Consider the following 57,671-nt stretch of genomic DNA (forward strand, 5'->3'; position numbering starts at 1 on the left):
GCTGTTAAATCTACTTCCGCTCCTGTTACCCCGTTTACCGTAGTGGTTAATTTATCACCAATTACAGTATTGGAAACCGTTGTAGCAGCATTTAATGCCGTTGTAATATCCACAGGTGCTGCATCAACGCCATTTACTGTTGTGACTAAATCCTTACCAGTAAAAACATTGCTAACAGATGTCGCGGCAGTAACAGCAGCTGTTAAGTCTACTTCCGCTCCTGTTACCCCGTTTACCGTAGTGGTTAATTTATCACCAATTACAGTATTGGAAACAGTCGTAGCAGCATTTAATGCCGTTGTAATATCAACAGGCGCTGCATCAACACCATTTACTGTTGTGACTAAATCCTTACCCGTAAAAGCATTGCTTACAGATGTCGCGGCAGCAACCGCAGCTGTTAAGTCTACTTCCGCTCCTGTTACCCCGTTTACTGTAGTGGTTAATTTATCACCAATTACAGTATTGGAAACTTCAAAATTACCAAGGGTCTGATCTCCCTTAATATACTGAGCATCAGTTCCAATTGGCAACGGAGTATACTTAACTTTTTCTCCTGAAACAGAAAGCAATGTTTTCTGTTGAGCAACCATCGTTACACTTCCCCCTAAAATCAATATTGCTAATAATTCTTTTTTCATGTCTAAATTTGTTTAATAAAATTTTTAATTGTATTATATTTTTAATTGTATTTCTTTTATATCATCTTTAATTACCTGACATACACAATAGTAATTTTATCCCCTGCAACCAGGTCATAATTATTATTTGCTGTGTTACTATAAGTCAGATCTGATCCCGTTAAACTAATCGCTGAAGAATCAATTCGAACTCCGTTAATATACATGGCAATCGAATCCGAAAGCGGTGTACCCGAAATAGGAAAAGCACTTTGACCATCTGACGCTATTAATTCGTGCCTTATGGGAGTCAACGACGGAAGAGCTTGAGTCAAATCGACAGGAGAACTTGCTACACCATTTACATTAGTAATCAAGACCCCACCAGTCAAAGTATTAGATACAGTTGTCGAAGCATGTACCACATCTTTAATAATAATTGTATTTGCAGGATTATTGATAATATCGGCAAAATTATTTGTTACATCCCCCACAACATCAATATTTACAACCTTATTTTTCTCATTTGTATGGGTATAAACACCCTGCCCCTTGTTTACAAGAGTCGTCTCTGTCTCGCTGCCTTTTATAATAGTACTCATATCAATCACCTGAGTATTTCCCGAAGCATCAACATAGCTAAAACTATTGTTCGTAGAATTATACGTTACAGAACCTGGAGCTTTATTAATAATTTTCATAATAAGCTCCTCATTAGCCGGATTGTTAATTATGGTATCAAAATTTGAATTCACATCACCTACCACATCCACATGCGTAATACCTCCGTCTTCATTGGTATAGATATAATACCCCTCGCGATTAGCATCTTTAACCAGGGTTGAAAGCTTATTACCACCCCCAGCTTGCGAAGTTCCTGTCAATACTCTTATCCATTTTAAATCTGCTTCCAGCCAAAAATAGTAACCGGGCATCACTTCATTATCTCCCGCTCCGGCGGTCGCAGTATTATAAACTAAAAGACTGTTTACATTTCCGGACGAAATAGTAATTGAATCATCTTTTCCCTTAAGGGAAACCTGAGGAAACAACACTCCTTTATTACTTGAAACAATTTCTAGCTGAGCCGAAGGATTAGGCAGCGCAGTACCAATACCTACTTGTGCATTTGCTGTAAATCCCAATGCCACTAAAGCCGAAAGACAAATAAATCTTCTTTTCATAATTTCATTTTTTAATCTTTTTTAAATAAACATCATTATCTAGTAAAAAAGTAATCTGCATTTAATTAACTTCAAACAACTACAGACACCAGTGCCCCTAGATCTTAAATTGTTTATCTTCTTTAAATCATAATAAATTTTAAGTCTTAACTTCTATTTTACACATCACTTAAAACTCAGTGCAAAATTATTTTTAATCCCCCTCTTAAACCTCCTGAAAAGGTCATTAAATCACTAGTATAAGCCATATTTGATAAAAAGAGCACATCAATCATCTAATTGCTATAAAAAAACCAACAAACAGAAATACATCCCTTTAAACCAATCCATTAAACCCCAAAATATCAATCTAACTAAGGAAACAAGTTAACAACAATGCAAAGTAATGGCACTTTTTCAAACAAAAACACCATATCGAGACACTAGAATAACACAAAAAGACTTTTGCGTCATTTAATTACTTGTCGCACTCTTAAATACCAATTTTTCAATTCACACGAAAAATCATAAAACCCACAAGCTGCACACTATGCAGTTACAGCCTTGGCAGTATTTCAGTAAATTCTAAAACAAAAGACACCAAAGAGAAACTTTAACCAGAATAAAATTTTTGCAAAGAATTACAGTCCTTATACTCAAGACATTCATTTTACCGACCCTGACAAAAAAAAAAAAAAAAAAGCGACATACAGGTATCACCATGACACTTAGAACTATCAAGTGATATTAAGCTCACTACTCATATCGTCCAAATAAAAAATCCTTAATTCCGACAAACCAGAAATAAGCATTTTACTTTTACCGATTTTCAACAAACCTTATAATTCAACCCGAGACCACGACAACTACAATCGCAAATTAATCTATCTGATCGTTTATCGATTCCTAGATCAATACTCAAAAAAACTACAGCACCAGAAAACCATTTCAACAAGAATTTTAATTCAATCGCCATTAAAACAGCTACACTACCGAGCACAATAAACATAATACACAATAGTCGGATTATACACATTAATTACAGGCACAAATAAATTTAGTCGTATACAAAAAAGAACAATATCGTACAAAATTGAATTATACAACATATAATATTTATCAACTTTTAACCAAACCGGGATAAATTATTTCAAACCAACAGCACACCTTCAGCCATTACAACACCCTCGCAAAACCTCTTGAAACATTTATCCAACTCACTACAATCCAAATCCAATCCCTAGTATTCCTTATTAATCACGACAGCAAACTGTAAGCACTAAAAATTCAATTTCAGATCATTATTAATCATGTTTTATTACATCCGTTCATTTTTTTCCAAAAAACCGACTCTTCAGGATCAAGTATATATGAATATTTTTTTCTATAATAAAGATGAGATGTATCAATATGCCTAAAAGAATCAACACAAAACAAACTAAAAACAATCAAGCAGCAAACAACAACTTTCGCCAAAATACAATTCTCTCAAAAACATATAAAGCTAAGCAAAAAAAACGACTTAATGTAGTATTATTTAGACCTGACAAGGGGACACTTAGATAGATTCAGTTTTATTTTTGCAACCTTCGTTTATACAAAAATTAACTTATAACCAGGCATCGTATCTCAAAATATCAACCATTGATATGATTATTCGAGCATACAAATCAAAAATAAATTCGGTCAAAAAATGGTATAAAAACATCCTAAAAACTATATAAAATAAACAAATTATGAAAAAGACAGTTCACTACGGAGCAGATCTAGACTGGGTACAACCCCTCGCCGAAGAATTAGAAGGAAGAATAGATGGCAACTTTATACGGGTTCCTGAAAAAATACACACCGGCAGCCGTTATTATTTAGATTGCACTGGCGGTATAGTAGCTTTATATCTGGATGTGGTGTATCACAATGACATTACATTTATTATAAAAAATAAAAAAACAGATTTTATAACGCTTTACTACAATCTCAGTGAAGAAGATTCAGAATTAATAATAAATAACAATAAAAATAACGTGGGGATCTGGGCTTACAATTTATCTGTCCTTGACAGCACTACCACATTTCAACATAATGTCAAAGCAGGCACAAAAACATTCATATTATTCATTTTTATCAAAAAAGAAACAATTAATTCATATATAAAAGAAGATATTACCCTGCAACAAAGGACCATGAAGATATTGAATCCTAAAAAAAGCCCTTTAATAGACTGGGGAAGAATGAGCAGTCATAGTCAACAGGCCATAACAGAGCTAAGAAAACTTAAAGTTGGAGGCACCGTATTCGATCTCAATTTAATGGGGACTGTGCAACTATTAATTGCCAATTATTTATTTAAAATCTCTGACAATGAAATAATCACTCAACTATCGGATCAGCCAGATCTGCCTATTGTTATTGAAATTCAAAAATTCCTAACACATCGGCTCAACGGGCTTTTCCCGGGCAATGAAACAATCGCCCGGAAATATAACATATCCGGCACCAAATTAAAATGCTTATTTAAGCAAATTACAGGCCAAACAGCAAACTCTTTTTTCATGGAAAGCAAGCTGTTTAAAGCCAAAGAAATTTTGGAAAAAAAAGAATTATCCATTGAACAGATTTCAGAACAATTCAACTTTTCAAATCAGTCACATTTTACCACCAGATTTAAAAAACAGTTTCGAATGACCCCAAAGGAATATCTTCAACAATTATAAAAATGATAGAGTTAAAACACTATTACTCCCTTACATCTGAATGGCAATATAATTTGGCGAAAAAATTACAAACAAATCTAATTAATGACAAAATACTCATATTTCCAAAAAAAATTGGCCATGGTTTAATTTACTTCTCAGAGGTAGTCCCAGGTGTATCCATTGCATTGTTTGATGTAGTTTTTACCACTGAAGTGACAATAAAGAGGCTCAAATCAGAAGACAACTTTTATATTATACAATACGACCTAAGCGATGAAATCAATAAGATTATCATTAAAGACAAGAACGATAAAACCATGCATAATGGAGATTCTGTTTTTACCGTAATAAACAATCATTCCGAAAGTTCTTTCACACCTATAGTTGGTAAAAGAACATTTACCTTACGTATGCTAGTCGACAAAAAAACATTAAACAGTTATATAAAAAAGGAAAAAATAGAAGCTAAAACAAATGATATTGGCACTGAATTGCTTTTTTTTAAAAATGCTGATAGCAAAAGTCAGGTACTGATTCATTCCATAACCGAAAAATCAATATTTGACACAGAATTTGATTCCTACATAAAGGGCATAACTTTAATAATGCTGGCAAACTTTATTAGCAGCTACGTAAGCCCCCTTAAAAATAAAATTACCCGAATTGAAAGGGAAAGCATTTTAAGAGTAACAGAATATTTATTGAATAATTTATACGAAAAATTCCCGTCAATAAAATTCCTATCTCAAATAGCAGGCATGTCAACCACAAAATTTAAAACAGTATTTCGTAAAATACATAACAAAGCCCCTAAACAGTTTTTTAGTGAAAAAAAATTACATTTAGCAAAAGAGTTACTCTCAAGCCAAAAATATTCCTCTCCAACCGAAGTAGTAAATGTATTAGGATATAACAATGTAGAATATTTTAATTCTAAGTATTTCGAATATTTCAAAAAGAAAACCTCAGATCATTTTATCAAAAAAACTTAATAAGTTTTGAGATAACCAACAATAAATTCTTCTTAAATCTGTCATTTATCAATATGCTACGAATATTCAAACCCAAATACCTGTTAAAAGACTTACTTCCAAACCAATACATTGACATCCACAATCATTTGTTGCCCTCAATAGATGATGGCCCAAATACCGCTAAAGAAACAATGAAGCTTATCTCCCGCATGAAAGAAATAAGAATTGAAGGCGCAATAGCCACACCACATACCTATATTAAGTATTGGAATAATACTTCTCATAACATATATTGTGCATACGGTATTGCTAAACAAATCGAACCTGGTAAATCATTTCTCAAAGGTTATGCTAGCGAGTATATGCTTGATGCATCTTTAGTAGCCAGATTAAACAAAGAAAAACTGCTATGTATTCACGATACGTACATACTAGTGGAACTACCCTATATGGGTTGCCCATTGAACCTATATGAAATGTTATTTGAATTGAAGTGTAAAAACTATAAAATCATAATAGCGCACCCTGAACGTTATATTTATTTTCATAATTCAATTGAAAAATTTAAAAAACTAAAGTTATTTGGTGTTTATTTTCAACTTAATTTGCTATCATTAATTGGGTATTATGGCAAAAGTATTCAAAAAATAGCTGAAAGCCTTATTGAAAATGACCTGTATGACTTCACAGGAACAGATATTCATAACGAACATCATATAGACCAATATGCAACCAAACCAATTTACTTCAATATAAACAAAATCGGCGATTTACTACGAGCGAATAGTCTTTTTAACAATTAGACTATTCAGAGGACTTCCCAATAATCTAAAACAATATACCTGATACCAGAAATCATATTTTTAAAAAAAACAAATTCCAGTAAAACAACTAATTGCTACTAAAAAACCAACAAACATTCAATATTAATTACATGGATACTGTTCTAAATAGAAAACAATGACCATAAATATAGAACGCGAGATTTAAAAAGTATAAAACCTGTGAATCTTTAATTGAAAACTTTGAATATCAAAGATTCGATGAAGATTTATTTATAAATGGTTTTAAATACTCAACACACCTCCACTATTTTTCTTCTTTATGATATTTTAAAATCCACACGGCAAAAAATATAAATGTAAATTGTACTTTGTTGAACAATTTTCAACACCTTTACCTTCATCCACATGGCAATAAGAGTTTACTTCATTCGCAAACTTGATAATGGATAGATGGCAAAGCAACGAATGAAAGAGATGAAAAACAGAGAGTACATTTATTCTTATTCTATGAATTTATTTCTAGACTGTGGATGAATGATATCTATAAAGAAGATCCTATTCAGAACGATCTTAAAAAAAAAATATTTCTATAGAAGCTTCCCAAGTTAGTGAGATTAAATTATAGACAGGCTAGGTTTTCATGCACTTCAAAAATTGAAATAGCTCAAAAATCAAAGATTTTTAAGGTAAAATCTATTTACTTTCTCAAAGAACCTAACGAGTATATTAACGCTAAAAGTGCTTTTTATTAGGATGCTTCTTAAAAAGATAAATGTTTTTCATTAGAACTAATATTGAAATTAGAGTTCGAATATATGGAAGATAATTTTCTGAAGCGTACCTATAGTGACTTTTTCCATTCCGTTTGCTAAAATACAACAATAAAGAGATCTAAACACGAGCTCTATATCATACCAGGAAGAAACTATTACGCCAGCGCCCCTTTAAAATTTTTGTTGCTATAGCTATTAAAAAGTTTAGGCTACGCAAATAACACTAGTCTGATTACCTAATATTTTATAGATTACTAAAAGTAGCTTTATAAAATTTCAAACGTGTAACGAGGCTTCTCAATACATTTTTTTCCCATTCCTGCATAAAAAACACTCGAATTTGCACGCCTACCACTATCATCAGTTCGAGTGGCGTTAAAGAATTAGCCACTTAACACTTCAGACTTATAATGGTAAGATTATGTCTTAATGAGGAATGTTTCTGTGAAAAATTAAGTATTTTTGCATCTAAATATATAAAATAATCCTACAAACATATAAAGTTATGAAAAGAAAGTATTATTATTATTTCTTTATTGCACTATCATTTAATACTGCATACAGTCAGGTAGGGATTGGGACAACAACACCCCATGCATCGGCTATATTAGACATCTCGTCTACCAATAAAGGGCTGCTCATACCTCGCCTGACTACTGCTCAGCGTAATGCGATAGCATCGCCGGCCGCGGGATTGCTAGTATATAACACAACAACCCATTGTGAAGAGTTTTATGCCGGAGCTGGCTGGATATCCATGTGTGAGCGAATAGAAATCACCGTGCAGCCAGTAGCTCCAAGCGTGCAATGTGCTGGCCATGACACCCGGTCAATATCTGTGATTGCAACAGGGGGAGGAACACTAACCTATAAATGGTATAGAAACAATGTCCTCCTGACAAATGGCCCGAACATATCCGGCGCAACAACCAACACGCTGAATATTGTTAATCCTCCTACCGCGGGTACATTCAACTATCACGTAGTCGTAAGCTCCAGCACAGGCGGATCTATCTCATCCAACACCGTCACCGCAGTGGTAGGTATCCCGAATCCACGCCCGACGGCCAACCCAACCTTCAGAAGTACTTCGGGCTATGCAAATTACATTGACCCACCAGCTGGGGCGATCATTTCGCACATCCCTTCGCCATGGCGAGCCAATGCCTATGGCTGGTTTACCCAAAATGGAGAAATACCTGAACCAGGTGGATCAGCCCATGTAACACTACGCGTGCCTGCATCCTCATCTTGCCCGTCTTATACATATGGAGTTACTATATATTGGTAATTGGCTATTTGGGTACTATAAAACATTTCTTAGGTTAAACGCTATTTGTCGACCCTGCAAAATTCCAAACCAATAAAATACTAGATGAATATTACTTTATAAATTTACACCCTATTTTATTCAATCAAATAATTACAAAAACCAGTAACTCTTACATTTCAACTAGTAGTATTCAAAAGCATATACGTATTGACATCAATAAAGAAAGTGAGAAATGAAAAAACTACATTCCATTTCTCACATAATTCTTGACAATCTTCGTCTAAGAGCTATCAATTGTAACTATACAACATTCTCAATTTAAAAATTCAGCAATTTTAGCATTACTGTTATTTCATTTGACTTTTATTCAAATGTTTGCCAAAAAACGTATTGCTCTGATAGACTAAGCGTCTTACATGGATCACGCGTGAAATAACAAAAAAAAATTTTTTTTTTAAGGCTCAGCTTTACAATTTATTAGGTTGAGGGGTAATTCTCAAATAAGGTTTGACTTGTCGATGCCCTTTAGGAAATTTCGCAGCAATATCGCAATTAGGAATGGATGGCACAATCACTACATCTTCTCCTTCTTTCCAGTTTGCCGGAGTTGCTACATTGTAGGTGGCGGTCAGCTGCAGGCTGTCAACAACACGTAATATTTCATCAAAATTTCTTCCTGTTGACGCGGGATAAGTCAGTATAAGTTTTATATTCTTGTCTGCACCAATAACAAAAACAGAACGTACGGTGAATTTATCATTAGCATTTGGATGAATCATGTCATAAAGAACTGCAATTTCTTTGCTTTGGTCAGCTATTATGGGGAAATTAACAATTGTATTTTGAGTCTCATTAATATCTTTTATCCATTCCAGATGAGATGTCAGTCCATCAACACTCAATGCTATAATTTTTGTACCTCTTTTAGTAAACTCAGGATGATACTTAGCTGCTGTGCCCAGTTCTGTAGTACAAACTGGCGTAAAATCTGCAGGGTGGGAAAATAAAACACCCCAGGAGTCTCCCAGCCACTGGTGAAATTGAATCGGTCCGTTAGTTGTTTCTGCTTTAAAGTCCGGAGCTAAATCCCCTAATCGTAATGTAGACATAATTTTATTTTTTAAAGTTAATATAGTTACGTTTTATTAATACAATTATCCTTCTGAAAATTTAAACCCGATAATTCCTTAAATTAGTCGGTTTAGTGTAAAATAAAACATTCAGAACACAAGTGATGTATTTGCGTCTGCACTTCCGGAACTGAATTTTTAAAATCATACAAAATATTTTTAAAATTGCTTTCATTAGGTTTGAATAATACTCAAAAAAGACTGCTTTTTTATTTTTTGGCATTCGTGGGCAGCTAAAATTTGAAATGATCCAAACATGCCCATTAGATCAGAAAACATAAATTAGTTTTACAAAGTTGAATGCCTGCAGCTAAAAGCCGATTGTTCAACTAACTGAAAATGCAGAGAGTAAAATAAATGCAATAAAAATAAAAAATACAGTTTTAAACGTCATTAAAATAACACAAAAAGACTTATTTGTATTATTCCATTGGCTTGAATGACTTTGAACTCCAAAGTGGCTACCAAATGCATTCATTACCATGTACATCGGTGGCTTAAGACCGTGATTGCTAAAATAAAACAGAAAAAAGAAGCTTGTGAGCACTAGAAATAAAATTAGTTTTCATGTTAACTTAAAATTTAACCAGCAAAATAACTGATGGCTTAATTTTTCAATGATTACAACAAGGCAGAACAATCTTGTTATAAAGCCCGTTTTTGATAGTATCTACAAATTCAGGTTTTAAAAAAAAATTAGGTTTATTCTCGAATACAACCTTATACTGACTGAGCAAAAACCGGACATAAAAGCAATCCCCGGATTATTTTACATCCGGGGATAACTTTATAAAAATTAACCTTTATTTTTATTTTATTGAACCGGAACTGGCGGTTCGCCTTGATTATAATGATAAATCCCATTGTAGTCTCCCTTTATTACAGATTGGTCAGTAAGAGTAATTTCATATGTAAAAGCCAACGCTCCCGGATTTCCTGCAATCATAGGTTCGCATAGACTTATATTCATCTTAGCCGCAGCCACAGTTGATCCATCGCTTAAAATTCGCTTGGAATCTGCAACAATATCGAAGCCATAAATACTGTTAGTGCTCATCTTATCCTTCAAGTCATAAACGTCCCCAGCTTTAGGCAAAACATATTCACCAAGATAAGTAGTAATATTAAAAAAAAGGTAAACATTCGTACTGTTCTCTGTATTATAAATCCTTATTGCACATCTATGAACTACACCACCCTCGTCATCATTTTTTATAGGTCTAAGATAATACATTGTTGCGTTATCAGTAGAATAGGCCACATTTTTAATCACTATAGAATTATTAGCTGCTACAGGTGCTTCTACCCTAACCGTTATGGTATTACTCACTAAATTTCCATTTGTAGCATGCAGGGTATAAGTTCCCACGGCAGTGGGAATATAGACAGCACCTTCAATGACGGTATTATTTGCGAAAAAAGTAGTCGTTGCCGTAACATCCTGAGCCAGATCGGTCAGGGTTGTTAGTGTTATCGATTCGCCAAGGGTAATAGTACCGATATTGACAGATAAAACAATTTTGGTTGCAACAGACAGTGACGGTACATCACCACCATTATCACAGGCAGTAAAAAGAGCAGTGCTGACAAGAGCGAGCAAAAAAAAAGGTTTTTTTCATAAGATAAAATTTAAAGTTTTAACACACAAAATTATACGTCATTCCGGAGTTTGCTCTTCCCTTGAGGATATATTTATAGCAAGATAAGGCAGCTGTAGCAAGTAAAAGAAAAACCAGGGCTCAAGATCACAGCGTATATCTTTTCTTTATGAGTAATTTTAATGTAAAGGCACTAATGCCTAAAAACACATCCTGATTGTCAAGACAATCAGGATGTGTTTATTTTGTTTTAAGCAAAAGGGATATCAAGATTAATAACCCTTTTACAACCAATTAAAAAAGTCAAATGCATATGTAGATAAGGATGCAAAGTTTACCCCATTTATTATGTGTTTTTTTGGTCTAGCTTCTCTTTTTTTATTTTTTAGCTGAGCTTTTGCTGCCATTGACATAGATTTATTTAAAAATACTCATTTCTTCATTATAAATAGGACTATGTATGCCTAAAAAATTTAAAACACTGTGAAAAACATGGTTCTGGGTCAACATTTTATTATCTTTGAGTTGTTTTGAATCATCAGATAACCAAACAATAAATGGAATTTCATATTGTTCTTTCGGCGCAATACTTAAAGGTAATCCGTGCATGTACAAATTTTTTTCTCCTAAGGATTCTCCATGATCTGAAACGAAAATCATTGCACTATTATATTCTTTCAATTATTTTAAATTTTCAATTACTTTAGACAGAATATAATCCGTATAAATAATAGTATTATCATATGCATTGACGAGTTCTTTTTGCGAGCAGTTTCCTAATTCAACACTATTGCAAATGGGTGTAAAAACCTCAAATTGAGATGGATATTTTTTATTATAAGCAGGTCCATGACTTGTGCTTGTGTGCAATACAATCAATATTTTATTTTTTTTGCTTGCTAATATTTGCTCTTTAAGTCCGTTTAAAAGAATTTCATCATAATTAAAATCTTTATCTTCATAAGGTTCCATTAGAGTTTCTCTATTTTGGTATTTTTTTATATGAACAGGGGGTTCTCCCCAGTTTGTGGTTCTCCAGATGACTTCTACACTATTTCTGTATAAATAGTTCGGTAAAATTTCATATAATTCATCAGTATCAGCGTAATCTAAAATAGCTTTTACACCAGCAGTTGTATAGGTAGCACTAGAAACGGCTCTAAAATGGGATAAATTAGGAATTTTGGAAAGTAACGGGTTTGTTTTTTTTTTGGTATCCATATAAAGAAAAATTTTGGCTTCTTGCAGATTCTCCTATTACTAATACCACAACCGATTTTTTATTGTCTTTTATTATAGCATTTGGCAGTAAAATTTCTTTTTCATTTTTTTTGTATTTGTGAATATAAAAAAGTGACGTATTAACAGAATATGACCAAGGCATCGCAAGTCCTCCCAATATTTTCGAATTCTTATCAATCCATAACCAATTGCCAGCATTAACAAATACTAGCGTTAAAACGAATAAAAAGGTAACCAGAGAGGTAATTAAAAACTGTTTTAATGTAACGTTAATTATCTTAGTCTTACTAATATAAATGGAAGGAATAAAACCAAGGAGTATTACGTAGGAGATTAATTTTACCGAAAAATAACTGCTAGATTCTTGATAATTACTATTCAATACATTCCCAATCATGCTTTCGTCTATTATAATATTGTATGTATTTATAAAATAAATTCCAATTGCATTGACAATAAAAAATAGGATCAATAAAAACTTTCCAACAAAACGTGACAGAAAAAAAATCGCGTAAAAAATAAAAGCATTTAAAAATAACGTTAAAGTAATCAAACTGACAATCAGAATAATGCCATTGAAGCTTTTATAATCAACGTTATCGAACACAAAATTATAAAATGGAAAATAAAAGAATACAAAATGAACCAAACTTATTAGCAAAGAAAAAGGAGCTATTTTTAAATTATTTTTCAACATATAGTTTAGTAATTTGATATAGTGAAATAAATAAAGCAGTTAATGAAAAATAGAATATTATTAAATTTTCATTTAATATTTTGATAATTATCCAAATACCGCAACCCTGTAATAATAGCATAAAAACCGGATAGTATTTTTCATCATTAATCCAACCCCAAATTTTATATTTTCGACTGATTAAAATACCTAAAAGCCCGGAAACATATCCGATTGCGCCACCAAAAATGACATCTAGAGGATAATGTGCTCCAACTGCTACTCTGCTAAAAGCCAGAATGATTCCTGTTATAATTATGAAAAAAAACCATAAAATTTTATATTTCTTTTTTTTTGGAATAAATGCAAAGAACAGAACTGTAAGTGTGAGAAAAATTGTGATTGAATGACCGGAAGGTGAACTATTGCTCCCTGATAATGTTTTCCCTATGATAACAAAGGTACTATTATCAAATACAGCTGCTGGTCTGGGTACTGCAAATATTTGTTTAAGCATATAAGAAGATACAACCGCAACAAGTGAAGCTGAGATTAGTGGCTCCCAGATTTTGGATGCATAAATGATAAAAATGGTTAAGAATGATAAAAAAATTAGAGGGTCTCCAAATTGAGTAAGGTTGTATTGTACATTTGGGAATTGCGATAAACTTGAGTTAAGAAAAAAAAAGTACCCCTTTTGAATATCTATATACTTTTCAACAGATAATGCGTTTTGATTATAAAGAAAAAAAACAATTATAGTTAAAAAAATAAAGGGAAATAAAGTAAAGAAAATTTGATTTTTAAATAATTACTGGTAACGATAGTGTTCATTCTTTGTTGTTTATAGATTCATTTGATAATTTTATTTAAAATATACGTTTACTATTTCAATAACTTCTTAAACAATTTTGGCTAGTTAAATATCCCGTCCTAAGATTACCGGGCCTAGCAACATAAGAAAATTGTCATAATGAGCTTTATTCAATAAGTTCAATATGTTCGTTAAGAAAAGCATCACTTTAATAATCCTTTTCTAGTAGTTGATGTATTGAGATTATGAAATAGACGCAGTGTTTTTTATCGAGGCAAAATTCTTATTATTAGAATTAGGAATAACACGAAATAAGACATAAAAATACGGTCAGAGGCCTTTTTTTTTCGAAAATAAGTCGAATACTTATCAAGATGTCTAATCCAACTTTTGCAGCTTTGTATGGTTTTGTGCTTTTGGCAGTACTTCAGATTGGTATGTATCAAATGTGTTGATGCTTAGCAATTTGATTAAACATTTAGGCATAATCAAGGATTTAATATTATACCATAAAAATTAAACCAATCCTTTGAACTGCCTCCAAAAAGTTATACACTATTTGAGGACTCTATATACTCTCCACAACATTGTCGGGCAGGACCATCATTTTATCAAGTGGTATATCCAAAACGGATTAGGCTTTAAAAGTTTTAAATCAGCCGAAAGAGCATTGAACGGAATTGAAGCTATGCATATCGTAAGAAAGAAGCAGATGATTAGACCTGTGACAACCATGTTTAAATCATTTTTGTAAATTTATGGGTAACTTTTAAATTACTTAAAATCTAATATTAGATTCTGACAGATTTAACACAACCTTCTTTTACTCTTTAAGTATTATAAATTTGTTAAAGTCATCTTGTTGGCAATCGGCAGAATGAAAACCGTATTGATCCCGCGGTGTGCTTTGGAACAGCTTTTATTTTTTTTTACAAAATATATAGCTATCATAACATGTAAAAAATCAGCAAAGCTAATTGATAAGCAACGAGAGTTTGCAAGTCAACAACAAGTGCTTACCGATCAAAAGCAGGTTTTTATAAAAACCCAGGAGAAATTAACTGAACATATTTCAAAAAATAACAATCCTTTACTAACGGTTTACAATCGTATTAAATGAAAAGCGCCTAAATCGATCCCCCTATGATTTAGGCATTTTCGTTGATTAAACAAACAACAATCAAGTAAATACTTTTACTTAGTAATATTTTCTTTCGTTGGTAAAATACCTAATCGTTATTCGAGACCTTCGATAATTTTTGCCTGCAATTCTGATTTTTCTCTTAGCATTTATAATTCTTTCTTCAGCTTCTCTAATTCAGAGGTATTACTGCTATTGTGGGTTTTTAATCATTTCACCCAACCCTGTTAAAAGCCATCTTTCATCACTGGATGGAAATGCTTTTAGGATTTTAATTACGGTGTCATAACCTGGATTAGTGTGTTTTTTTTTAAACATCGAACTCAATGTGCTGGATGTTACTCCGATTATTTTTGCGAACGAGTTTGGGTTCAAACTGTTCTGATCTACTATGTTTTAATCCTTTTATTTATAAAGTAGTCCCTTGTAAAAATTATTTACAACCATTAAAAACAACGTATTTCCGTAAACACCTATGCAATTGGTAAAATTAATATGGAATGCATTTGTTTAATGAGTCTTGAATATATCAAATACCATCATCAAATAATCTGTTAAGCTTTAAAAATGAAATTAAGACAGGCAATTTAGATAGGATTAAAAAGCCCCGAATTAGAGCTAAAATACTTTGGCTTCATCGAAAGACATTGCATACACTACCATCGTGCGATGGATAAATAACAATGATGACTTCCTTACTAATGAATGGTGCTTAGCGACTATCGAAAAAGAATCAGGAATAGACAGGCGTGAGTTTTTTAAAATTAATTAATTGTGCCTTATTGTTGTGTTTTAATGTCTTTAATAGCTAACTAAATCATGGTCCCTTTATGATATTTGCCAACCACTAGTAGGATAGTAGGAATAAATTTGTTTTTGGTAAAAGCGCCTAACTCGTGGTATGTTAGGCGCTTTTTTACACATACTATCAGCATAATAAAGAGTATTTAATAATTTTAATTAAAGAGAATGAGGAAAATTTTATTATTTGGATCAATGTTTACAATTCTATTGTCTTCTTGTACCCCTTCTCTAAAGTATGTTTATGATTTAAAAAAGCCAGTTAAATCAAATAACTTAGAATATAGTGACGAAAAAATCGAGGCTTCATTTATTGTTAATAATGCGGATATCAATTTGTCCATAAAAAATTTAACTGAGCGTCCTTTGAAGATTGTATGGGATGATTGTTCCTTTGTAAAAAGTGGTGAAGCCCAAAAAATACTTCATAAAAACACCAAATTTATTGATAAAGAGAAATCTCAACCGGCAACAACAATACCACCAAATTCACTTATAAAAGATATTGTACAGCCTATTGACGATATTGAATTAACTGAAACAATAACTCATAATCATCGAGGTAGGGAAAGGCATAATTTAACGTGGAGCACAACACCATTTTTTCCTGTGCCGCGCAGGATAAGTTCGCATAAAATTACAGTCGATAAATATTATAGGCCTTTGATCGGAAAAACTTTAGGTGTGTATTTGCCAATACAATACGATAGTAAAACGATGGAATATTTTTACGAGTTTGAATTGACAGATATTGTATTGGTGAAAGGTAAGAAGCAAAAAAGAATTTTTAATTAAAATAAATCTATTAAACATGATTAGATTAGCAATTTCCGCGGCAATATTATTAACCGCATTTATATCAATGATCTGCCTGCCTGATGGTACTATTTTCTGAAGAATTTGGAGACCAGAAACAGGAACCGACTCAAAACATCCCCAGAGAACTAAGGATTACAATTAAAGGTAAAAAGTGACAAACGAAGAAATCGACGCCGCTTTATTAACAGCATGTATTGGAGCTGTTCTGATCCTTCTGAATATTTCATATTGAGCTTATACTCAATAAGTATTATAAAATAACTAAACAAAAAATGGAAACACAAGAACCGAAGAAATGGTACGAAAAAACAGGTGTGGTTGTTCTTTTTCTAATATTTTTTTTCCCAGTAGGCTTATACGCTTTATGGAAAAATTCATCAATTTCAAAGAAATTGAAAATTATAGTTTCAGTATTTTATGGACTTATGATTATAGCAAGTATTGGAAGCAAGAACAATGATGCAGAAGTTAAAAATAACATAGGAGCCACAAACAATGTTGAAAGCAAATTCAATTTAAACAAAGAGAAACAAAAGCATTTAAAGACTATTGCCCGGAAATCAGAAAGAGGTTTAATACAAAATATGAAGGATCCTGATTCATATAAAAATGTAAGTAACGATTTTTATTTCTTAAACGACTCCATTTATTTTATTAACATAATCTATTCAGGTACAAATAGTTTTGGCGGAAGAATTAGAAGCATCTATACTCAAGAAGGAGTTTTAAGTTTTATAAAAAAAGATTCAACGTTTGTTTGCAGGATTACAAATGAAAGTTTCAATTAAAAAAGAACTGTTGGTTTTACGTAAAATTAGCCTATTTACCTAAGATATCCCGCCAAATCTATTGCAACTATTATTTACTTGCTTAACTACAATGAATTTGTTCCGGCAATAGAAAACAGACCGGTTTGCTGAAAATTATGCAATTACTCTTACACATTATGTCTGCTTTTCTGCCATCAACAAGGCGAAAATAAATTGACCGGGTTTGAAGTTGAACGCAAAAAAAATTTTATACTTGCCATTATAAATATTTTTCCACGAATGTATATAAAATATTTGTTTGCCCGACAAATACTAGTTGATTAAACAGGTAAAGCATTGATTTTTATATCATTTAACATCAGAAATCGTCAGGAGTTTGATTTCCTCCTCAACTCGAGCCCTAATTACTCAATACTGAAATCTGATAATTCCGTACCATCTGGCAAGGTAATCATTAAAGTTGTTTTTGTCGCCGCTCCTGCATCAGGTGTTTTCTGTTAGTTGCCCGCGACAGTTGTAACAATTGTCGGACGCAAAAGCTCCGTTGAATCAACGTTAAATTTCTCGTCAGCTATTTTTTCAGCTCGTTCTTGTAATTCAACTACCCTTGCTATCTTTTAACAATCTTGATACTGCCTCATTAAGAGTTTTGTCAGTCATATTAGCAATATAAAAGGCGCTTCTATACGTATCAGATGCATTATCACATTTGACGTATTCAGTAGAAACTATTTGTCGTTTTGCTGTTCGTTTCGCTAACATGTGTCTAGTTGTTATTTTAAAGCTAATATTACTATGTATGTAGTTTCATCATTTATATAGTCCTCACCCATTTGACCACAACCACTATCATAAATTGGCAACTTCAATTTTCATTGGTTGAAAAGTGATTTTCTAGCCTTTTTTATTATATCGTAAATATCATAATTTACAAATTGATTAGAAATTTTTTCAGTGTAGTAAAACCTACTTTCACCTAATCTTAAGTCATTTTTCAGCCTAATATATGTAAGCTTTCTATTTTTACGATTGTTTTTCATATTATATAGTTTCAATCAAAACCCAATTGATAGCTTCCTCAACATCAGACAAGCTTTTAACTTTTAGTTTTATACCATTGACGGTTGAGTCTAAATGCTGTAATTCAAATTTTAGAAAATAGCTAACAATTAAAGCGTAGTCTTCGTTTCTGATTTCCCACCAATATTTATAATGTTTCTTCTTGCGAAATACTTTTTTTATATAACCAAGCTTTTCCAGTTTTTCTTTGCTGAGGATATCGTGTAATTTCTGATTCATGTTACATCATGTTAATTAGCATCACAAAGTTACTAGATATTTATAAAAAGTAATATCTATTAAACCTGTTATAATTTAGGACTTGTAAAGACGCAGTTCTGCCTAAAACAAGCCTTTTAATAGCATTTAAATGTCCTTATTATACATATATATATATGTATTGTATTTAAATTCTAAAATTATAATTTAAATACAATACTATGAAATTAACAACAAAACTAGGGTTGGTTCTTGTTTTTTGCTTGTCACAACTTCTTATTCAATGTAGTGCTGACGAAAAGACAAATGGAGTACAAGTGCCCGTAGAGCAGGATACAGAAGAAATTATTAAACTTAAAAGTTTTATTTCAAAAAGCATACCTATTGAGTTAGGGAGAATTGTTTATTACCCAAAATCGGAAATGTTTGTTATTTCTGGTGACATTATAATGACATTAGAAGAAGCTAGGGAGAACTTTATTAAATTTGAATTAAAAAATACAGGTAAAACTAAACAAGTATATAGTACTATTTACAGGGTCTTACCAGAATATACTTCAGCAATAAAAGTTTTTATATCTCCCGAAGTTGAAATAGGTTGGCGAGCAGCAGCAAAAGAAGCTATTAATGTTTGGAATACTACAAACACAAGCATAACCTTATATCTTGTAGAAACTTCAGTGGATTCAGATGTACAAATAAAAGCACCTGAAATTGTAGATGAATGTTTAGCAAAGGCAAAAGCTCAAGCCTCGTTACCAACCGGTTACGCAAGAGCAAGTGTTTTGATAAACAAAAACTATAATTTCCTAAGTAATCAAAGTAAATTAACGACAATGGTTCACGAGTTAGGACATACTCGCGGATTGCTTCATACAAATGAATATAAAGAAAATACAAATGAACGAATAGCTCCTTGTACTCCTTTAATAGATCGGTTTTCCGTAATGAATGGATCATCTCCTTCTAATTGGACAAAGTTAAATTTTTATGATGTTCTTGCAACTAGCACATTATATCCAATTGGCGCAATTAAACATTACCCGCATGATCAGAATACAAAAAAACTATATAGATATAAAAAGAATCAGTTCTATTTCTATACTACAGATCCTTGCGAAGTAATTGCTGATAGAGACGGCTATGTATTTGATAACGATGGAGGCTACGTTTATTCCACTCAAATGCCAGGCACCGAGCCACTATACCGATTACTTAATGGCGCTGCATTTCCCGATCATAAATTAAGTCGAATCCAAAAAGATGCAAACGATGTAATTCTAGGATATATCTATCCTACTCAGCATTCAGGAACTACGCCGCTTTATAGTAATATAGCAAGCTATGATTACTTCCCAACAGTTAATCACTATTTATACACTACAGTTTCCAATCCCGATGTTATAAAAAAAATAATAGTAGGATATGTTTTAACAAAATAATTGAAATATAAAAAATATGGAAGCAACAATTGAATTTACTCTACTATCATATGATGTAGATAGGGGACATAAAGAGGTAAAAGAAACCTGGAAGTATATGGATATGAAGACCGCTGGCATATTGGGCCAGTTAAAAAAGAAGAATTTCTTTTACCAAATACGACTATGATACATTTAAATAAAGATTGTAATTCGGCTATTGTGGATTTGCAAATTATTTGCCAAAGTTTAAATGTAAAGCTGCTAAATTCAGTGGCCGTCAAAGCTAATGATATTATTGGAACTAAAATAAAACCACAATATAATTTTACGCCCGTTGGTTAATATTAAAAGCCAATAAAAACCATCTCACAACAAAATTCGATACGTTTTTTTATTTGTCGCCTATTTTGGTTTTAATGTTTTGTTTTTAAGGGAAGGAAAAAATTGCCCTTATGCTTCAATTTTCTTTCTTAAGTTGTGTTCTAGAGCCATCAATCCGAACTCTAATTCTACTTTTTGAAGTCCTTTTAAAGAAAACAACAAGAAATTATTGACAAGCGACAAGCAACAAGAAACTTACAAATCAACAACAGGTTTTTATAAAAACTCAGGAAAAACTTATTGAGGAGATTTAAAAAAATGACCGGATCCATTATTTTAATGTCTTTATATGGCTTTTAAATTTAATTAACTTAAATACATTTGCCAAATACTAGTAGGATAGTAGTAAATGGACTTTGGTAAAAGCGTCTACACGTGAAAACGTTAGGCGCTTTTTGTCCAATCCAAAAAGATCAAAAGTATTAAACAATTAAAATAAAAAAAATGAAGAAAATTTTATTAGCAGGCTCTATAGTTCTTTTATTGGCAGGTTCTGTTTATGCTTTTAATCAAAATGATGCTAAATGTACAGGGTCCGATAATTGTAAAGCCTGTAAAAACTGTAAATATTGCAAGCATTGCTCTAAAGACGGTAACACATGCGGAGTTTGTAAATAAATTAAAAAAATGAATAAACTTTTATAACAGGATTGCTGATTTTTTTCTATACTATCATCAAATAATTAATGATGCTGAATATGAAATCCTAACCAAAAAAATAAAAGGTTATCCGATATAGCAAAAGAAAACTAACGTCCCGAAAGATGACTCTATAACAATCGATTATCTTAAAAAATCATGCTGAAATTATAAAGCAGTGTAAGGCGGATGATTTTGGTATACCCGAAAATAAATCAATTATAAATAACTTACATTAAAAAAATGGCAAATGAGTAAATTTCAGAAATAGCTATTGGAGCATACATAGCTATTACACTTTCAATAATTGGAACACCATGGGCACTTAGAATCAATGAAAGATTTAATAATCAAAATAAAATTGTTAATGAATTAAAAACTTTAAATAAAACAAAATAAAGAAAATCTTATAAGGTTTTACAATGTTTATACGCATTGCAATTAATGCTCACTTAAAAAAAAGGAGCCTCCGGCGATTCTTGTAAATCAACCTATAAACATAATGATTTCGAGAATGTCGATTCATATTCAGCCAAAGGAGGTCTGTCCAAAGAATCATGACACAACTTTTAGTCTCTATAAAGATATTTATCGCTTAAGTGAACGATCGCCTATTTATTGTATTTTAAACGAAGGAGGTGAAGGTCGTGTTGTAAAAAAAAAAGACACAAGTTCACTTAATATTAAAAAATGGAGATCAATTAAAAATACCCTACACGGGAAATATCAAGTGTGGAAGAAATTTACAGGCGTTAATTTAAGTAACAAAAATATCGAAATCTTAATTAATAATCCGATATTGAAAACAAGACTCAATTACAACGATAATCGTGCTACTATAGACAAAAAAATACACAGCCAACTTTAAAAAAGTTACAATACATCAATTTGCAGACCTAGATTAAAGACTTTATTAATTCAAACAAAAAGCCCTATAGTTGGGGCTTTCTTTTTATACATAACTCTTAAGATGCATAAAAAAAACATAAAACTACCAAATTACAAAATATAACAATACAAACCAGTAATTAACTGTAAAACACTGAACGCATGTGTTTTGTATTATAAAATCACATATCTTTACTATGGTAAAATTTAATTCAATTATGTTACTTGTAGAGTGAGAATGAAAAAACCTCGAAAATAATTCGAGGTTTTTTTATATTATTTACAAAATCTTTTATACATATGTTGGCACTCTATGTAGTTTATTATAAAGTCACTTACTACTATTATTCAGAATTATACTGCCGTCGGAAGGCAGTCTTTTGTTCTTTGGTTAAAAGCGCCTGACAGTTGATCGTTAGGCGCTTTTTTTGTTCAGAATTTAAACTACCTTGTAATTTGTCTTTATTTCAATTTTTTATGTCGTGATTGAATAGTTGAATATATCAATGGTATTCTAAATTTGCAGAACACTAAGTAAGTGGTTTTTCTTTAGGTTTGTTTTTTTAGTAGTGGATTAGGCGTGTAATATAATATTGAAGTATGATTACACGCTTTTTGACGTAAAAATATCTTAATATAGTATTTTAATGTCTTTATTGAGATTAAACAATACTTTACTTTACTGATATTTGCCACCAAACTACTTATGCAGTAGCAGCCATTATTTAGGATATTTTTTTTGAACACCCAAGTACAAATTTGGGTGTTTTTTTCATGATCAGGTATCGAAAACTAAAAAGCATTTAACAACTTAAATGAACAAGATGAGGGTGGTGAAGTTAAAATATCCATTTGAATGATAAAAAAAAAAAAAAAAAAATGACAGATTCCGCAATAGAAATCGTAATAACAACATCATTAATTGTAGCGATTCCGTTATTAATTATTATTTCATATATGGTTTATATAATCAATAAGGAAGTATATCAAGAATTAAATAAAAACAATAAAAAGCAATAACCCATAAGAGATTGATCGTGCTGTTAAATAAAAAAAATGACAAAACAACAACATCGGCTGTTTCGGAATTTCTGATTCCAATTACTTTATGGATTGAAATGGATCTGAACAATACTATTTGGAAAACAGAAAACGGAATTAGGTACAAGCTGAATAATAACAGCGAAGAATACAAAGCGCTGAGAGAAACAATTGATACTTTTAGGGAAAAGTACGTGCAAAAATAAGAAACAATCGACGAACAGGAATTTGATTTCGATATTTAAGCAACAAGAAATTTTAAACAGTTTGACTTAAACAATTCATTAAAAAAAATCAAAAATGAACAAATCAACATTTATTAATACTAGTGGCTATCCGCTAACTGTGGAAAGACCAGAAGAACTGCAGAAATCTTTTTAAATTTTAAATGCTTTAGGGGATTTAGCAGGGAATTTAACGATTATTTCAGGATGTAAAATGATTGCAAACAAAGTAAGCAGTGGAGTGCTATTTACAAATGACGAGATTATTGAATTTAAAGAAGCTGACTACAGCTCACTTCTAAAGTTATAATTATCGATAAAAAGATAAAAAAACATTAAGTATGGCTTATTAAAGAGCTTTACAGTATTCGATATACCACTTTTGGAACTTCAACTACTTCTTGGCTATGGAGTGATTTAAAAAAAACTGTAAAACCAAAGAAATTATTGATTTACCAGCAAATAAAACCGATATTGGTATAACGATAGCCCCTGTACAAAGAGCGACGAACTAAAAACATCTTGGCATGCAGTTTTCAAGACCTTGCAGTATAAGAATTGGGTAGAACCCAATATTTTTATCATATATCAATGTTATAGATCAATTATATTTATTGACAGGATAAATTCGATTTTTTTATTTGAGTATCTTAATTTCAAAGCCATAATGTTTTTACGGACAGAAAAATATGTTTGAATATGTTTATTTTTTGATCTAATTATAATCGCTAATATGAAATTTGAACCAAGTAAAAAAGCATGATGACCAATCTTATTTGGTGAAAAATTAATTCCTTCTTTTAAGGTTGTTTGATCTGGCAATAAGTATTAATCGACATTCATTTTCAACTTTATAAGCTAAAGGTTTCAAGGCGTGTGTATGTAGCCAATCATTTATGGATTGTGTCTGTTGAAAATTTCGCTAAGCCACTATTGATTAAAGCTCATTGATGTTCATGATGATATACACCTCTCTTAAACAAAACCATGGTTATTATTCTTAAAAGAATTTGTCCAGAAACCAATAGCTCCCATCTCCGCATATTGAGCATTTTTTAAACATTGAAAAATATAATTAAAGTTTACAGAAAGGCTTATTGCGAAGTATCCTATATCGTAAGACTAATTTTATTCAAAATTAACACTTATTTACTTTTGTGTTGTTTTTTTTTATAGCTTTACATTCAGGACCTCATACATGCCTAACAATCAACAATATAATTATTTTAAGCCTACTCCTTATGCTTTTGTAATTGCCTAATTCTAAGAAAGAATGCATGTTGTTTTAAAAATTGAATTTCTTAAAATTAGTTTGAATGGTAACCAATACACCTAATAAATATGAGAACAACTAAAACAATTTTTATTACAAAACTTTTATTATTAAGTATTATCATAATACTTTTTTCATGTGAAAAAAAGGCCAAAGAACAGAATGACACGACAGATAAAACAGCGTTGGACTCTACTTCGCAGGTTGCGGTTGGGCCGAAAAGTGCACGTCCGGTGGAATGGGGTTACGAAGATAATGGCCCAGATAAATGGGGTAGCCTAAGCCCTGTGTATGCAACATGTGGAAGCGGGCACAGCCAATCTCCAATTGACATACAAAAAACCAAATTACAAACAGGAGCCCATTTGAATTTTGCATATGTTCCTTCTGAATCATTTACCATTGCCCATAACAATAATATGGACAATATTGTTGATAACGGGCATACCATTCAGGTTACGGTTGAAGGCGGAAGTGTTTTTACTTTTGGGCAAAAAGCTTATAATCTAAAACAATTTCATTTTCACACGCCTAGTGAGCATACCATTGATGGAAAACATTTACCAATGGAAATGCATATGGTGCATCAAAGTGAGGATGGCAGCTTAGCAGTTGTGAGTATTTTAGTCAAGGAAGGAAAGACAAAAAATAAAAACTTCGAAAATATTATTACGAATTTACCAGATTCCAAGGGGGAATCAAAGGATGTTAAAAATTCGAAAATAGATTTAACAGCGCATTTTCCAAAAAATATTTCAGCTTATCATTATATCGGTTCTTTGACTACACCACCTTGTACAGAGGATGTTCAGTGGGTAATAATGGAAGATATGATATCCTTAACAGCTCAAGAAATAAAAGCATTTTCTTCCCGACTTGGCAAAAATAATCGTCCAGTTCAAAAATTACATGACCGTAAAATAGCTTTGGATAATTTTTCAGGAACTACTAAAGGGTAAGCAATATGAAGAACTTTTATATTTACTTATGTCTGTTTTTTGTACTATCGAAGTCAATCAAAGCACAAACTGCTGCTGATACTTCAGAATTAGAACCTGGGTGGTGGAAAATACCTCAAACAGAAACTCGATTTAAAGTTGGCGGTTATGTGAAATTTGACCTTATACATGATTTTGATCCAATTGCATCGCCCGATTTTTTTGATGTTTCAAAAATTCCGACAGATAATTCAGAGGGAGAGAGTACTCACATGTTAGCAAAAGAATCCCGAATAAATTTAGACTTTAGGGTTCCAACTAAAATAGGAGAACTGAAAGCCTTCATTGAAGGAGATTTCTATGGTACGAGTAGTGTCTTTAGATTACGTCATGCGTTTGTAGAAATTGGAGGATGGCTGGCTGGACAAACCTGGTCAAATTTTATGGATGAAACCATCATTCCAAATACATTAGACTTTGAAAAACCTTCTGCATATGCATTTGCAAGACATACAATGTTACGTTATAAGTTTACTATTTCTAAAAATTCTTATTTTTCATTAGCCATTGAAGAACCCAGTGCACTAGCACAGGTACCCTCACAGCCAGGTACATTTGAAAGTCCATTACCAGATCTAACCGCGCGTTATAGATTGAGCAAGGAATGGGGGCATATTCAATTATCTGGTTTTATAGCAAAACTTCGTTATCGTTATACCGCTGGAGGGAAAGAGGATATTGCATTATATGGTTTTAATCTTTCAGGTCAAATAAACTTTTCAAAAAATGATAAATTTATTTATCAGGGATTAATAGGCCCGGGTTTAGGCAGGATGAGAGGTGGGCTATCTGCCGGATTAGATGAAACTGGTAAACTTAAAGCCCTGGATGATCATGGATTTACACTAGGTCTGCAGCACGATTGGTCACCTTCATTATTTTCATGTGCAGTATACAATCAGGGAGCAGTGGATAATACCGCGGGTCAGGCCGCCAATAGTTTACATAAACTAAATTATGTAGCTGTAGACCTGCAATGGAAATTCATAAAAAATGCATTGACAGGAATAGAGTATTTGCATGGTACCCGGGAAGATAATGACAACTCAACCGGTAAGGCAAACAGAATTCAATTTAGTGTAAAGTATACATTCAATTAGCTGCCGCCTGGAGCGCATATATTTTAAATTATACTTGAGAAAGAAGGCGTAGACGATAAATTATTAAGATGTTAAAGACAAGCGATTGTTGAATAGAAGAAATTCTATTCTCAGTCGCTTTTGCTATAGTGGCATGTTATTCGGCTTATCTTTTATTTAACGGCTCATTGAGTAAAGTATTGATATATTTAAAGAGCGCTAAAGGATTAATAAGTTGAAAAATTATAAATAAAAATTAAATTTTAGACCTAACCCGATATTATATAGTCCTGAAAAGGTAGAATAAAAAGTGCATGAACAGGATCTTTGCTACTTCAAATGAAGTTAAATTAAATCTTTAGTAATATGGCTAAGCTCTTGTACAAAATAGTATTGATGATGTTTATTTTAAATACTATGAATTCTTGCTCCAATGAATTAAATGAAGATGAAAACCTGGAATCTAAAATCACAGAGTATACCTATAATACATGCGAATTAGAGACAATGCAGTTGATAAATGATTACAGAATTTCTATTGGACTAAATCCATTAGAAGTAATAAATCATATTTCATTTAAGTCCGGGGAGCATAATACTTACATGATTGAAAATAATGTTGTTAACCATAATAATTTTACAAGCCGTTCGCAGAATATCATTCAAGTTTTAAATGCATCAAAAGTTAGTGAAAATATTGGCTATAATTATAAAACAGCACAAGGTGTTTTAGATGCTTGGTTACGGAGTCCAGAACATAAAAAAAATATCGAAGGTGACTTTACTAATTTCGGTATTTCAATAAGAGAAAATACAATTACCGGAAAAAAGTATTATACAAACATTTTTGCTAAAATTTGAATTCAAATTTCAGGCTTTAAATAATCGATCACATTCTTTGAAATCTATTATGAAAAGTTCAGTTTTTTTTTGAGAGAGGCAACTGTAAAATTCCCAGATAGTCTAATATCTTTGAAATATGAGTGACAAATCAATACCTATTGGATAGGTATAATGCCAAAGTAAAGCTAAACTTGATAAGGATCAAAAACGATGTATGTTTAGGATTAATGTCATATTTTTTTTTTACGGCTATTTTTTTTATGTTGAAAATAAAATTATAACGTTTGTTAACTTTTATTCTTTACTTGAAGTTTAAGGCTTTTTCCCTTATTTTATTGTCTTTAATTTAAGCTTCGTAAAAGTTTTTTTTGTTTTATTAGAATCTAATAACCAGATTCTTGAAGCTGTTCAAAAACATCTTGTTTTTAAATTAAAAAATCAAAATGAAAAAAAATATAATCGTATCAATCATTGTAGGACTTCCAGGCTTATTTTGCAATGCTCAGGAGGTTAAGGTCGCTTTTGGGAAAATACAGCATATTGAAAATTTCCGACCCCAACTAATTGACCAGCGAAACATAGATATATGGTTACCGGATGGTTATTCCAACAAGGAAAAGTATGCCGTTTTATATATGAATGATGGACAGGCATTATATGATGCGCAAAGCACGTGGAACAAGCAGGCCTGGGGAGTTGACCAGACGGCCGGAAAATTAATTGCGGAAAGCAAAACTCAAAAATTTATCGTAGTAGGTATTTGGAATAATGGTATCAAGCGTCACTCTGAATATTTTCCGCAGAAACCTTATAAAAGTTTAACCCGAGTTCAACAAGACACTATATCAAGGCAATTGCGAACAACTGGTAGCGTTAATGAAATATTCAAACCCTATTCAGATTTATATCTCGATTTTCTGGTAAAGGAATTAAAACCATTTATTGATAAAAACTTCTCCTCTAAGTCCGACCAGAAGAATACTTTTATTGCCGGGTCAAGCATGGGCGGGCTGATTTCCTTGTACGCTATATGCGAATATCCGAAGGTTTTCGGAGGTGCTGCTTGTTTGTCCACACATTGGCCTGGTACTTTTACAACCAAAAACAACCCTATACCAGATGCCATTGTGAGGTATCTTAAGGCAAATTTACCAAATCAAAGAAACCATAAGATCTATTTTGATTATGGAGACCAAACCCTTGATGCTACGTATAAAACTTTTCAAGAAAAAGTAGATGTGATGATGAAAGCGAAAGGATTTACAAACAAAAACTGGGAGACCAAATTTTTTCCGGGAGAAAATCATTCCGAACTAGCTTGGGCAAAAAGACTAGATATCCCTCTTTTGTTTTTATTAAAAAAATAATAGTTTTTTTTATATAAAACCAATAGATTAGAGAAAGGATATAAAATATCAACAAATGAAGTTACAGTATTATTTCCTCAGCGAGTTTTAGAATGTACTAACTATTAATATCGAAATTCCCAAAAACTATTTTTTATACTTTTAAAAGAATCTCAAATTGATTTTTACCTATAACATAGGTCCATCCCTATCGCTAAAGCTTCCTGCTTCATTGCCTTAGGTTTGCTAATTCGACTTATCTTTTTTTCTTATATGTTTTAGTTTTGTGGCTGAGTTCATAATTTCAAGATAATAAATTCCTTAAAATCTCTGTTTTGAATAAACAAGTCCTCACCTATTGGTATAGAATTCCCTTAGTTCGGTACGGTACAATCAACTTTATTTACTGTGCATTAAACAATAACACAATTTTTCAGACAATAATATTAAGAAGTATAGTACGAAACAATTGCCAACTATGACAACTAATAACGGGCTTTATTATTGAAAGAATCTCGGCAAGCCTATTTATCACTTGGAGACAAAAAGAAAAGCTAAGTCGATTTAAATTCTTTTCAAGAATCTTTATCCACGCAGAATGCAAATTCATTTTTGTTTATAACACTAAACAATTGAAAATGCGTTACCTAATATTAGAACAACCGACTAACCGTTACAATGTGGTGCTTTTGCTGTATAAAGCAACATCTTTGAGAGTCCTTACATCTTATAAATTTTTCTCCTTTCATTGAGTAACGACTAAAGCAAGATCGTTTTGCGAATATCGATCTTCTGCCCACCATTTGCATTACTTTAAAAATGTGGTGGTAAATTTGTGCTTTTCTGTCCATAGTATGAGATAACCTAGCAAATTTTTTATTTTTTAAGCTGAAATACTTAAATCAGATAAGTTTTTAACTCACATAAAAATAATTTAATTATAGCTGTATTTTTCTTAAAAAGACTCCATTAGCTACCTCCGTTTGTGTGTTGAAACTTTTTTAAAACAATAATCTATCTCCGACTTTTAAATAAACGTTTATATAGATTTTTTTTTTCAACAAATCTGCCATAACCATAATTATACCCCCAATTATAACCGTTAGTCATATTAATATCATTAATCACATATCCCATATTTTTGAGTTTCTTCTCATCATTAAGTTTTTTGGAATAAGATAATAATTTTTTTTCTGTCATCCCTGAACGCACTACATATAGCGTAGTATCGGCATATTTGGAAATAATCAGGGCGTCTGACACTAATAATGTTGGTGGTGTATCAAAGATAATAATGTCGTAGACTTCCTTCGCTTCATTTATAAACATATTAAATTTCCGATTAGATAATAAAAGGATTGGGTTAGGCGGAATATCTCCAGACAATAAAACATCAAAAGAGAACTCTTTTGTATTATTTTTACATATTAAATCTTGCCAACGTAAAGAAACATTATGCAAATAATTGGAAAGTCCCTTATTGTTCTTAACCTGGTCTAGATGCTTATGTAATTGGGGATTTCTTAAATCAGTACCAACAAGTAGTATTTTTTTGCCTAACTGGCCTAGGGCCACTGCTAAATTATAAGAAACAAACGTTTTTCCCTCCCCTTTAATAGATGAAGTGACAAAAAAGATTTTTCCTAATTTATTGTTTTCGTTAAATGGAGGAATTAATTCATTATATGGAGTTATAAATTCAGCATTGTGAGCTAATGTTCTAAAAGCCTCAACAATTTCTAAATTGGTTTCAATATTTTCTTCTTTATTTTCTGATGTTGGCACTTCTCCTATAACAGGAATTTCATGAGTAATACTTTCAATATCATTTACATTATATATCTTATCATCATATCGAAAAATAAAATATAAAATAACAAACGGAAAGACTACTCCTAAAAATAAAGCAATAAAAATGAGGAATGTGGTTTTAGGGTAAATAGGGACATTGTTAGTTATCGCATAATCTATGATTTTGGTATTTGGTGTAACAACAGCAAGATTAATAGCAGCTTCCTCTCTTTTTTGAAGAAGTAATAAATATAAATTTTCTTTAAGATTTTGCTGACGCTCTATATGTCTCAACACCTTTTCTTTTTCTGGCAAAGAAGAAAAATTATTATTTGCTACTCTTTGAGCTAATTCTATCTGATTACGAGAAGTTTCTAATTGTTGTTTAAAACCCTTTACTGAATTCTCAATATTTTTTTTTTGCTTTTTAATGGAATTAACCAGGACTTGAACAGTTGGATTATTATCACCTGCTCCCAGGAGCATTTTCTGATATTGGAGCACTGTTGTATTAAACAGCCCTATTAATTCATTAATAGTCGTACTTTGAATCCCTATATCTGCAGGCAAAAGATCAAAACCAACTTCCCTGTCGAGGTTATCCCGTAGAAGCTGCACTAATAACAATTGAGATTCCACATCAAAGAGAGTTTGTTCGTTGGTGGATTTAGTTTTTATACTCAGTCCGGCATCTTCTTGAATAAAACTTAAATTATTGCTTTTTTTATATTCTTTTTTTTCTATCTCAATAGCATTTAGATCTTCTTTTAAAAAAAGAAAACGATTGTCTACAAAATCAATAGTTCTCCGCGAAACTTGTTGAATATCTTTAATTCCGTCTTCTTCAAACACTTTAATTAAATTATTGAGAATAATCTGCGCATGCTTCCCGTCAGAACTTTTTAAAATCAAAGAAATAATATCACTATCTTTTCTCATAGATGTAACCTGTATGTCGTTGCTTAGTTCAAGTGCGGCCATTCCAACTGGCTTTAAAACTATTTCGTAATTACTATCTATAAATGAATTAATATCAACATCAGCAGAGGGCTGAATTATAATCGGAAAATGAAGCACAGCCGTATTTAAACAATATCCTTTCGTTTGTAAAGATTTTCCTGATTCTTTATTTAATATAGTATATCCTGTTTTGGTGATGCTAACATCAAACTTTAAAATACCAGACAAGCTATCTTCTGGCAATGCATAACTGATCACAAAGGGAGGATTAAAATCTGTCTTCGAATTTATTTTTGCTTTTGAAATGTAAACGACATTTAATTTTAAATTTTGAACAACTTGTTCCAAGAGACGATTTGATTTAAAAAGAGCAATTTCATTTTCGAGATTGATTGTTGATTTGTTTAATACTTTAGATATATCCAAGGAAAAATTAGCGTTTTTTTTATCATCTAGCAGCTTAACTTTAGCTTCCGTTACATATATGACATCTGCATAACGTAAGTATGTAAATACAATTATAAGAGAAATAATAATTGAATATAAAAACCAAGGCCAATACTCTAAATATTTTTTGAACGAATCTATTAAATTTATAGGGGTCCTTTCGTTTTCGTTATAGTTATAATTTACAAAACTATTTTTTCTTGAATCCTTACTCATGTCAATATTATCGGGTTAACAAAATAACAGTACTTAATATTAATGATGCAATCGTCAAAATGGTTGCTGCATTTCCTATATAGCCGGCGGTTTTTACCTTCGAATTATTTGGGTTTATTATTAATATATCATTTTGTCTGATGCTATAATCAGGATCATCGATCCACTGAGTTGTAGTAAGATCAATATGTTTAATAGTTCGCACACCTTCCGACTCTCTGATTAATATAATATCTTTTCTTTTCCCATTGATAGTCAAATCACCTGCATATCCTAAAGCCTGAGGTACCGTAAGACGCTGTTCCGTAAAAGAGTAAGTCCCTGGTTTATGTACTTCCCCCAAAACGGTTACCTTTGCATTTAAAAGACGAATACTTACCGTTGGTTCTATTAAATGACCTCCGCACTCCAATATCTTTTTTAACTCCTGCTCAAGCATAGAAATAGTTTTATTTACTACCGTGATAGTACCTAATACCGGGAATATTATCGTCCCTTGATTCGATACTAGATAACCTTGCAATTTTATAGTCTCAATATTTGAAAAACTATTTCCGCCCAATTGCTGAATATTATAAGGGATAACGGTTTCAGGAACTTTCGCCCCAACTGTAATACTTAGTATATCACCAGGTTGTATCATAAAATTCACATATTTAACCGAGGCCGATTCATATAATATACTATCCTGAAAATACAAAACATCTTTTTTGGAGGCACAAGATTCTAAAAGAAGAATAAAGAGTACTATTGCGTATCTAAATTTGTTCATAATTTTTATTTTTTGTAGATAAATGAAATTGTAAAAGCCCATTTCAAAACTTATTAAATCGCAATAAGATGAAGAATCGGATTAAATGAATTTGTTTTTTTATTCGCAAAGGCTGAGATAATAATCGATGACACCATTCCAAACTATTTCTCACCCACCACTTAGGAGCTCTATGGACATAACCTGTATATACATCAAAACTTCCTCCTAATCCTTGATAAGTAGCCTGATGTTTTTTCTGCATTTCCACCATAAGTAATTCCTGCAATGGAGACCCCATCGCTACAAAAACTACATCCGGACGTTTCTCAATTATATCTTTTATGAGCTTTTCCTTCTCATTGTTATTTCTTAAAAAACCGTTTCTATAATTTAAAATCTCAATGCCCTTATATTCTTTCTTTAATTTCATAACCGTTGCTTCAATTACTTCCTTTTCACCACCAACCAAATAAAATGTTTTGCTGGAATGATAATGTTTAATTATGTCCAACCAAAGCTCACAGCCTGGAATTTTCATAACATTTTTATATCCTTTTTTACGAAGTGACCATACTGCGCCCATTCCGTCAGGATAGCCGACATTCTTGTTTATAATTGAACGACTTTTGCTTGTGGCGTGAAGGATCTTTTCAGCATTTACCGCAACCAAAATCTTACGATTAAAAATCGCATATTCTATAAGCTCGATTCTCGATTCTGGCGTATAGATATTAATGCCATTTATGAAACCTGATTTCATTTTTTTTATTATTTAAGCCTTACGTAGAGTCATTTGTCCTGTGCCAGGATTTAATGTAAGACTATATTATTTTAAATAAGTTTTAATATTCTCTTCAATATTGCTAGCTACCGCACTTGCTAAAAATCTATTAACTGAATATTTATGATTAAATAAAGCTGTCCTTCTTGTCTTGTTAGCACTAAGAATAAAACTCTCTAACTCACGTGCAAAGGAATTTGGTGACTCATCATCAATTAAGCTCCCCATATTTTTTGTATCGAAAAAATCATTTATCCCACCAATCGGTCTGGTAATTACCGGCAAACCAAATACCAATGCTTCCAACACAGAGGTAGGCATTCCTTCACCATGTGTAGTAGGTAAAATATAAATATCCGATTTACAATATTCATTGGCTACATCCATCCCATAGAGTGCACCTGTAAAGCAAATATCTTTAACACGCTTATCAATAGCATATTGCTTTGCTTGCTCTAAATAACTACCAAACCCAACAATGGTAAGCGTTAGCCAATTGTATTTTTCCTTTAAAATACTAAATGCATCTATTGCAATTAGCACTCCTTTTTCCTTCTCAATTCTTGCTAAAAAAAGAATGTTTTTTATGTCGCCAATTCTTTTTTTTATATCAAAGTTTTTTAGTAATTTATCGTCCACTTTAGTAGTGGTCAGTAAGATTGTTGTACTGATTCCTATATCCAATAATTGTTTTTTGAATGAGCAGGCTAATACATAAATAAAAATAGACTTATTATAAACCCACCTAAAAGGTACGGGGCGACGTGTAAGAACTTTATAATATTGTTCATCCCAGCCATGAATAAAAGTCACGACTTTTATACCCAAAGCATTTGCTATCAATAAATAGATTCCATCTCTAATAATTTGATATCTCCTAAGTGAAGGATTAATAATTACGACGTCAGGTCTATTAAAGATTAATTTTACAGCATACTTAATTAAATCATAAAAAAACGTAAGAAAGGCAGGAATGCTTTCTCTTTTTCCATAAAATTCGTATGTAACAGTACTGCTCCAAAAATCTTTTAAACCTATATAATGATTCACAACACCACCAAGAAGTTTTGGATGGGGAGAAATAATTAAGATGATATTTTTCATTTTTTTCATAAATTTGAGTTGTAGATAAGAATTGAAAAAGCTTTAAAAAACAGCAGTACCATATTTTGATCGAATAATAAAATAGATTTAAAATAATTAATATCTATTAAAGTCATACAATTGAACTCCATCTAACTTATTTCTAAACACAATTCCTAAGAACCACATATAAGAAATTGAAATAGCGCCTAAAATCGATGTTTCAAAAGAATAGGTATAATAATCAATGAGTACTATAATTAAAATCAAAAGGCTTAAAAGATAGAAATGTTTGTTCCGCCCATCATTTGCCTTTTTTTTGTGTTGAACCACTATTCTGAATAAATTAATAAATATGGAAGTGTAGAAAAACAAACCTAAAAATCCTATCTGCAAAAGCATTTGAAGAAATCCTGTTCGTGCGCCATAACCAACCCCGTATAAAGATTCGGTAATCTCATCAGTGGTTTTATCCCTTACATCAATATTGAAGCCTGATTTCACTAAATGTCCAGCCCCAAATCCAAATAAGGCATTATACTCCTCTCCGGATAACAGTAGTTTTACCACATAACCTGGCGCTTCAGCTCTTCCAATATTTTCTTGCACAAATCCACCGGAATTATATTCCTGAGAATATTCTATAACATAAGTAAAATCAAATGTACCCCAAATTTTATTTTCCGGATTTAGTGATGGGATAACCCTTGCAGAAACATAAAACAATATGCAAATCGAAACTACAGCCACCAATAGTTTTCTCCCGACGTTAATTCCTTCTTTTTTGAATTTAATCATTAAAAAATAAAGGGAAACTATATAAATCAATGGAAAGTAAGCAATTGTAGCTCTTTTTCCACCTGTTAATGAAAAAAATATAAAGCCCAAAGCACCCCACAAATATTTTATTTTTGAAGTTATGAAATAACCCGATATACAGTAAGATCCTCCTAAAAGAGCAATTATTGTAGTGATACTTCCACCTCTATTAGAAATAGTACCAATAAACTCCTCTGCAATACTCCCCAGTACTACAACTTTTATTAATCCGGCAAATATCTGAGAAACATACAAATAGACGATAAGCTTAGTCAATAAGCTAACCTGCCTTATTGAAAAAGTAGTATTAATTATAATATAAAAAAACACAATAGCCGGCAAATACTCTCTAAAAAAAAGCAAAAGCTGAATTACCTCCAAATTATTTAAAACACAGGACGAAATAGAAACAAAAATAAATCCAGATAAATACCATAAGGAAGGGAATCTATATATTTTTTTTCTTTCTAAAAAAAAAACATCAAAAAACAATAGTAAAACCAGAAACTCCATCATAATTTTAGACACCAATGGTGATACTCCCATTAGATCTAAGGATCCCCTTGAAAACGCAACAAAAAACAAAACTCCGTAAATTATATCCCTGTCTGTCTTATAGTGTTTAAAGAACCATATAATTACGGGGATTACAGCTAGAAAACAAAGTATCATTAAAGGATTCTCTACTACAATAAAGTGCACTACATTCATCATTACCTTTTTTTAGAGTATCATCTAATTTTTTTATACATAAATGTGATTTTTTTCGGAAAAAAGAAAAAAAAGCCTATCCAGATTAAAATATCAAATAAGAACTGATATAGTAATCTCTCCATAAAATATCGTATTTTTTTAATATCAGCTTTAATGGTAAACGTATGTACTAGTGCTCTGCTTAATAAAATCAATATGTATAGTACCAAAACAGTGACTGACTTATAAAAAAGTAATGCCAGCATTAAAAAAATTGCGCTGTAATCTGCTCTAACAAACCTCTTGACAACATAAACGTCAAATAAATGAACTCTAAAAATCACGCCTGGATAAAGCCCATAACCTGCGAGAATCATATTCCACATTCTTATTTCATTTCTATAATCTATCGTATGATGTAAACATATAAGATGTGGTATTCTTACGATTTTTATTTTTATTTTCCTTAATCGAATCGTTAAATCTAAATCTTCATTTATTTTAAATTTGGTACGCATCCCACCTACTTCAACCCACTTTTTTTTCGTTATGAGATAAATACCACCATTTTGCTTTAGCTCCTGTATTTCAGTTGGAATACAATTGATATAAGTTCTGGGTGATTTTCCGATAAAAGTCCCTGCATTGTCATAAAAACAATCATCTATATGACCTGTTATATATTCTGATATTAATTGTTTTTTTTCATTAAGAATGTAATTAAAAAAATCTGACTGGATCTCCATATCTCCATCAACAAAAAAAAGGACATCCCCTTTAGATTCATTTGCTCCGACATTTCTTGCAACTGCTGCATTACATGAACCAACAATTTTAAATATTCTAATTTCCGGATAAACTAACGCTACCTCGATGCTGTTATCCGAAGAATTTGAATCCATATAAATCACTTCAAATTCGATTGAACTACTGGCAATTAAACCAGAGATACTTTTTAAACATTTTTCAAGTCTCCATCCTTCATTTTTACCGATAACTATAATACTAATCATTTACTTAAGATTATCTGATAAAAACTTAATTGACTCTTCTCTTTCCTTTTCCAATATCAAATTCACTTTATCCCAATCTATCTTTTTTATCGACAAGTCATAATTGATTTTCTCGAAATCTAATATAAGTCTCTCCTTAAGATCAAATTTATCAAGTAAGGACTCAAATCTCGCAACGCCTCTTTTTGTATTTCCTACAGCTATAAAAGGCTTATTAAACAGAATTGAAAACACACAACCATGAAATGAATCTGTAATTATAAATTCAGCATCACAAAAACCTTTAAGCCACTTTGTTACAGAAGGAAAAACTTCCTCTTTTATAGTCTGTCTCGCCCTTTTGCCAGATCTTGTTTTGGGTAGTATCGAAAAATGAACAAGGTTAATTTTTTGACTTAATTCTTCTATATAATTGCTTTTAATTTTTGAATCATCTAAAAAATATGACATCAATGAGCCATCGCTAGTTTGCTCCCCCTCCTTCAATATAAGCTGTTTATAAACCTTTACATCTAATAACATAGTTGGATCTAAAACCTGGATCGCATCGACATTTAAATATTCCTTGCATAAATTAATGCCAGAAGCTTCTCTTACAGAGATAGCGTTAAAATTACCGGCAAGTTTTGAAATTAATTTCGTCTTATTTTTATCAACATCCCAGTTCGAGGTACCGAAAGAGGCTGCATAAGAAATTTTTTTCACATCCTTAAATGAAAGTGCAAAATCTAAAAAATAATTCGTTATACAGGGAGAATATGCCTGTCTCCAAACCTGATCACTTCCTACGACAAATGCCTTAAAACCAAAAGATTTCAATTTAATCATGCTGTCGGTATCATATATTTCATTTGTAATTGGAAAAATATATTTAGATTTAAAATCACATATTCTACTATAAATTCGATTGTATTCTTTCCCATCCAGAGGTAACTGAACAACTTTTGTAGTTGATATATACCTATAAAAAATATTTTTTACTGCTGTTTTAAATTTAGCTTTTACTCCGGGTTTCGGATACATTCTATTTATTATGAAAGGATTGTGTCCTAAATCTTTTAACTTTTGTTGTAAGGCAAAAGCTTGTAATATTCCCCCATAATTATTAAGCAAAGGCTGAGTCAGTATTCCAAGTTTCATAGTAATAAACATTATTATTGTTGTTAATTATATCCAATTGTAAAAGGAACTCCCTAAATTCTATATTCTTTCAAAAATTTCATTAAAATCTCTTCTTTGAGATAATGTCACATTAAAATTCGCTGCTGCTATACCAATAGGAATCATACAAATAATTTTTTCTGATTTTTGAATTTTTATAATTTTAAAAAGTTTATTCTCCGCTTTAAATGTTTTCCCCCAGTTAGCAGGACAATGTGCAATGCGATAATAATGCAGTGAGTATAGCAAATTCATTAAAAAAATACCACCATCTATATAAAATTGATTTCGTTCCCCTACTGAAAAAAAATAATTTCTGTTTGCTGTAACTATTAATAATTGTCGTACATTTTTTGTATGCCCCGTGAAGCCATTCTGAATAGTCAGTACCTTATCAATTTTAACCTGGTCTTCAAGTAAATAAACCTTAGAAGTTTGTCTGTTACAAACCGACGGAGCCGTTAACGCTAAAGAGATTGCTTTTTCAATTACTTTTAAATCTATAAGTTCTCCGGTGAAATCTCTCACACTCCTTCTTGAAGAGGAAAAATCGAAAAAATTATTCTCATTAAACCTGTAAAATTCATCATTATTATAGCTTATGGTGCTACTGAAAGATTCATTATAGTTAGTCAACAATATTTTTTTATAGAAGCAATATTGATTTGAATTAAAATAGTCCAGAATATTTTCCTGTAGTTTTATATGTAATTCATAATACTCACACATTATTTGATAAGCAACCCGTATCTGAGTTAAACTGGATTTCTCAATTATCATTTTATCATGTAAGAATATATGCAAATTCTTAACTCTTTCCTGGGCAAAACGAGCCTTACGATTTTTATACAAAAATCCTTTTTCAATTGAATGATAATTTAAAATGACCTTAGCTTCTTTTTTATTGAAATTTTCGATTTTAAAAACATTCGAATGATTATAATACAATCGGCAATCAATAATAAAATTCAATAGCAAATCCTTAAAATTAATGATATATAAAATAATATTGATTCCAAATATTTGCTTTATTATTTTTCTTAAGATTTTCATTGTATGTATATATATATTTAATAATATGAGTACTTCTTGTTTTTCTAAACCTACCGCATAAATTGATAAAACGCTTACACTAATTAAAAAGCCAGACTTTATAATGAATAGCATTAACAGATTTTCATTGCATAGAAAGTGAAAAAAAATAATTGATGATATATTAACTAGCACAGTAACTCTTATAATTTTAAAAAGGACACTTTTTAAGAAAAAAGAAATATTAAAATTCAATACGTTTTTCAGAAAAAATAAACGAAAAATCAGAGAGACGATGTTAATACAAATTATCACATAAAATACACTAGCGGGTTGCTTGAATATCTTAAGAAAAAAATAGGCCATTGGCAGGCAAAGAAACACTAGCGATCCGATAACAATTTGATACCACTTGATATTACCGGCTGCCTGGGAACCTGTCATTAGTGGTCCGGAAATACAATCAATTAACAGGCCAACCAATGAGAGTACTACAAACATTGATGTATATGGAGGAGGGTTCTCTAGCCACATCTTCAGGATATAATCTATATTATATATGACAGGTAAAGCGATGATAAAGATCAAAAAATAAGAGAACTTTGCACTCTGAAAAATTAGTCTTTTACTCTGTTCAATATTACCCTGCGCATAATTTTTAATAATTTGCGGATTCACTGCCAGCTGAAAATTTGAAACAAATTGCCCAACGGCGCTTTGTACCTGGAGTGTAATCCCATAAGCGGCATTTACGGCCGTTCCAAAAAACAGATTAAGAATAATATTTATGCCCTGTCCCCTTGCCACTGCTGCAATACTTCCAAATAAGCTCCAACCGGAATAAGTAATTAATTTTTCATATAAATCCTTCTCAAAATAAAACTCATACTTTGTTTCCAAATATTTTTTTTTGCAATAACTTATATGAATGATACTTGTGATGAAAGCCACAAAAAAAAGTAAACCGCTATACAATATCAATTTATCATATGAAAATAAAACCAATAAATAAGCTATTATTAATTTTAAAACAACTTCCATAAAACTCATTATAGCATAAATCTGCATTTTTTCCCGACCAACAAGTAATGCATCATAAGGGACTTGTATAATACCTATAAAAAAAGTAAATACAGAAAAATGATAAACCCAGTTGGCGCTTATGACTCTCTCCAGGGGTAAATTAATCTTATTATTAATAAACCATACTCCCAAAGTCTCTGCCAATAGTAAAATTAAAACACCAATAAGTAAATGTATATTCAATGTTGCATTGAAAGTTTTTTTTAGTTGCTCTGCATCATTTCTGCCTATATCAAACGATAAAAATCGCTGTGTAGCAGAAGTCATTGCACTATTAAAAAAACTAAACAAAGTTATAACTCCCCCTACAATACTATAAACTCCGTAATCTTTAACCCCTAGTGTATGTAAAATTACTCTGGAAGTATAAAGAATAATTCCCATTGTGAAAAACATTCTTATATAAAGGAATACAGTGTTTCTTGCTATTACCCTTGAATTCAATGTGTAAGTTTTAATTTTATTCTGGTTATTTGTTTTTATGCCTTCGCTTTTTATGCCTTAACCTTTTAAGGTCCCACAAAAATCCAAAACCACTTTATCCTTTACTATTTCAATTCCCTTAAACTCCCTATGATCTACCAGAAATACAATTATATCTGCCAGAGAAACTGCTTCCTTATAGTTGGTAAGTTTAAAAATATTGTGTTCCATAATATTTGGCTCTACAATAAAATATTGTCCATTATTATCATTTTGCAATACCTTTTGCACAATATACTTAGCTGGCGATTCTCTCAAATCATTTATATTGGGTTTAAATGCTAGCCCCATAAATGCAATACTGGCTTTTCTTCCGTACTTTAATTCAAATTCTAATTTAGTAGATTGGATTTTCTCCGCACACCAAAAAGATTTAAAATTATTAATCTGTCGGGCCGTATTTATTATTTTTGATTCCAGCGGATATTCGGATACTAGAAAATAAGGATCAACTGCAATACAATGGCCTCCTACTCCCGACCCTGGCTGTAAAATATTTACCCGTGGATGCTCATTTGCCAATGCTATTAATTCCCACACATTTATATCAGCTTTATCACAAATCAATGACAATTCATTTGCAAAAGCAATTTGCACATCACGTGATGAATTTTCAACTAATTTGCACATTTCAGCTGTTCTGGCATTAGTTGAATGTAATTTTCCCTTGACAAATAGTGAATAAAAGGCGATGACTTTTGCTGTTGACTTTCGATCTATACCCCCAATAACTCTATCATTGTGCACTAATTCATGCATTATATTTCCCGGTAATACGCGTTCAGGACAGTAAGCAATATAGATATGCCCATCTAATTCTGGTCTCTGGCTATAAATTAAATCCCTCATTTTTTCGGTTGTCCCAATTGGTGATGTGGACTCAATAACATATATGTCTCCCTTTTTCAGAAAAGGAATTATATTATTTGTAGCAATCTCAATAAAGGAAATATCCGGTTCATTTCTATCTTTAAAAGGTGTAGGAACTACCACTAAATATATGCTTGCCTCTGCCATAGTTGTTGAAGCCTTAAGAAATCCATTTTTTACAACATGAGCAACCGCGGTATCCAGGTCGGGTTCTACAATATGAATTTTGCCTTTATTTACAGTATTGACAATTATTGGATTAACATCTACACCCAAGACATTGATTTTTTGTGATGCTATTAATGCAGCGGTTGGTAAACCTATATACCCCAGACCTATCGTTACAACTTTAGGGGGATATCTAACTTCTAGTTGATTCATCTATGTTATTTTTCTTTAAATACATTTTTATTTCCACCTGTTATATTTTAGCTATAAATTGTACAATTTTATAACTAGCATTACCATCGCCGTATGGATTATGTAATGCACTGATGGTTTCATATCGTTCCTTGTTATTTAAAAGGTCCAAAGTTTCATTTACAATTAACTCGGTATTTGTTCCTACCAGTATAACCGTTCCGGCCCCAACAGCTTCGGGGCGCTCGGTAGTATCCCGTGTCACCAAAACTGGTTTTCCTAAACTTGGAGCTTCTTCCTGTACACCTCCACTATCTGTAATAATCAATTTCGATCGATTCATCATCCAGATAAAATCCTCATAAGCTAAAGGATTAATAAGCAAAATATTAGGGACACCAGATAAAATTCGAATAACAGGTCCCTGTACATTTGGATTCAAATGCACCGGATAAACTACAATTCGCTGCAAATTATCCTTTGCAATAGCTTTTAATGCTTCACATATTCGAATAACTCCCTGCCCATGGTTTTCCCGGCGATGTCCTGTGACAAGAATCATTTCTTTATTGCCAAGTTTTTTCTTTAGCTTTCTAATTAAATCACTAGGTTTGAAATTCACTTTGTCAATACATTTCAGTAAAGCATCTATTACTGTATTTCCAGTAATTACAATCGAATCTGCAGCTATGTTTTCATTTATTAAATTCTGCTTAGCTATTGCTGTAGGTGCAAAATGATAATCACATAAACGACTAATTAATTGTCTGTTTATTTCTTCTGGAAACGGTGATCTTTTATTATTAGTCCTTAATCCAGCCTCAACATGACATACTTTAGACCCACTATAAAAAGAGGCTAAACTTGCCGCCATTGCAGTTGTAGTATCACCATGTACAAAAACATAATCGGGCTGAAATTTTTCCAAAATAGGTTTCATACTGGCAGTAATGGCAGCTGTCAAACCATACAAATCCTGATCTGGCGACATTAAATCAAAATCATAATCAGGTTGGATATCAAAAAAATGCAATACCTGATCTAACATCTCCCTGTGCTGTGCTGTAACACATACTTTACTCTTAAATAAATTAGAATACTGCCGAAATTCTTTTATCAATGGAGCCATTTTAATTGCTTCAGGTCTGGTACCAAAAACAATGAGTACTTTTATCATATATCTTTCCTTTACTTATTAGGATTAATTCAAATTATATATCCTCTTTCTTAATGTAATAGGAATATACAGGATAAAGGAAATAAGGGCTATTAAAACTAAACCAATATTTATATTTAAGCTTTGCAATAAAAACGCACTTATAATTACAGTTAAGAACAGGCATGCAATAACAATGGTCGATTTTATATGGGTAAAACCCGAATCTAAAAAATAGTGATGAAGATGGTTGCGATCTGGTTTAAAAGGATTTTTTCCATTTCTAATTCTAATAATAAAAACTCTTAAAGTATCCGTAACAGGCAAAGAAAGAAGTGCCAGAATAAAAACAGGGCCATTACTTAAAGAAAATGGAATACCCAAAGTCCTATTTACCGTTAAAAACCTTACCGATTGATATATTATAATAAAACCAATTACCATAGTACCTGTATCGCCCATGAAAATTTTTCGCGTTCGCGAAACATTAAATTTAAGAAAAGCAATTAATGAGCCTATCAATGAGAAGGAAACCAGCACCTGCCTAAACTGTTGATTAATTAAAAAATAAAAGCCGAAAAAGATAAATATTATTAAAGCAACTGTACCTGCTAAACCATCAATACCATCAATCAAATTGTAAGCATTAATAACTAAAATAAAGACAAAAAAAGTAAAACTTATGGACACAACATACGGAAGTTCGTATATCCCCAAAATACCATCAAAACTACTAATGCGGATATCTGAAAATATTATGACAACACTTGCCGCTAAAAGTTGTGATGCAAGTTTATTTAAAGGCGAAATTACCAATAAGTCATCTTTGATTCCAGTAAAAAACAAAATCAGAAGGGCAGCCATCAAATCTAATAATGTTTTTATCACCATATATTTAACTAAAATCGAGCCTATGAATGATAAGGTCAACGCAAATCCAAAAAAAATACCAATCCCGCCAAGTGTAGGTGTTTTAAAAATATGTGAACTCCTTTTTTCTGGCAATTTGGATAATTTTTTAATATAACATAAATAAATAATCACCGGATATAACTTATACGACACCAAAAATGAAAAAAGAACAATAATAAAAGCACCCAAAAAATAGCTATCCTGAAGAAATGTTATTACTTGCATAAGAATTTATTTTTAAAATAGAAAAGAAATAGAAAAATATAACAAAACAGAGTTTTACAGCTATTACATGCTAGCGCAGGAATTAAAAAACACTGTAAAAACCATTTTTCCACAACATAAGCGTTAGGATCATGATCATTTTACCTCAACAATGATTAAATAAAGTATAATGCAATATTAGTCAATAATCGATCTATAAATCCTTTCAACAAGACAAACAATTATTACAATAAGACTTACTAAACTAACGGCAGATTTACTAAAATAATTGATTGTTTATAAATTAATTTAAGCCCTGTATTTAAATACATATGCAAGAATCAACAATGCTTTCGAAGAAAAAAAATCAGCAAACGTTTTAATGTTCAAATGCCTATTTGATAGAAGTTCGAAAATCAAGCGATCTGCCTTATATAAAAACACTCCTAAAAAAGCATTTAATTTTAATTATAATTAACAGGAAAAACATCTTAATTACTTCAAAGTTGTGAATTCAAGGTTAATTAGTAATACTCATAGCATGCCAGTAAAGCGTTTAGCACCATCTGGTCTGGAAGTATATGCAGGTATTGGAACATTCAGACTTGCTTGTTCGAATGCTGCAGTAGCAATCTCAAGTATTAATTTAGGGGCCATAAATACTTTAGCTCATGAGCCTGGCCGTCTTAGGTGCACATGATAATAACCTGGTACCGGAATAAATGGTGGTGGATTTTTGGAAACTGGTATCAAGAATTTATGACACAAAAACAATGACAACTTCTTTTACATGTCATATGCATCATGGCAGTGGGGGTAATAGTACACCCATTAGAGCTAATTTAGTGCTTTAAATATTAATTATTCTAAAAAGAAACACAGTTCGTGATTAAATCATGATAACTAAAAAGCAGCTGTCTTTACAACTGGCCCAGCTACCTTTATTCACAATTAGAACTCAACATAATGTGCTAGGAGTAACTTAGAATTAAAGGATCCAACATTTTATCTCGAGCAACTGTCAGTCTTACCTCCTTTTCGATTATTTTTTTGTATACTTCCCTGTGTTGTTGTAATTCCCGATGAATATAATACAAACCAGGCTCACAAGCTGTATCTTACAAGGTCATTTAAGTTTCTGTTTTAAGTTTTTAATTTTACTGACTCCAAAAGCTTTTATGAATCATTATTAATCATCAAATTACAAAAGAAGTTAAACCTAAAAAGAAAATAACGGCAATAAAGCAATAACTCCGGTACACATAATGCCAGGATTTGTATTTAATAGTGTTCGCAAGTACAAAAATAACTGATATTAACTATCGATATTAATCTACAAAAAATTACACTCTCTTTTTGGCTAGGTCTTCTCCTGGTTTTCTTTTAAAAACTTCGAAATAATTTGCCTTAAATACATCTAACTTGTTATAATTTAGTTCGTCAAGTATTTCAGTTAGTGATTTATAGTCTCCGCTAATTAACATTTTGTTTGCAAGAACCATCTTTTCTTTAATAAATATCTTTTTTGGCGTATTTTGAAATTGTTTTTTGAATAGAAATTTGAATTTTGTCTGTGACATACCTGCCATTTTTGATAATACATCTATGGAGGGAAATTGATTATATAAATTCTCTATGAGATATTCCCTCACTTTTAATAGTCTTTCTGACTCGTACTGTTTGCGGGAACTTTTTATTAAACCTGCTTCTTTGGAGAATCTATTTAAAAAAACCCCCAATAATTGCAATGTTGTTCCCTTGATACAAGCCTTAAAAGAATCTTCAAAAATTGATTTCTCCTTAATAGATAGTAACAGCAAAATACTACTGGCATCGATCTTATCAAAATAGCACTTCTTTCTTAAATTAGTAAATGATATTCTTAACTTTTTTTTATCGATCATATTATTAATAAATTCATTCATCAATTTTCTATCAATAAAAATTCGAAGTGCAAACGTTCTTCCGATAGATGGCTTAAAAAAACTTGACGGCTGGTTATCTAAAATAATAAAACCTAAATTTATACTATATCCAATATTATTATCCATATTATTAAAAGTAATCACATTATAGTTATCGCTAATATCATAATGAAATATATACCTTTGAGTATCTTCCTTAAATCTTTCAATAATCATGGGGCTAGTTAATTCAAAATCCATCAACAATACACTTATACCCGGGATTACTTCACTATAAAATGCATATCCTGTGCCAAATTCAGCAGGAACTTGAGTGATATTTTCATTAATAATTTTAGCATTCATATTTTCCGACACCTGCTCTTGCCAATGCGGAAGACAATAGAAGTCTTTTTTTTTATACATATCCCATATTTTTTTATCAAAGACATTTGAAGGCAACCAAAACTTTTTAAATTACATATAAAATACACTAATTACAAAATTGAGGCAATAACTAATACTAATCGGTAAGCAGCTACTCTATTTAAATTTAATTATTAAAGACAATAATATCAGCAAGTTAAGCACGCTATTAGTTTCATTTTTAAAACAAACCCTGTAATGAATACTGCCTATAAATATATTATTTTATAAATGTATAAAATTTAATTCTCCATTAAAAAGGTTTAAGCAGCATTTAATTTAATAATTTTGTCATACCCCTGAACCTTTGAAAAATAACTGCCACACTAAAAACAAGATTACACTTTCAATGATAACATTCTTATTAGTACTTAACTCTATCTCCCAACAAATCGCTGTAAACAGAATTCTTACTTTTTACTCTTCTTAACTTTTCAAATAAATAGCCCTTTTAAAAAATACCTCAATAGATTATTGTTAAAAAGATTAATTCTTAGAGCCGGTGGCTGAATATCTTCATCCTGTCTCCAACTTAACCATCATAGACAGCCAATATATTTCCCTCTAAATAAAACGCTACTAACAATGTTAACGCTATAGCACTATAAGGCATTTTATTTTACCTTCCCTCCCTCTAAAGCCACTTCATCGATTTCAGCTTTTAAATTGATTTTATAAGCGCGTTACTTCTATAAATTGTAAACTTCCGGTAGTGAAATGATATGTTTTGTCAATATTTACCCTATACTAAAATATTTTGTTTGATTCTTAACATCATTTCATCTGTCTAATTTCCAACAACTTAGATATTCTTAATAGTTTCCTCGCTGACATCCTCTCGATTAAAAGCAACCAGATCCTTTTTATTCTTTTCAGTAAAACAAGAGTTGGATTTATGCACTAAACAAACATTTAACAAACCTACAACTTTGACCTATAAATTTAAAAATCAACACATTAACACAACAAAGATAAAAAAAAGGATTAAATATCTTTTATATAAAAAATAGATTAATTCACAACAAACTTAAGTTATACCAAACAGAGTCCTCAAATTTTCTAGATAAAAGGCTCTTTAAACACTATAACTTAATTACTTGACACTAAGCCCAGTTTTTATGTTATGATCGTGGTGCTCATCAAACCGGACAATTTGCGTTGTTTCGGCTACATAAGTGGTTGCTTGTGTGAATCCTATTCATCAATCTTTATTTAGGATATTACAAAATAATATCAATAGTCTTTGATGATCGATTGCAACATCTTTTCACATGTGTACCTGTCCAAATCAATGTGAATTATTTTTTATCAAATATCTACACACATCCCCTGACCAATATTTAGACTAAAAATATTGGTTAAAACAAAAACCTTATTCCGCTTTTTATAGCAGAACAAGGATTTTATTTTAAATAACAGCTAACTCTTTAATCTACCTGAACAATTCCCGGTGGATTCCAGCTTCCGGAACCGGCTGGAAGAATTGAAGGCTGTTCTGTTTTTGGCCAATAAAGACGCATTACCAAATAAATCGTTCCATTGGGAGCCGGCAGCCAATTATTTTGTTTGTCCGCTCCGGGGCTATCTTTTTGAATGTATAATGTCAATGACCCATCTGCATTTTTTTTCATGTCAGGCAGCATTGGAGCGTTAATCAAATAACGGTTAATGGGATTCTTAATTAAAAACTGTGTTTTACCGTCATACATCGTAACCGACCAAAAAGCATTTACGGGAGGAAGCTGACCTGCCTTAAAAGTCATGGTATAATTGTGCTTGCTTCCATCTAAGGTTTGTCCGGTGACGTCCTCCCTTGTTATTGGGTACATTGCTTCAACAGCGTCATTGCCGTAAATACCTCCTTTTGCAGCAGCAGCACGTTTAAGCCAGTCACCGTTGTAAAAATCTTTACCTCCAAAAAAAGCAGCGATATTCCATCCGTTAATCTTTTTGGTACCCTCAACCAAATATTTTGAAACGGCAGCATCCCCTTCTTTCATAGCCAATAAAACCGCCGCTTTGTGCTCTACGGACAAATCCGAAAATTCAAACTTTTTATCAGGACCAAGCCCAATACTGGCAAGCCTCGCACGAATTTCCTTATCCTGCTTTGTTACAGGAATAAATGCCAGGGCTGCGTCCAGATATTGATAAAAATTGTCCTTGATTCCTGCGCTGGTGGCAGGAAGAAAATCAATTTTTTCAGCCGCAGCAGGAGCCGGCTGACCTAAAAACTTAGATAGTGGCTGTGCCTTATAACCCGACTGCACCTTAATAACGTTGGGCATATCGGCAGCATTGAATAGCTGTGTACGGAAAATCGTAAGTGCAAAAGGTGTACTTGATGTAAATATTTTTTTAATGCCTTTTGGAAGTGTCCCCTTCCAATCCGGCCCGACAACCAGATAATTTCCTGCCCCGATACCTGTGCTGCGATTACCAATGTAACCAAAATTATAGGTGTTCCCATCGGTTAGCATTACAGAGTAATACCGCTTTTTTTCAAAAGCCGGCACTGAGATCACCATTGGCTCTGCGCGTAAATCCAGCCAAAGTATGGAATACGGTGTATCACTGTTTGGTGATACAATAGCAGTATCTTCATAGGTGGCAACATGGGTCAGGTTTTTGATTTCATTGAAGGGGGCCTTAAATTGATCTGAATTTTTATTTACCGCATATTCCTGCATGATAGCATAATTCATAACGATGGGCAATCCATAAATAAAAGCTTCCTGGGCAATGGCTTTAGTCTCCGCAATATCGGGTACATTAATGCCGGCCAGTTTATCGGCTTGTTCAGCCTTATTAATTGGATCAGCTTTTTTGCAGGATTGAAATGCTGCACTGAATAGTAATCCTGTGATTGTAAGGCAGAGAAATTGGAAATGTCTTGTTTTCATAGTGATTGTATTTGATATTTAACATTAATTTAAAAGCAGTATTATTTAGAATAAAATTTTCTTAACTTAAATAATTCATTCAATTTTTATCTCGAATTTCAAGTTTTGGTTCATTTACGCAATTTTAAGTCTAATATAGTTTATTATTTTCTAGATACAGGACTCCATAACAAGATTTGATCTACCGCTTACCATACTTCAATCCTGTTTGAATTGTTTGAAGATACTTCAAAAATATACTAGTATTAAACACATCCTTATTAAACCTACTTTTTTAGATTATTTAATCCAATTATGGAAAATAGAGTCTTGAGGATATTTTTAACTTTGATTTTAAATTAGTAAGCCACCCTTAAAACACAAAATCAGATGATATTAATTCTTCTCTCTTTTTTGTCAAAACTATATTTGAGACTAACTTTTAAATAAGTTAGGACTATGTTTAGAAACTGAAACCAAATCGTACAACAGCTCCAAATGTATCCATATTATACATAAAACGATCATCCGCACTCCCTTTATCGTAATCCATGCCGATTGCCCGATAGCCGCCTGTAAGCTGAAAAAGTTTTGAAAATCTGTACCCCATATAAGCTTGTAGCTGCCATGCTAAATCCGATCCTATTCCGAATCCCCCAATATCTGCTCGTAGTTGGTAAATAAAACTATCTGACGGATCACTTTTAAAACGCACAATTACTATTGGGTCAACCCAGGATTCTGAAACAGATCCTTCTATTGTTGTACTACCTCCAACCATATTTCTTATTGCCTCAACATCCATATCGAAACAGTTTAACCTTAAACCAACACCAGTATCTAATTTAGGAAACAACCTGTGCATTGACGCAAATTCTAAAGCAAGTTGTTTTGCTCCCAGCTCCCCGCTTTGAATTATAGTTCCTGCTTTTACTCCTTGCTTTAAACTCATATAGAGCAGATCTGATGAAAAAGACCAGTTATCATGAGAAGCTTCCAAATATATCATGGCACCCATGTTGAGCTTATCGAAAATATCACTTGGATCTGCCTCAACCTTTACTTCCGGTAAAGTTGAAAAGGATGTTTTTCCACTCATATTTGGAAACATGACATAGGGCTCCAATATAAAATTCCATTTGTTTTGTATTTTTTCAGCTTGCTTTGGTATCCTTTGTTGAGCTATTAAACTAGTAGCAAACATTAAAACCAATAAAAGATATGGCTTAAATAATGGTATAAATTCAGTTTTCATAATAGTGATTTAAGTAATGATTGAGAAAAAACATCTTATCCTAACAGACCTCACTTAAGACGAAATATATTAGGAATATGCTTCAGAACTTCGATATTGATTAGAATTAGAAATCCAGTTTGCTACAAATTCTCTATTATCGAAGTGGCAATCCTATATTGGACAACAGCACCTAATAAAATGAGTTGAAAGATAATTTTTACTATTAATACGTAATTAGGTTTGCTATAATATATTTGATACCGTACAAAAAAAAGGTAGCAGTAAAAAAAGCACAGAATTATATATCTTATTTCAAAATCGAAATCATACTTATCGTTAATATAATTTTGCAAATATAAAAAAGGAAGTGACAAAATTAAAAAGAGCAACATTTCACCAATTTGAAAAGCATTAGAAACAAGTAATTCAGGAAGTGTATATTTTTTTTTGCGATAAAAAATAAAATCTGTCAAAGTGAGAAATAAAAGTATCACTGCTCCAATTATTGTAAAGTGTTTATGTGCAAAAAAAGGATTTACTTTCTCTATTGATTCGGTAAGGACTTTTTTTACAATTACATTAATATGAAAAGCTGAAAAAAGCACCGAGGTAATTCCTCCTAAAAGAATCAAAAAGAAAAATGGATTAAAATGGTAACCACGTTTTCCCTCAAAATAGTTTTGTATCGTTTTTCCTGGCCTTACAAACATCTCAGAAACAGTATACAAAAATCCTCTGTCTACATGAAGAAAGGCATGTATTGCATGATGTCCCAGTTCATTCCAAGTTATCCGTGCTGTATTGGCTGGCTGTTTGCAAGTCGGACAATAAATGCCCCTGAAATCACTCGCGCAATTTTTACATATTGTATAGCTATTCATAATAAGGCAGAAATTAATTGATTGCAGTATTATTTTTCATAAAAATCTTTTACCCTATAAGCAGAATTCTGTCTGTAACGCAATTTCAAACAAATTTTAGATAATTATCAGACCTAATACTAATTCTTTAGGTCTGATAATTATTTGATTGTTTATTTTGGTTTGTTTTTTTCCAATTCGTCGATAAAAGGAATAGACTCTTGAATTTCTGATTTTATAACAACTTGCAGATATTGTTCAAGTTGAACAAATTTAGCGGCATTAATACCTCCAATTGCTTTTTTAGCCTTTCCAAAAGTAGATGATAAAAGTTTCCCTAACTCCAGATTATTTTTAAGGTTGGCTTCAGTAAGCTCTGCTGCTTTGGCATCATTTAGCGTTCCATAGTTAGTCGCATAATCATTTATAATTTGAATTTTTTTCTGACCTAGTCCCTTTCTTTCTGCTTCATATTTATCATAAATTGGCTGAAATGCTGCAGTCTGCATTTCATTTAGATCTAAATATTGTTTAACTAAATCTGCCTTGGATTTACCATAAATGTCTTGAATGATAGCCACATCATCTTGTGTCTGAGCGTATGTAGCAGCTGTAGTTGTAAAAACAAGCAATAATAAAATTTTTTTCATAGTTATTTTTTTTAATTTATAAAGTTTATTTAAAGTTTTCATAGTTATTTTTTTTAATTTATAAAGTTTATTTAAAGATTTGTTTATTTACTAAAGTCATAGCTAAAGGAAGCCCCCAGACCAAACTGGTATGTCGATACATAATCACTGACACCAACAATTCCATAATAAGTCCAATAATAACTATTACCTACTGCAGCAGTCATGGATTGTAGATACGCATGAAGATTGATCGATAATGGAGAACCTGTTTTTATCTTAACTCCACCTTTTATTTCCCAAGCAAAATAAGTTCCACTTCCATTCTGGGGAGACTCAAGGATTGATAGTCCCCCTCCACCGCCTAAAAATGGCTGGGCTTTTTGAGATGTGGTTCCAAAATAATGCGTATAATCTAATAACACATAATTGATCGCTCCCTTATCATCGCCAGCGTTAAGCTGTTGTCCTAAAGGGCCATACAAGGGCAATTTAGTATCAAGTCTGCTATATTTTAATTCTATAGAACTATTTTCCATAAAAAAATATTCAAGTCCCGCTCCATATTCAAAACCATCTTCGACCTTAGCATATGAATTATCAAATTCTACCTTGTCTGAAAAAGTATAACCTCCATACAAATTAAACAGAAAAGATTTTGAACTTTGGGCAGAAACTCCCAATGAACATAAAAAAAACGTAAATAATAATTGTTTCATTTTCATAATTTTTGATTTTTAATTAATATATATGTGATAAAACCGTAATGCATCTCTTTATTTCTTTTATTTTTATTTCTATAAATGTGTCTCCTTTGTTTACCATAAATAGTCTTGAAGTCTTATTTATTCTGAAATTGTTTTTTTAGGTGTAATTGATTTAATTAAATTTGGCAAAAAATTATTAAAGGTAATTTTTTCCTGAAGAGCATTCTCCAACTTCCTATAGGCTCTAGTGGCATAAATTTCATTGGCATAGGAATTTCAATCTGCATATTATCATTTAAAAATATTCTAATTCTAAACTAGCTCTATTTCACCTATTCTTAGTAGGCGATACATACCTTGGACGGCCATCCTAATTTCGGAGGCTTCATCCTGGTTAAGTTCCGGAACATTTCTATTAGAATAATAAGCCTAAGAATGAAATTTCAATCTATTATTAGGTCTGTAATGAGTCGATATTTTTCCATAAACCTGCGTTAAATTGCAAAATAATTACTATTCTTTGCGTACATCCAATATTAAGTTCTAATGCCCCATGTTTCTGAAAGCATATTCATTCCAAAATTGATTTAATTCATCTGTTTGATTATAATGGTTTAACTTATTCCGGCTCCAATATAAAAATGCTCCTTAACCTGCCATGATATTGATTGGTGAAACTTGAAATAATATAGTTCACAGGTTGCTCTGTACTTTCAGGAGCAAAATCACGATTCTCTCTTTCAGGTGGTATTATATTAGTCCCAAGTCCATAATTTGCCTGAAAAAAAAGATAAAGACGACAATCCCCATTTAGGCATATTCTGTTATCTTTTAACAAAATACTATTTTTAGCATGTTTTAGCGCTATAGGTAAATCCTTCTTTTAAAAAGTTCAAAAAATGTTTTGAACTTGCAATCATCTGTGCAGACTCGAGCTGAGTCTGTATTCCCAGATGAAGAAAAAACACCATTATAAACCCCAACACAAACATCTTTTTGCAACTTAATTCTTAATTATTTATTTATAAGAAATTTAAATTATTAACTCTTTGATTCTTTAGTATGTATTGCATCTAAAGCACACTAATCTAAATTTATCTTGTTATTCTATATATCCCCTGTGACTCATGATAATGAGATGTATGAGCAACTCCATCCAAAAAACAACTATAAAAATTTATTGGGAGTAGATGCCTGCTGAAAAAGAACATAACTTATTGGCTTGTTTGATACTTTTTTAATATACTAAAGTACAAACTAAAATAGCATTACATTGATAATTAAACTTTTATAAAGTTATTGAATTATTGGTTTCAATTTTGTAATTCACTGTGAAATGGAGATAATTCCAATTCAAACTTTTTAAATAACAGGTTAAAATAAAAAAAACATTACAAAATAAATAAAATGCAAAATAACATCAGTTCTCTATATATGCTAGCACTGTATTTTCTAAAGCTGTAACTATATGTGATGCCAGATCATTTGATAAAATAAGGCAAGGAATCATTTCTTTCATTCTTACAGGTGCATCAGGAACAAGTTCCAATAACCTGGCCAGACTTTTCTTAGCCTCAAATTGCTTCCCGATATATGACAAACAAACTGTTTTCAATAATGGATCCCAATAAGTTTCTTCTGTATTCATCTTTTCGGCCCAGTAAAGTGCTGTTAAATAGTCTCTTTTGTAAATAAAATAAAAACACAGTCCTCCATTAACAAACCAGGGATAATCGGGACTGAGCCTGGAAGCCTTCTGTATTAATTGAAAACCTTCTTCAAAATAACCTGCACAGACAAGAACAAAACCAACGCCGCAGGTTATATCGGTAGAATTGCTATTAAGTTTCAAACATTGCAAGGCAGAATGAAAACAATATTCTTTTTCTTTTTTAAATAAATGCAGAAAGGCACGAGTCTGCCATGCATGCTGAGAAAGTGGGTCTATCTTTAAAGCTTCTGCAGAAAATCTGCATGCAACTTCGAATGGCTCATCAACAGTCTTAATTCCCAGTAAAATACCGTCCAAATAAAGTTCGGCAAGCATTGCTAACGCTTCAGCACTATCAGGATACATTTTTACTGCTTTTTCCAACGCCGCAACTGCAGTATTGAAAGTAGAAAAGGAAAAGGATCGCTGATACTTATAATAACCATAAATTCCTTCTCGCATGATCATATTGGCAGAAGCTTTTATCGGAGACGCTAAATTCATACCATGAAATATAAGACCATAATATCCGCCAATAGCACCAATAAAATTATTTATAATCTCATCCTGGATTTCCAGCATTCCACTATCAATTCTTTTATTTATTGTTTTTGTCACCATAACTTGACCACTTGAAGCGATAAGTAAATTAACACGGATCTTGATCCGCTCATCAATAAACTGGACACTTCCTGTAATTATGTAGTCCACTTTAAGTGATTTACCGGCTTCTATTATGTTTTCGCTGATTTTTGAAGTCATCTCCGCGGAGTAATATCCAATAGTTGCAATATCCCTAAAACTGGAAAGCTCAGAACTGATCTCTTCACTCAAAATAATAGAAAACATTACCTCTTCTTCTTTCCCAGAAAAACATTTAAATGGAAATATAGCAACCATTGGATTTGTATCGTTAGCACTTGATGTTGTAGAAGAGGAGCAACTATCTACTTTATCTTGAGAAAACCATTTAAAATGAGGCACATATGACCCTTTTGGAACATCAATATGAAATTTATTATTTTTTCCCTCAGTAACGTAATACAAATTCAATACTCTTCTAAGTCTTCCTGCATGAATACGCACAATAGAATCATCGTTGCAATTAAAACTGGCAGGGCGCTTTAGGACATTAACAGCAATATTATATTCTTTGATGTTTTTGCTCCTGCCCTGAAGTGTTTCAGTTACTATATATTCCAAGAACATTGCCAGGATAGGTGAATTTTTAAATAAGACAAAATTGAGAACTTGATGTAGTTCTATTTCAATTTCTTCGTACGAGTATACTTCCGGATTCTCCATAAAAGTTATTAAATAGTTTAAGTATTAAAAACTTCCATAATCTACAAGACCTACTGTAGTAGTTAGTAGTTGTTATCGTGCAAAGTAAATATACACAAATAATGCACAATAGCACACATTGTAAGGTAATACTTTAAAAAGAAACAATGACCTAAAACCATATATCGTTATCGATTAGCAATTTAGTCCTTTATTATCGTTTTTTTGGCCTTAACACGTTCTTAAGTTACAGGGGAAATTGGGAAATTTGCAACTATAAAATTAATTATGAAAATTCCAAAAAGAATCAGACCCAAATTACAATTTAACGTAACATGTTGAAATTACAAGAGGTTTTGCTTCCTCGATTAAGAAACGGCCTTTAGACATGAGTGACTCCGACATTTATTAACAATTTTTTGTAAAAGAAGTCAATACAATATTAAAGGTTAACATCTATTACCTAATTAACAATCACTTTACATTTACACTGTTTTGCTTATTCACATATTAAAATTTACATTATGAAATTATCTACATTAATACTTATTACAGGTTTAGTATGTAATCCATCTTTTTTTTTAAAAAAACATGAAAAATTAGAAACTGATACAGAAAGACTTAATTCTCAGATAGAGCAAGTAAAGTCAATGACTAATATAGATTATAAATATAACAAAAAGATTGCGTTTTTTATTGATATGCGAATAAAATCTGGTAATAATCGTTTTTTCGTTTGTGATCTAGTTCAGAATAAAATTATTGATAAAGGATTAGTTGCTCATGGATCTGGATCTGAAACTGGAGTTAAGGGAGAGCTGAGATTCACTAATACTCCTAATTCAAAGAGTTCCTCACTTGGAAAGTATATAATTGGAAAAAGTTATAAAGGTATCTTTGGCAAGGCATATAAATTGCATGGTTTAGATGAGACAAACAACAAAGCTTTTGAAAGGCATATCGTCTTACATTCTTATTCTGCTGTACCCCTTGAAGAACAGGAATATTACATTTCTAATAGCCAAGGATGCCCAATGGTTAATTCTGTATTTTTTCAAAAAATCGAAAAAATAATTGATGCTTCAAAATCTGATATTATATTAAATATCTATTATTAAAGAATAGATATTTTAAATAAGATCATATAATGGTACTAATCGGTTTTACTAAATTATCTTATCAAGTTCGCTTTGTAAAAAACTTTAAAAGAATGCAAATTGGTAAATCATTCAACTGAGTTTATTATACTTTCTCCACTTGTTATCATGCTCCACAAAGTATATATTAAATATTAGACAGATTTGTTAAAGAAGTCTTCGGTAGGCCTCCTCTTTGTCTTGGTGCTTTTGATACTATCCGAAAATAAATCAAATGTACTTATTTTTATATCAAAACGTCCAAATATAAGAACTATAACATGAGGATTACAAGACTCTCGTCATTGACCCAAGGACTTGATAATCAAGATTTACTATTTACATAACTATTTGTCTTAAAAATTAAGATCTTAATGGGATTTGCAAT

At 31.6% G+C, this 57,671-nt stretch carries 43 protein-coding genes and 2 pseudogenes; 18 read left to right on the forward strand and 27 right to left on the reverse strand.

From position 1 onward, the window contains the following. Window positions 1–641, reverse strand: a pseudogene (locus Q7C23_RS21440) (hypothetical protein); the annotation flags it as partial. A gap of 71 nt (window positions 642–712) precedes the next feature. Then, window positions 713–1,804 carry a hypothetical protein gene (locus Q7C23_RS21445; protein WP_375034420.1) on the reverse strand — a complete coding sequence of 364 codons (1,092 nt, stop codon included), beginning with the start codon at window positions 1,802–1,804 and terminating at the stop codon, window positions 713–715. Window positions 1,805–3,519: 1,715 nt separating this feature from the next. Here Q7C23_RS21445 and Q7C23_RS21450 point away from each other — a divergent pair. The 4 genes from Q7C23_RS21450 (at window position 3,520) to Q7C23_RS21465 (ending at window position 8,302) form a co-directional block, all read left to right on the forward strand. After that, the gene (locus tag Q7C23_RS21450; protein ID WP_375034421.1) at window positions 3,520–4,497 is read left to right on the forward strand and encodes a helix-turn-helix domain-containing protein; all 978 of its coding nucleotides are present in this window, start codon (window positions 3,520–3,522) and stop codon (window positions 4,495–4,497) included. A gap of 2 nt (window positions 4,498–4,499) precedes the next feature. Then, window positions 4,500–5,471: a helix-turn-helix domain-containing protein gene (locus Q7C23_RS21455; RefSeq protein ID WP_375034422.1), complete on the forward strand. Its 972-nt coding sequence runs from the start codon at window positions 4,500–4,502 to the stop codon at window positions 5,469–5,471. Between the two features lie 53 nt (window positions 5,472–5,524). Then, the gene (locus Q7C23_RS21460) at window positions 5,525–6,256 is read left to right on the forward strand and encodes a tyrosine-protein phosphatase (RefSeq protein WP_375034423.1); all 732 of its coding nucleotides are present in this window, start codon (window positions 5,525–5,527) and stop codon (window positions 6,254–6,256) included. Window positions 6,257–7,516: 1,260 nt separating this feature from the next. Further along, complete coding sequence (locus Q7C23_RS21465; protein ID WP_375034424.1) at window positions 7,517–8,302, forward strand: hypothetical protein; 786 nt, start codon at window positions 7,517–7,519, stop codon at window positions 8,300–8,302. A gap of 449 nt (window positions 8,303–8,751) precedes the next feature. Here the strand turns inward: Q7C23_RS21465 and Q7C23_RS21470 are convergent, their stop codons facing one another. The 5 genes and pseudogenes from Q7C23_RS21470 to Q7C23_RS21490 form a co-directional block, all read right to left on the reverse strand. Then, window positions 8,752–9,393 (reverse strand): peroxiredoxin, encoded by a 642-nt coding sequence (locus Q7C23_RS21470; protein ID WP_375034425.1) that lies wholly within the window; start codon window positions 9,391–9,393, stop codon window positions 8,752–8,754. Window positions 9,394–10,228: 835 nt separating this feature from the next. Beyond that, window positions 10,229–11,014 carry a hypothetical protein gene (locus Q7C23_RS21475; RefSeq protein WP_375034426.1) on the reverse strand — a complete coding sequence of 262 codons (786 nt, stop codon included), beginning with the start codon at window positions 11,012–11,014 and terminating at the stop codon, window positions 10,229–10,231. A gap of 282 nt (window positions 11,015–11,296) precedes the next feature. After that, window positions 11,297–11,419 carry a hypothetical protein gene (locus tag Q7C23_RS21480; protein ID WP_375034427.1) on the reverse strand — a complete coding sequence of 41 codons (123 nt, stop codon included), beginning with the start codon at window positions 11,417–11,419 and terminating at the stop codon, window positions 11,297–11,299. 10 nt (window positions 11,420–11,429) lie between these two features. Then, window positions 11,430–12,951, reverse strand: a pseudogene (gene eptA / locus Q7C23_RS21485) (phosphoethanolamine--lipid A transferase EptA). Next, on the reverse strand, window positions 12,938–13,447 hold the full coding sequence (locus Q7C23_RS21490; protein WP_375034428.1) for a phosphatase PAP2 family protein: 510 nt from the start codon (window positions 13,445–13,447) through the stop codon (window positions 12,938–12,940). Before Q7C23_RS21490 ends, eptA begins: the two are co-directional and overlap by 14 nt. Window positions 13,448–14,621: 1,174 nt before the next feature. Between Q7C23_RS21490 and Q7C23_RS21495 the strand changes: the two genes are divergently transcribed. Next, complete coding sequence (locus tag Q7C23_RS21495) at window positions 14,622–14,864, forward strand: hypothetical protein (protein WP_375034429.1); 243 nt, start codon at window positions 14,622–14,624, stop codon at window positions 14,862–14,864. A gap of 213 nt (window positions 14,865–15,077) precedes the next feature. Here the strand turns inward: Q7C23_RS21495 and Q7C23_RS21500 are convergent, their stop codons facing one another. Next, complete coding sequence (locus Q7C23_RS21500) at window positions 15,078–15,260, reverse strand: helix-turn-helix domain-containing protein (protein WP_375034430.1); 183 nt, start codon at window positions 15,258–15,260, stop codon at window positions 15,078–15,080. Window positions 15,261–15,854: 594 nt separating this feature from the next. Between Q7C23_RS21500 and Q7C23_RS21505 the strand changes: the two genes are divergently transcribed. Further along, window positions 15,855–16,481, forward strand: coding sequence for a hypothetical protein (locus Q7C23_RS21505; RefSeq protein WP_375034431.1), 627 nt, complete (start codon window positions 15,855–15,857; stop codon window positions 16,479–16,481). Between the two features lie 296 nt (window positions 16,482–16,777). Further along, on the forward strand, window positions 16,778–17,293 hold the full coding sequence (locus Q7C23_RS21510) for a hypothetical protein (protein WP_375034432.1): 516 nt from the start codon (window positions 16,778–16,780) through the stop codon (window positions 17,291–17,293). A 1,023-nt stretch (window positions 17,294–18,316) separates the two neighbouring features. Here the strand turns inward: Q7C23_RS21510 and Q7C23_RS21515 are convergent. After that, window positions 18,317–18,574 (reverse strand): hypothetical protein, encoded by a 258-nt coding sequence (locus tag Q7C23_RS21515; RefSeq protein WP_375034433.1) that lies wholly within the window; start codon window positions 18,572–18,574, stop codon window positions 18,317–18,319. Between the two features lie 200 nt (window positions 18,575–18,774). Here Q7C23_RS21515 and Q7C23_RS21520 point away from each other — a divergent pair, with 200 nt between their 5' ends. From Q7C23_RS21520 to Q7C23_RS21560, 9 genes are all read left to right on the forward strand, one after another. After that, entirely contained in the window at window positions 18,775–19,995 is a 1,221-nt protein-coding gene (locus Q7C23_RS21520) for a M57 family metalloprotease (RefSeq protein WP_375034434.1), read from the forward strand. 807 nt (window positions 19,996–20,802) lie between these two features. Continuing rightward, entirely contained in the window at window positions 20,803–20,976 is a 174-nt protein-coding gene (locus Q7C23_RS21525; RefSeq protein ID WP_375034435.1) for a hypothetical protein, read from the forward strand. A 523-nt stretch (window positions 20,977–21,499) separates the two neighbouring features. Next, window positions 21,500–21,865, forward strand: coding sequence for a hypothetical protein (locus tag Q7C23_RS21530; RefSeq protein ID WP_375034436.1), 366 nt, complete (start codon window positions 21,500–21,502; stop codon window positions 21,863–21,865). A gap of 899 nt (window positions 21,866–22,764) precedes the next feature. Further along, complete coding sequence (locus tag Q7C23_RS21535; protein ID WP_375034437.1) at window positions 22,765–22,905, forward strand: hypothetical protein; 141 nt, start codon at window positions 22,765–22,767, stop codon at window positions 22,903–22,905. 17 nt (window positions 22,906–22,922) lie between these two features. Then, complete coding sequence (locus Q7C23_RS21540) at window positions 22,923–23,132, forward strand: hypothetical protein (RefSeq protein WP_375034438.1); 210 nt, start codon at window positions 22,923–22,925, stop codon at window positions 23,130–23,132. Between the two features lie 1,359 nt (window positions 23,133–24,491). Continuing rightward, window positions 24,492–25,382 carry a carbonic anhydrase gene (locus tag Q7C23_RS21545; protein ID WP_375034439.1) on the forward strand — a complete coding sequence of 297 codons (891 nt, stop codon included), beginning with the start codon at window positions 24,492–24,494 and terminating at the stop codon, window positions 25,380–25,382. Between the two features lie 5 nt (window positions 25,383–25,387). Then, on the forward strand, window positions 25,388–26,521 hold the full coding sequence (locus Q7C23_RS21550) for a DcaP family trimeric outer membrane transporter (protein WP_375034440.1): 1,134 nt from the start codon (window positions 25,388–25,390) through the stop codon (window positions 26,519–26,521). Between the two features lie 345 nt (window positions 26,522–26,866). Beyond that, window positions 26,867–27,361: a CAP domain-containing protein gene (locus tag Q7C23_RS21555; RefSeq protein WP_375034441.1), complete on the forward strand. Its 495-nt coding sequence runs from the start codon at window positions 26,867–26,869 to the stop codon at window positions 27,359–27,361. Window positions 27,362–27,786: 425 nt separating this feature from the next. Further along, window positions 27,787–28,710 (forward strand): alpha/beta hydrolase, encoded by a 924-nt coding sequence (locus Q7C23_RS21560; RefSeq protein WP_375034442.1) that lies wholly within the window; start codon window positions 27,787–27,789, stop codon window positions 28,708–28,710. Between the two features lie 993 nt (window positions 28,711–29,703). Here the strand turns inward: Q7C23_RS21560 and Q7C23_RS21565 are convergent. The 11 genes from Q7C23_RS21565 to Q7C23_RS21615 form a co-directional block, all read right to left on the reverse strand. Beyond that, on the reverse strand, window positions 29,704–32,103 hold the full coding sequence (locus Q7C23_RS21565; protein ID WP_375034443.1) for a polysaccharide biosynthesis tyrosine autokinase: 2,400 nt from the start codon (window positions 32,101–32,103) through the stop codon (window positions 29,704–29,706). Between the two features lie 7 nt (window positions 32,104–32,110). Then, complete coding sequence (locus tag Q7C23_RS21570) at window positions 32,111–32,875, reverse strand: polysaccharide biosynthesis/export family protein (RefSeq protein ID WP_375034444.1); 765 nt, start codon at window positions 32,873–32,875, stop codon at window positions 32,111–32,113. A gap of 43 nt (window positions 32,876–32,918) precedes the next feature. Then, window positions 32,919–33,617, reverse strand: a complete 699-nt coding sequence (locus tag Q7C23_RS21575) for a WecB/TagA/CpsF family glycosyltransferase (RefSeq protein WP_375034445.1) — start codon at window positions 33,615–33,617, stop codon at window positions 32,919–32,921. A 66-nt stretch (window positions 33,618–33,683) separates the two neighbouring features. Continuing rightward, window positions 33,684–34,751 carry a glycosyltransferase family 4 protein gene (locus Q7C23_RS21580; protein ID WP_375034446.1) on the reverse strand — a complete coding sequence of 356 codons (1,068 nt, stop codon included), beginning with the start codon at window positions 34,749–34,751 and terminating at the stop codon, window positions 33,684–33,686. Between the two features lie 87 nt (window positions 34,752–34,838). Next, a complete protein-coding gene (locus tag Q7C23_RS21585) occupies window positions 34,839–36,056 on the reverse strand; it encodes a hypothetical protein (RefSeq protein ID WP_375034447.1) in 1,218 nt (405 codons plus the stop codon). A 215-nt stretch (window positions 36,057–36,271) separates the two neighbouring features. After that, window positions 36,272–37,246 (reverse strand): glycosyltransferase family 2 protein, encoded by a 975-nt coding sequence (locus tag Q7C23_RS21590; protein WP_375034448.1) that lies wholly within the window; start codon window positions 37,244–37,246, stop codon window positions 36,272–36,274. Continuing rightward, entirely contained in the window at window positions 37,247–38,386 is a 1,140-nt protein-coding gene (locus Q7C23_RS21595) for a polysaccharide pyruvyl transferase family protein (RefSeq protein ID WP_375034449.1), read from the reverse strand. 60 nt (window positions 38,387–38,446) lie between these two features. Further along, window positions 38,447–40,906 carry a nitroreductase family protein gene (locus Q7C23_RS21600; RefSeq protein WP_375034450.1) on the reverse strand — a complete coding sequence of 820 codons (2,460 nt, stop codon included), beginning with the start codon at window positions 40,904–40,906 and terminating at the stop codon, window positions 38,447–38,449. A gap of 117 nt (window positions 40,907–41,023) precedes the next feature. Next, window positions 41,024–42,256, reverse strand: coding sequence for a UDP-N-acetyl-D-mannosamine dehydrogenase (wecC, locus tag Q7C23_RS21605; RefSeq protein ID WP_375034451.1), 1,233 nt, complete (start codon window positions 42,254–42,256; stop codon window positions 41,024–41,026). A 40-nt stretch (window positions 42,257–42,296) separates the two neighbouring features. Continuing rightward, window positions 42,297–43,412 (reverse strand): non-hydrolyzing UDP-N-acetylglucosamine 2-epimerase, encoded by a 1,116-nt coding sequence (wecB, locus tag Q7C23_RS21610; protein ID WP_375034452.1) that lies wholly within the window; start codon window positions 43,410–43,412, stop codon window positions 42,297–42,299. Window positions 43,413–43,436: 24 nt separating this feature from the next. After that, on the reverse strand, window positions 43,437–44,528 hold the full coding sequence (locus Q7C23_RS21615; protein WP_375034453.1) for an MraY family glycosyltransferase: 1,092 nt from the start codon (window positions 44,526–44,528) through the stop codon (window positions 43,437–43,439). Window positions 44,529–45,048: 520 nt separating this feature from the next. Here Q7C23_RS21615 and Q7C23_RS21620 point away from each other — a divergent pair. Continuing rightward, window positions 45,049–45,207, forward strand: a complete 159-nt coding sequence (locus Q7C23_RS21620; protein ID WP_375034454.1) for a hypothetical protein — start codon at window positions 45,049–45,051, stop codon at window positions 45,205–45,207. 643 nt (window positions 45,208–45,850) lie between these two features. Here Q7C23_RS21620 and Q7C23_RS21625 read toward each other — a convergent pair. The 7 genes from Q7C23_RS21625 to Q7C23_RS21655 all read right to left on the reverse strand — a co-directional run bounded on the left by Q7C23_RS21625 (window position 45,851) and on the right by Q7C23_RS21655 (window position 56,168). Then, window positions 45,851–46,873 (reverse strand): hypothetical protein, encoded by a 1,023-nt coding sequence (locus Q7C23_RS21625; RefSeq protein ID WP_375034455.1) that lies wholly within the window; start codon window positions 46,871–46,873, stop codon window positions 45,851–45,853. A gap of 1,391 nt (window positions 46,874–48,264) precedes the next feature. Next, the gene (locus tag Q7C23_RS21630; RefSeq protein ID WP_375034456.1) at window positions 48,265–49,740 is read right to left on the reverse strand and encodes a DUF1254 domain-containing protein; all 1,476 of its coding nucleotides are present in this window, start codon (window positions 49,738–49,740) and stop codon (window positions 48,265–48,267) included. Window positions 49,741–50,182: 442 nt separating this feature from the next. Then, window positions 50,183–50,818 carry a hypothetical protein gene (locus Q7C23_RS21635; protein WP_375034457.1) on the reverse strand — a complete coding sequence of 212 codons (636 nt, stop codon included), beginning with the start codon at window positions 50,816–50,818 and terminating at the stop codon, window positions 50,183–50,185. A 278-nt stretch (window positions 50,819–51,096) separates the two neighbouring features. Then, window positions 51,097–51,837, reverse strand: a complete 741-nt coding sequence (locus Q7C23_RS21640; RefSeq protein ID WP_375034458.1) for a DUF3667 domain-containing protein — start codon at window positions 51,835–51,837, stop codon at window positions 51,097–51,099. A 152-nt stretch (window positions 51,838–51,989) separates the two neighbouring features. Continuing rightward, the gene (locus Q7C23_RS21645) at window positions 51,990–52,508 is read right to left on the reverse strand and encodes a hypothetical protein (protein WP_375034459.1); all 519 of its coding nucleotides are present in this window, start codon (window positions 52,506–52,508) and stop codon (window positions 51,990–51,992) included. A 41-nt stretch (window positions 52,509–52,549) separates the two neighbouring features. After that, entirely contained in the window at window positions 52,550–53,164 is a 615-nt protein-coding gene (locus Q7C23_RS21650) for a hypothetical protein (protein ID WP_375034460.1), read from the reverse strand. 1,408 nt (window positions 53,165–54,572) lie between these two features. After that, on the reverse strand, window positions 54,573–56,168 hold the full coding sequence (locus Q7C23_RS21655; protein WP_375034461.1) for a hypothetical protein: 1,596 nt from the start codon (window positions 56,166–56,168) through the stop codon (window positions 54,573–54,575). Window positions 56,169–56,671: 503 nt separating this feature from the next. On the opposite strand from Q7C23_RS21655, the gene Q7C23_RS21660 reads away from it, so the two are divergent. Beyond that, window positions 56,672–57,265, forward strand: a complete 594-nt coding sequence (locus Q7C23_RS21660; RefSeq protein WP_375034462.1) for a murein L,D-transpeptidase catalytic domain-containing protein — start codon at window positions 56,672–56,674, stop codon at window positions 57,263–57,265. The last annotated feature ends 406 nt before the right edge of the window (window positions 57,266–57,671 follow it).

It is taken from the genome of Flavobacterium sp. LAR06 (assembly GCF_041946075.1).
GTDB lineage: Bacteria > Bacteroidota > Bacteroidia > Flavobacteriales > Flavobacteriaceae > Flavobacterium.

Excerpts from the sequence above, each read along its gene's own strand:
- Q7C23_RS21565 (WP_375034443.1), bottom strand. The coding sequence starts at position 32,103 with ATGAGTAAGGATTCAAGAAAAAATAGTTTTGTAAATTATAACTATAAC.
- Q7C23_RS21660 (WP_375034462.1), top strand. The coding sequence starts at position 56,672 with ATGAAATTATCTACATTAATACTTATTACAGGTTTAGTATGTAATCCA.
- Q7C23_RS21650 (WP_375034460.1), bottom strand. The coding sequence starts at position 53,164 with ATGAAACAATTATTATTTACGTTTTTTTTATGTTCATTGGGAGTTTCT.
- Q7C23_RS21545 (WP_375034439.1), top strand. The coding sequence starts at position 24,492 with ATGAGAACAACTAAAACAATTTTTATTACAAAACTTTTATTATTAAGT.
- wecC (WP_375034451.1), bottom strand. The coding sequence starts at position 42,256 with ATGAATCAACTAGAAGTTAGATATCCCCCTAAAGTTGTAACGATAGGT.
- Q7C23_RS21585 (WP_375034447.1), bottom strand. The coding sequence starts at position 36,056 with ATGATGGAGTTTCTGGTTTTACTATTGTTTTTTGATGTTTTTTTTTTA.
- Q7C23_RS21655 (WP_375034461.1), bottom strand. The coding sequence starts at position 56,168 with ATGGAGAATCCGGAAGTATACTCGTACGAAGAAATTGAAATAGAACTA.
- Q7C23_RS21600 (WP_375034450.1), bottom strand. The coding sequence starts at position 40,906 with ATGGGAATTATTCTTTATACTTCCAGAGTAATTTTACATACACTAGGG.
- Q7C23_RS21445 (WP_375034420.1), bottom strand. The coding sequence starts at position 1,804 with ATGAAAAGAAGATTTATTTGTCTTTCGGCTTTAGTGGCATTGGGATTT.
- Q7C23_RS21510 (WP_375034432.1), top strand. The coding sequence starts at position 16,778 with ATGGAAACACAAGAACCGAAGAAATGGTACGAAAAAACAGGTGTGGTT.
- Q7C23_RS21490 (WP_375034428.1), bottom strand. The coding sequence starts at position 13,447 with ATGCTTAAACAAATATTTGCAGTACCCAGACCAGCAGCTGTATTTGAT.
- Q7C23_RS21555 (WP_375034441.1), top strand. The coding sequence starts at position 26,867 with ATGGCTAAGCTCTTGTACAAAATAGTATTGATGATGTTTATTTTAAAT.
- Q7C23_RS21630 (WP_375034456.1), bottom strand. The coding sequence starts at position 49,740 with ATGAAAACAAGACATTTCCAATTTCTCTGCCTTACAATCACAGGATTA.
- Q7C23_RS21525 (WP_375034435.1), top strand. The coding sequence starts at position 20,803 with ATGAAGAAAATTTTATTAGCAGGCTCTATAGTTCTTTTATTGGCAGGT.
- Q7C23_RS21640 (WP_375034458.1), bottom strand. The coding sequence starts at position 51,837 with ATGAATAGCTATACAATATGTAAAAATTGCGCGAGTGATTTCAGGGGC.
- wecB (WP_375034452.1), bottom strand. The coding sequence starts at position 43,412 with ATGATAAAAGTACTCATTGTTTTTGGTACCAGACCTGAAGCAATTAAA.
- Q7C23_RS21460 (WP_375034423.1), top strand. The coding sequence starts at position 5,525 with ATGCTACGAATATTCAAACCCAAATACCTGTTAAAAGACTTACTTCCA.
- Q7C23_RS21520 (WP_375034434.1), top strand. The coding sequence starts at position 18,775 with ATGAAATTAACAACAAAACTAGGGTTGGTTCTTGTTTTTTGCTTGTCA.
- Q7C23_RS21505 (WP_375034431.1), top strand. The coding sequence starts at position 15,855 with ATGAGGAAAATTTTATTATTTGGATCAATGTTTACAATTCTATTGTCT.
- Q7C23_RS21480 (WP_375034427.1), bottom strand. The coding sequence starts at position 11,419 with ATGGCAGCAAAAGCTCAGCTAAAAAATAAAAAAAGAGAAGCTAGACCA.
- Q7C23_RS21535 (WP_375034437.1), top strand. The coding sequence starts at position 22,765 with ATGACAGATTCCGCAATAGAAATCGTAATAACAACATCATTAATTGTA.
- Q7C23_RS21495 (WP_375034429.1), top strand. The coding sequence starts at position 14,622 with ATGAAAACCGTATTGATCCCGCGGTGTGCTTTGGAACAGCTTTTATTT.
- Q7C23_RS21530 (WP_375034436.1), top strand. The coding sequence starts at position 21,500 with ATGATTTCGAGAATGTCGATTCATATTCAGCCAAAGGAGGTCTGTCCA.
- Q7C23_RS21635 (WP_375034457.1), bottom strand. The coding sequence starts at position 50,818 with ATGAGTGGAAAAACATCCTTTTCAACTTTACCGGAAGTAAAGGTTGAG.
- Q7C23_RS21465 (WP_375034424.1), top strand. The coding sequence starts at position 7,517 with ATGAAAAGAAAGTATTATTATTATTTCTTTATTGCACTATCATTTAAT.
- Q7C23_RS21580 (WP_375034446.1), bottom strand. The coding sequence starts at position 34,751 with ATGAAAAAAATGAAAAATATCATCTTAATTATTTCTCCCCATCCAAAA.
- Q7C23_RS21590 (WP_375034448.1), bottom strand. The coding sequence starts at position 37,246 with ATGATTAGTATTATAGTTATCGGTAAAAATGAAGGATGGAGACTTGAA.
- Q7C23_RS21560 (WP_375034442.1), top strand. The coding sequence starts at position 27,787 with ATGAAAAAAAATATAATCGTATCAATCATTGTAGGACTTCCAGGCTTA.
- Q7C23_RS21450 (WP_375034421.1), top strand. The coding sequence starts at position 3,520 with ATGAAAAAGACAGTTCACTACGGAGCAGATCTAGACTGGGTACAACCC.
- Q7C23_RS21570 (WP_375034444.1), bottom strand. The coding sequence starts at position 32,875 with ATGAACAAATTTAGATACGCAATAGTACTCTTTATTCTTCTTTTAGAA.
- Q7C23_RS21620 (WP_375034454.1), top strand. The coding sequence starts at position 45,049 with ATGCCAGTAAAGCGTTTAGCACCATCTGGTCTGGAAGTATATGCAGGT.
- Q7C23_RS21595 (WP_375034449.1), bottom strand. The coding sequence starts at position 38,386 with ATGAAACTTGGAATACTGACTCAGCCTTTGCTTAATAATTATGGGGGA.
- Q7C23_RS21550 (WP_375034440.1), top strand. The coding sequence starts at position 25,388 with ATGAAGAACTTTTATATTTACTTATGTCTGTTTTTTGTACTATCGAAG.
- Q7C23_RS21575 (WP_375034445.1), bottom strand. The coding sequence starts at position 33,617 with ATGAAATCAGGTTTCATAAATGGCATTAATATCTATACGCCAGAATCG.
- Q7C23_RS21455 (WP_375034422.1), top strand. The coding sequence starts at position 4,500 with ATGATAGAGTTAAAACACTATTACTCCCTTACATCTGAATGGCAATAT.
- Q7C23_RS21470 (WP_375034425.1), bottom strand. The coding sequence starts at position 9,393 with ATGTCTACATTACGATTAGGGGATTTAGCTCCGGACTTTAAAGCAGAA.
- Q7C23_RS21615 (WP_375034453.1), bottom strand. The coding sequence starts at position 44,528 with ATGCAAGTAATAACATTTCTTCAGGATAGCTATTTTTTGGGTGCTTTT.
- Q7C23_RS21515 (WP_375034433.1), bottom strand. The coding sequence starts at position 18,574 with ATGAATCAGAAATTACACGATATCCTCAGCAAAGAAAAACTGGAAAAG.
- Q7C23_RS21645 (WP_375034459.1), bottom strand. The coding sequence starts at position 52,508 with ATGAAAACTTTAAATAAACTTTATAAATTAAAAAAAATAACTATGAAA.